The 56,224-nt window shown below is 70.6% G+C and carries 52 protein-coding genes and 1 pseudogene (1 of these 53 running past the window's edge); 11 read left to right on the top strand and 42 right to left on the bottom strand.

Translation table 11 applies throughout. From position 1 onward, the window contains the following. From dxs to AB0D34_RS25235, 17 genes are all read right to left on the bottom strand, one after another. Positions 1-1,688: the 5' portion of a 1-deoxy-D-xylulose-5-phosphate synthase gene (gene dxs / locus AB0D34_RS25315; protein ID WP_362665033.1), read on the bottom strand. Its footprint begins 226 nt before the window's first position; 1,688 of the gene's 1,914 nt are visible here — the first part of the coding sequence; the start codon lies at positions 1,686-1,688; the stop codon falls past the left edge of the window. 27 nt (positions 1,689-1,715) lie between these two features. Continuing rightward, positions 1,716-2,873 (bottom strand): flavodoxin-dependent (E)-4-hydroxy-3-methylbut-2-enyl-diphosphate synthase, encoded by a 1,158-nt coding sequence (ispG, locus tag AB0D34_RS25310; protein ID WP_362665031.1) that lies wholly within the window; start codon positions 2,871-2,873, stop codon positions 1,716-1,718. A gap of 4 nt (positions 2,874-2,877) precedes the next feature. Further along, complete coding sequence (gene hpnH, locus AB0D34_RS25305) at positions 2,878-3,900, bottom strand: adenosyl-hopene transferase HpnH (RefSeq protein WP_362665029.1); 1,023 nt, start codon at positions 3,898-3,900, stop codon at positions 2,878-2,880. A gap of 5 nt (positions 3,901-3,905) precedes the next feature. Next, positions 3,906-4,547 (bottom strand): 1-hydroxy-2-methyl-2-butenyl 4-diphosphate reductase, encoded by a 642-nt coding sequence (locus AB0D34_RS25300; RefSeq protein ID WP_362665027.1) that lies wholly within the window; start codon positions 4,545-4,547, stop codon positions 3,906-3,908. Then, positions 4,547-6,538 carry a squalene--hopene cyclase gene (gene shc, locus AB0D34_RS25295; RefSeq protein WP_362665025.1) on the bottom strand — a complete coding sequence of 664 codons (1,992 nt, stop codon included), beginning with the start codon at positions 6,536-6,538 and terminating at the stop codon, positions 4,547-4,549. The genes AB0D34_RS25300 and shc overlap by 1 nt, the downstream gene beginning before the upstream one ends. A gap of 121 nt (positions 6,539-6,659) precedes the next feature. Continuing rightward, positions 6,660-7,724 (bottom strand): polyprenyl synthetase family protein, encoded by a 1,065-nt coding sequence (locus AB0D34_RS25290; RefSeq protein ID WP_362665433.1) that lies wholly within the window; start codon positions 7,722-7,724, stop codon positions 6,660-6,662. A gap of 71 nt (positions 7,725-7,795) precedes the next feature. Beyond that, entirely contained in the window at positions 7,796-9,190 is a 1,395-nt protein-coding gene (gene hpnE / locus AB0D34_RS25285; protein WP_362665023.1) for a hydroxysqualene dehydroxylase HpnE, read from the bottom strand. Further along, positions 9,187-9,336, bottom strand: coding sequence for a DUF6380 family protein (locus tag AB0D34_RS25280; protein WP_362665021.1), 150 nt, complete (start codon positions 9,334-9,336; stop codon positions 9,187-9,189). The genes hpnE and AB0D34_RS25280 overlap by 4 nt, the downstream gene beginning before the upstream one ends. After that, on the bottom strand, positions 9,336-10,286 hold the full coding sequence (gene hpnD, locus AB0D34_RS25275; RefSeq protein ID WP_362665019.1) for a presqualene diphosphate synthase HpnD: 951 nt from the start codon (positions 10,284-10,286) through the stop codon (positions 9,336-9,338). The genes AB0D34_RS25280 and hpnD overlap by 1 nt, the downstream gene beginning before the upstream one ends. Then, complete coding sequence (gene hpnC / locus AB0D34_RS25270) at positions 10,283-11,185, bottom strand: squalene synthase HpnC (RefSeq protein WP_362665017.1); 903 nt, start codon at positions 11,183-11,185, stop codon at positions 10,283-10,285. Before hpnC ends, hpnD begins: the two co-directional genes overlap by 4 nt. Before the next feature lie 387 nt (positions 11,186-11,572). Then, complete coding sequence (locus tag AB0D34_RS25265) at positions 11,573-12,352, bottom strand: ABC transporter ATP-binding protein (RefSeq protein ID WP_362665015.1); 780 nt, start codon at positions 12,350-12,352, stop codon at positions 11,573-11,575. Continuing rightward, positions 12,345-13,274 carry an ABC transporter permease gene (locus AB0D34_RS25260; RefSeq protein ID WP_362665013.1) on the bottom strand — a complete coding sequence of 310 codons (930 nt, stop codon included), beginning with the start codon at positions 13,272-13,274 and terminating at the stop codon, positions 12,345-12,347. The genes AB0D34_RS25265 and AB0D34_RS25260 overlap by 8 nt, the downstream gene beginning before the upstream one ends. A 97-nt stretch (positions 13,275-13,371) precedes the next feature. Then, positions 13,372-14,256 carry a glycosyltransferase family 2 protein gene (locus tag AB0D34_RS25255; protein WP_362665011.1) on the bottom strand — a complete coding sequence of 295 codons (885 nt, stop codon included), beginning with the start codon at positions 14,254-14,256 and terminating at the stop codon, positions 13,372-13,374. Continuing rightward, complete coding sequence (locus AB0D34_RS25250) at positions 14,253-15,032, bottom strand: CDP-alcohol phosphatidyltransferase family protein (RefSeq protein WP_362665009.1); 780 nt, start codon at positions 15,030-15,032, stop codon at positions 14,253-14,255. The genes AB0D34_RS25255 and AB0D34_RS25250 overlap by 4 nt, the downstream gene beginning before the upstream one ends. Further along, a complete protein-coding gene (locus AB0D34_RS25245; RefSeq protein ID WP_362665007.1) occupies positions 15,010-16,071 on the bottom strand; it encodes an iron-containing alcohol dehydrogenase family protein in 1,062 nt (353 codons plus the stop codon). The genes AB0D34_RS25250 and AB0D34_RS25245 overlap by 23 nt, the downstream gene beginning before the upstream one ends. Continuing rightward, positions 16,059-16,811, bottom strand: a complete 753-nt coding sequence (locus tag AB0D34_RS25240) for a phosphocholine cytidylyltransferase family protein (protein WP_362665005.1) — start codon at positions 16,809-16,811, stop codon at positions 16,059-16,061. The genes AB0D34_RS25245 and AB0D34_RS25240 overlap by 13 nt, the downstream gene beginning before the upstream one ends. Further along, the gene (locus AB0D34_RS25235; RefSeq protein WP_362665003.1) at positions 16,808-18,595 is read right to left on the bottom strand and encodes a DUF5941 domain-containing protein; all 1,788 of its coding nucleotides are present in this window, start codon (positions 18,593-18,595) and stop codon (positions 16,808-16,810) included. Before AB0D34_RS25235 ends, AB0D34_RS25240 begins: the two co-directional genes overlap by 4 nt. Before the next feature lie 277 nt (positions 18,596-18,872). On the opposite strand from AB0D34_RS25235, the gene galE reads away from it, so the two are divergent. From galE to idi, 3 genes are all read left to right on the top strand, one after another. After that, positions 18,873-19,841 carry a UDP-glucose 4-epimerase GalE gene (gene galE, locus AB0D34_RS25230; protein ID WP_362665001.1) on the top strand — a complete coding sequence of 323 codons (969 nt, stop codon included), beginning with the start codon at positions 18,873-18,875 and terminating at the stop codon, positions 19,839-19,841. A gap of 149 nt (positions 19,842-19,990) precedes the next feature. Then, the gene (locus AB0D34_RS25225; RefSeq protein ID WP_362664999.1) at positions 19,991-20,932 is read left to right on the top strand and encodes a cation diffusion facilitator family transporter; all 942 of its coding nucleotides are present in this window, start codon (positions 19,991-19,993) and stop codon (positions 20,930-20,932) included. A gap of 205 nt (positions 20,933-21,137) precedes the next feature. Continuing rightward, positions 21,138-21,731 carry an isopentenyl-diphosphate Delta-isomerase gene (gene idi / locus AB0D34_RS25220; protein ID WP_031036715.1) on the top strand — a complete coding sequence of 198 codons (594 nt, stop codon included), beginning with the start codon at positions 21,138-21,140 and terminating at the stop codon, positions 21,729-21,731. 6 nt (positions 21,732-21,737) lie between these two features. Here the strand turns inward: idi and AB0D34_RS25215 are convergent, their stop codons facing one another. Both AB0D34_RS25215 and AB0D34_RS25210 read right to left on the bottom strand, forming a co-directional pair. Continuing rightward, positions 21,738-22,238, bottom strand: coding sequence for an ATP-binding protein (locus AB0D34_RS25215; RefSeq protein WP_362664997.1), 501 nt, complete (start codon positions 22,236-22,238; stop codon positions 21,738-21,740). A gap of 126 nt (positions 22,239-22,364) precedes the next feature. Then, a complete protein-coding gene (locus AB0D34_RS25210; RefSeq protein ID WP_362664995.1) occupies positions 22,365-22,970 on the bottom strand; it encodes a DUF308 domain-containing protein in 606 nt (201 codons plus the stop codon). A gap of 70 nt (positions 22,971-23,040) precedes the next feature. Between AB0D34_RS25210 and AB0D34_RS25205 the strand changes: the two genes are divergently transcribed. Continuing rightward, a complete protein-coding gene (locus AB0D34_RS25205; protein WP_362664993.1) occupies positions 23,041-23,799 on the top strand; it encodes an enoyl-CoA hydratase/isomerase family protein in 759 nt (252 codons plus the stop codon). On the opposite strand, the gene AB0D34_RS25200 is transcribed toward AB0D34_RS25205, so the two are convergent. Further along, positions 23,786-24,421 carry a DJ-1/PfpI family protein gene (locus tag AB0D34_RS25200; protein WP_362664991.1) on the bottom strand — a complete coding sequence of 212 codons (636 nt, stop codon included), beginning with the start codon at positions 24,419-24,421 and terminating at the stop codon, positions 23,786-23,788. The genes AB0D34_RS25205 and AB0D34_RS25200 overlap by 14 nt on opposite strands. 11 nt (positions 24,422-24,432) lie before the next feature. Continuing rightward, positions 24,433-25,392, bottom strand: coding sequence for a GlxA family transcriptional regulator (locus AB0D34_RS25195; protein WP_362664989.1), 960 nt, complete (start codon positions 25,390-25,392; stop codon positions 24,433-24,435). Positions 25,393-25,883: 491 nt separating this feature from the next. Between AB0D34_RS25195 and AB0D34_RS25190 the strand changes: the two genes are divergently transcribed. Further along, positions 25,884-26,015 (top strand): LPFR motif small protein, encoded by a 132-nt coding sequence (locus AB0D34_RS25190; RefSeq protein ID WP_252100478.1) that lies wholly within the window; start codon positions 25,884-25,886, stop codon positions 26,013-26,015. Between the two features lie 80 nt (positions 26,016-26,095). After that, positions 26,096-28,471, top strand: a complete 2,376-nt coding sequence (locus tag AB0D34_RS25185) for a Tex family protein (protein WP_362664987.1) — start codon at positions 26,096-26,098, stop codon at positions 28,469-28,471. Positions 28,472-28,550: 79 nt separating this feature from the next. Here AB0D34_RS25185 and abc-f read toward each other — a convergent pair whose 3' ends face one another. From abc-f to AB0D34_RS25155, 6 genes are all read right to left on the bottom strand, one after another. Further along, positions 28,551-30,194, bottom strand: a complete 1,644-nt coding sequence (gene abc-f, locus AB0D34_RS25180) for a ribosomal protection-like ABC-F family protein (RefSeq protein ID WP_362664985.1) — start codon at positions 30,192-30,194, stop codon at positions 28,551-28,553. Positions 30,195-30,242: 48 nt separating this feature from the next. Beyond that, positions 30,243-31,268: an oxidoreductase gene (locus AB0D34_RS25175; protein ID WP_362664983.1), complete on the bottom strand. Its 1,026-nt coding sequence runs from the start codon at positions 31,266-31,268 to the stop codon at positions 30,243-30,245. 53 nt (positions 31,269-31,321) lie between these two features. Next, positions 31,322-31,597, bottom strand: coding sequence for a hypothetical protein (locus AB0D34_RS25170; RefSeq protein WP_362664981.1), 276 nt, complete (start codon positions 31,595-31,597; stop codon positions 31,322-31,324). Between the two features lie 109 nt (positions 31,598-31,706). Next, complete coding sequence (locus AB0D34_RS25165; protein WP_362664979.1) at positions 31,707-33,407, bottom strand: BCCT family transporter; 1,701 nt, start codon at positions 33,405-33,407, stop codon at positions 31,707-31,709. An 88-nt stretch (positions 33,408-33,495) separates the two neighbouring features. Further along, complete coding sequence (locus AB0D34_RS25160; RefSeq protein ID WP_362664977.1) at positions 33,496-34,737, bottom strand: M14 family metallocarboxypeptidase; 1,242 nt, start codon at positions 34,735-34,737, stop codon at positions 33,496-33,498. Next, positions 34,734-36,707 carry a Xaa-Pro dipeptidyl-peptidase gene (locus tag AB0D34_RS25155; RefSeq protein ID WP_362664975.1) on the bottom strand — a complete coding sequence of 658 codons (1,974 nt, stop codon included), beginning with the start codon at positions 36,705-36,707 and terminating at the stop codon, positions 34,734-34,736. The genes AB0D34_RS25160 and AB0D34_RS25155 overlap by 4 nt, the downstream gene beginning before the upstream one ends. A 162-nt stretch (positions 36,708-36,869) precedes the next feature. Between AB0D34_RS25155 and AB0D34_RS25150 the strand changes: the two genes are divergently transcribed. Then, positions 36,870-38,372 (top strand): M1 family metallopeptidase, encoded by a 1,503-nt coding sequence (locus AB0D34_RS25150; RefSeq protein WP_362664973.1) that lies wholly within the window; start codon positions 36,870-36,872, stop codon positions 38,370-38,372. A 25-nt stretch (positions 38,373-38,397) separates the two neighbouring features. On the opposite strand, the pseudogene AB0D34_RS25145 reads toward AB0D34_RS25150, so the two are convergent. From AB0D34_RS25145 to AB0D34_RS25130, 4 genes and pseudogenes are all read right to left on the bottom strand, one after another. Further along, a pseudogene (locus AB0D34_RS25145) lies at positions 38,398-38,687 on the bottom strand (DUF6766 family protein); the annotation flags it as partial. Further along, positions 38,588-38,980, bottom strand: coding sequence for a DUF6766 family protein (locus tag AB0D34_RS25140; protein WP_362664971.1), 393 nt, complete (start codon positions 38,978-38,980; stop codon positions 38,588-38,590). The gene AB0D34_RS25140 and the pseudogene AB0D34_RS25145, both read right to left, overlap by 100 nt. A gap of 490 nt (positions 38,981-39,470) precedes the next feature. Next, positions 39,471-40,379, bottom strand: coding sequence for a PfkB family carbohydrate kinase (locus AB0D34_RS25135; RefSeq protein ID WP_362664969.1), 909 nt, complete (start codon positions 40,377-40,379; stop codon positions 39,471-39,473). A 1-nt stretch (position 40,380) separates the two neighbouring features. Further along, positions 40,381-40,863 carry a macro domain-containing protein gene (locus AB0D34_RS25130; protein WP_362664967.1) on the bottom strand — a complete coding sequence of 161 codons (483 nt, stop codon included), beginning with the start codon at positions 40,861-40,863 and terminating at the stop codon, positions 40,381-40,383. A gap of 171 nt (positions 40,864-41,034) precedes the next feature. On the opposite strand from AB0D34_RS25130, the gene AB0D34_RS25125 reads away from it, so the two are divergent. Further along, positions 41,035-41,754, top strand: a complete 720-nt coding sequence (locus AB0D34_RS25125) for a MerR family transcriptional regulator (RefSeq protein ID WP_362664965.1) — start codon at positions 41,035-41,037, stop codon at positions 41,752-41,754. Between the two features lie 25 nt (positions 41,755-41,779). Here the strand turns inward: AB0D34_RS25125 and AB0D34_RS25120 are convergent, their stop codons facing one another. The 6 genes from AB0D34_RS25120 to AB0D34_RS25095 form a co-directional block, all read right to left on the bottom strand. Then, positions 41,780-43,408, bottom strand: coding sequence for a thiamine pyrophosphate-binding protein (locus AB0D34_RS25120; RefSeq protein WP_362664963.1), 1,629 nt, complete (start codon positions 43,406-43,408; stop codon positions 41,780-41,782). A 282-nt stretch (positions 43,409-43,690) separates the two neighbouring features. Continuing rightward, positions 43,691-45,883: a 3-hydroxyacyl-CoA dehydrogenase NAD-binding domain-containing protein gene (locus tag AB0D34_RS25115; protein ID WP_362664961.1), complete on the bottom strand. Its 2,193-nt coding sequence runs from the start codon at positions 45,881-45,883 to the stop codon at positions 43,691-43,693. A gap of 42 nt (positions 45,884-45,925) precedes the next feature. After that, positions 45,926-47,140 carry an acetyl-CoA C-acetyltransferase gene (locus tag AB0D34_RS25110; RefSeq protein WP_362664959.1) on the bottom strand — a complete coding sequence of 405 codons (1,215 nt, stop codon included), beginning with the start codon at positions 47,138-47,140 and terminating at the stop codon, positions 45,926-45,928. Positions 47,141-47,161: 21 nt separating this feature from the next. Continuing rightward, the gene (locus AB0D34_RS25105) at positions 47,162-48,304 is read right to left on the bottom strand and encodes an acyl-CoA dehydrogenase family protein (RefSeq protein WP_362664957.1); all 1,143 of its coding nucleotides are present in this window, start codon (positions 48,302-48,304) and stop codon (positions 47,162-47,164) included. Then, positions 48,301-49,455, bottom strand: coding sequence for a CaiB/BaiF CoA-transferase family protein (locus tag AB0D34_RS25100; RefSeq protein ID WP_362664956.1), 1,155 nt, complete (start codon positions 49,453-49,455; stop codon positions 48,301-48,303). The genes AB0D34_RS25105 and AB0D34_RS25100 overlap by 4 nt, the downstream gene beginning before the upstream one ends. A 108-nt stretch (positions 49,456-49,563) precedes the next feature. Next, positions 49,564-49,944, bottom strand: a complete 381-nt coding sequence (locus AB0D34_RS25095) for an MmcQ/YjbR family DNA-binding protein (RefSeq protein ID WP_362664954.1) — start codon at positions 49,942-49,944, stop codon at positions 49,564-49,566. Between the two features lie 91 nt (positions 49,945-50,035). On the opposite strand from AB0D34_RS25095, the gene AB0D34_RS25090 reads away from it, so the two are divergent. Then, entirely contained in the window at positions 50,036-51,214 is a 1,179-nt protein-coding gene (locus AB0D34_RS25090; protein WP_362664952.1) for a saccharopine dehydrogenase NADP-binding domain-containing protein, read from the top strand. Positions 51,215-51,221: 7 nt separating this feature from the next. Here the strand turns inward: AB0D34_RS25090 and AB0D34_RS25085 are convergent, their stop codons facing one another. Both AB0D34_RS25085 and AB0D34_RS25080 read right to left on the bottom strand, forming a co-directional pair. Then, complete coding sequence (locus AB0D34_RS25085) at positions 51,222-51,380, bottom strand: hypothetical protein (protein ID WP_362664950.1); 159 nt, start codon at positions 51,378-51,380, stop codon at positions 51,222-51,224. An 83-nt stretch (positions 51,381-51,463) separates the two neighbouring features. Further along, on the bottom strand, positions 51,464-52,153 hold the full coding sequence (locus AB0D34_RS25080) for an endonuclease V (RefSeq protein ID WP_362664948.1): 690 nt from the start codon (positions 52,151-52,153) through the stop codon (positions 51,464-51,466). Positions 52,154-52,195: 42 nt separating this feature from the next. Between AB0D34_RS25080 and AB0D34_RS25075 the strand changes: the two genes are divergently transcribed. Continuing rightward, complete coding sequence (locus tag AB0D34_RS25075) at positions 52,196-52,492, top strand: YciI family protein (RefSeq protein WP_362664946.1); 297 nt, start codon at positions 52,196-52,198, stop codon at positions 52,490-52,492. A 3-nt stretch (positions 52,493-52,495) separates the two neighbouring features. Here the strand turns inward: AB0D34_RS25075 and AB0D34_RS25070 are convergent, their stop codons facing one another. Both AB0D34_RS25070 and AB0D34_RS25065 read right to left on the bottom strand, forming a co-directional pair. Continuing rightward, positions 52,496-52,825: a plasmid stabilization protein gene (locus AB0D34_RS25070; protein ID WP_362664944.1), complete on the bottom strand. Its 330-nt coding sequence runs from the start codon at positions 52,823-52,825 to the stop codon at positions 52,496-52,498. A 50-nt stretch (positions 52,826-52,875) separates the two neighbouring features. Then, complete coding sequence (locus AB0D34_RS25065; RefSeq protein WP_362664942.1) at positions 52,876-53,943, bottom strand: oxidoreductase; 1,068 nt, start codon at positions 53,941-53,943, stop codon at positions 52,876-52,878. A 323-nt stretch (positions 53,944-54,266) separates the two neighbouring features. Between AB0D34_RS25065 and AB0D34_RS25060 the strand changes: the two genes are divergently transcribed. Next, positions 54,267-54,683 (top strand): SsgA family sporulation/cell division regulator, encoded by a 417-nt coding sequence (locus AB0D34_RS25060; RefSeq protein ID WP_362664940.1) that lies wholly within the window; start codon positions 54,267-54,269, stop codon positions 54,681-54,683. Between the two features lie 734 nt (positions 54,684-55,417). On the opposite strand, the gene AB0D34_RS25055 is transcribed toward AB0D34_RS25060, so the two are convergent. Further along, positions 55,418-56,077, bottom strand: coding sequence for a GPP34 family phosphoprotein (locus AB0D34_RS25055; RefSeq protein ID WP_362664938.1), 660 nt, complete (start codon positions 56,075-56,077; stop codon positions 55,418-55,420). Between the last annotated feature and the right edge of the window lie 147 nt (positions 56,078-56,224).

Raw genomic sequence — 56,224 nt, 5'->3', positions numbered from 1 at the left:
GCCCGGCTGTTGTCCTCGACGACGGCCACCAGCCGGTGCCCGGCCGCGAGCCCGGGCAGCGCGGGATCGACTGGCTTGACCCAACGGGGGTCCACGACCGTGCAGTTGACGCCCCGGGCCGCCAGCAGCTCGGCGGCCTGGAGACAGACCGGCGCCATGACACCGACGGCGACCAGGAGGACGTCCGGCGTGCTCACGGAACGGTGCAGGACATCCAGTCCCCCCACCCGGTCGACGGCCGGCACCGACGGTCCCACCGACTCCTTCGGGAACCGCACCAGCGTCGGCGCGTCGTCCACGGCGACCGCCTCCCGCAGTTGCGCCCGGAGTTGGTCGGCGTCCCGCGGCGCGGCGATCCTCAGTCCGGGCACGACCTGGAGGATCGACATGTCCCACATGCCGTTGTGGGAGGCCCCGTCCACACCGGTGACCCCGGCCCGGTCCAGGACGAACGTCACCCCGCAGCGGTGCAGGGCCACATCCATCAGAAGCTGGTCGAAGGCGCGGTTCAGGAAGGTCGCGTAGACGGCGACGACCGGATGGAGCCCGCCCGTCGCGAGACCGGCCGCCGACACCGCCGCGTGCTGCTCGGCAATCCCGACGTCCCACACCCGGTCCGGGAACCGCGCCGCGAACTTCCCGAGCCCCACCGGATGCAGCATGGCCGCCGTGATCGCCACGACGTCCTCGCGCTCCTCCCCGATGGCGACGATCTCGTCCCCGAACACCGAGGTCCAGGACGGCCCGTTGGAGGGCGCGAGGGGCTCGCAGGTGAGGGGGTCCATCACACCGACGGTGTGGAAGTGGTCCTCCTCATGCGCGAGTGCGGGCTCATAGCCACGACCCTTCTCGGTCAGGCAGTGGATCAGCACCGGCCCGTGGAAGCGTTTCGCACGCCGCAGTGCCGACTCGACGGCCCCGATGTCGTGTCCGTCGATCGGGCCGACGTACTTCAGCCCCAGGTCCTCGAACATCCCCTGCGGCGCGAAGGCGTCCTTGAAGCCCTTCTTCGCGCCGTGCAGGGACTCGTAGACGGTGTTGCCGACCAATGGGGTCCTGAGGAGTACGTCCTTCCCCCAGGCCAGCACCTTCTCGTAGCCGTCGGTCGTACGCAGGGTGGCCAGGTGGTTGGCGAGGCCGCCGATGGTCGGCGAGTACGACCGCTCGTTGTCGTTGACGACGATGATCAGCGGCCGGTCCTTGGCGGCCGCGATGTTGTTGAGCGCCTCCCAGGCCATCCCGCCGGTGAGCGCGCCGTCACCGATGACGGCGACCACATGCCCCTTCTCGCCCTGCACCTGGCGGGCCTTGGCGAGCCCGTCGGCCCAGCCGAGCGCGGTGGAGGCGTGGCTGTTCTCGACGATGTCGTGCTCGGACTCCGCGCGCGAGGGATAGCCGGACAGGCCGCCCTTGGAGCGCAGCTTGGAGAAGTCCTGACGCCCCGTCAGGATCTTGTGCACATAGCTCTGATGACCGGTGTCCCACACGATGCGGTCGACCGGCGACTCGAAGACCCGGTGGAGCGCGATGGAGAGTTCCACCACCCCCAGGTTGGGCCCGAGGTGTCCGCCGGTCCTGGCCACCGCGTGCACCAGGAACTCCCTGATTTCTTCGGACAATTCAGCGAGATCCGACTCGGACAGCGCCTTCAGGTCGCGTGGTCCCCGGATGTTCTCCAGAATGGTCACGCTCGGGCCCCCTTCGGTCCGTGCTCTTCAACTCACGGTGACGGCCGGCTCCCCCGCCGCGACGCCGTCCTGCTCCATCTGTTCGGCGATCTTCATCGCCTCCTCGATGAGGGTCTCCACGATCTTCGACTCCGGGACGGTCTTGATGACCTCGCCCTTCACGAAGATCTGCCCCTTGCCGTTGCCGGAGGCGACACCCAGGTCCGCCTCGCGCGCCTCGCCGGGACCGTTGACCACACATCCCATCACCGCGACCCGCAGGGGCACTTCCATGCCCTCGAGACCCGCGGTGACCTCGTCGGCCAGCTTGTAGACGTCGACCTGCGCGCGCCCGCAGGACGGGCACGAGACGATCTCGAGGCGCCGCTGCCGCAGGTTCAGCGACTCCAGGATCTGGATGCCGACCTTGACCTCCTCGGCGGGCGGGGCGGACAGGGACACCCGGATGGTGTCGCCGATCCCCCTGCTGAGCAGCGCCCCGAAGGCCACCGCCGACTTGATCGTCCCCTGGAAGGCGGGACCGGCCTCGGTGACCCCCAGGTGCAGCGGGTAGTCGCACTGCTCGGCGAGCAGCGTGTAGGCACCCACCATCACCACAGGGTCGTTGTGCTTGACGGAGATCTTGATGTCCCGGAAGCCGTGCTCCTCGAAGAGCGAGGCCTCCCACAACGCGCTCTCCACCAAAGCCTCAGGAGTCGCCTTCCCGTACTTCTGGAGCAGCCGCCGGTCCAGAGACCCGGCGTTCACCCCGATCCTGATCGGCGTGCCGTGGTCCTTCGCCGCCCGCGCGATCTCCTTGACCTTGTCGTCGAACTGCTTGATGTTGCCGGGATTGACGCGTACGGCCGCACAGCCGGCCTCGATCGCCGCAAAGACGTACTTCGGCTGGAAGTGGATGTCCGCGATCACCGGGATCTGCGACTTGCGGGCGATGGTCGCCAGGGCGTCCGCGTCGTCCTGTGTGGGACAGGCGACGCGGACGATCTGGCAGCCGGACGCGGTGAGTTCGGCGATCTGCTGGAGGGTGGCGCCGATGTCGGACGTTCGGGTCGTCGTCATCGACTGCACCGACACCGGGGCCCCGCCCCCGACCGCCACCGGCCCGACCATGATCTGGCGCGACACGCGCCGTTCGGCGATCGGCCGGACCGGTACCTCGGGGACGCCCAAGGAAATGGCGGTCATGGCGCTACTCGCGGTTTCCGGAGACCGTCTCGCGCATGGCGCGCAGCGACTCCTTGAGCGAGCCCATGGTGGCGAGAACGGCTGTGGGCTCGTAGCCGCAGTGCGCCATGCAGTTGGCGCAGCGCGGGTCCTTGCCGCGGCCGTACTTGTCCCAGTCGGTCTCCTCGATGAGTTCGCGGTACGTCGGCACGTACCCGTCGCTCATCAGGTAGCAGGGGCGCTGCCAGCCGAACAGGGAGTAGTTCGGGATCGCCCAGGCCGTGCACGGGAAGTCGACCTTGCCCTCCAGGAAGTCCAGGAAGAGCGGGGAGTGGTTGAGCCGCCACTTCCTGCGGTTGCCGCCCGCGAAGGCCTTCTTGAAGAGCTCACGGGTCTGCTCCACGCCCAGGAAGTGCTCCTGGTCGGGCGCCTTCTCGTAGGCGTAGGCGGGCGAGATCATCATCTCGTCGACCTTGAGGTCGTCGTTGAGGAAGTTGAGCACCTCGATGATGGTCTGCGGGGTGTCGGTGTTGAAGAACGTCGAGTTGGTGGTGACCCGGAAGCCGCGCCGCTTGGCCTCCTTGATCGCCTCCACCGCCTCGTCGAACACGCCCTCCTTGGCAACGGACTCGTCGTGCCGCTCCCGCAGCCCGTCGATGTGCACCGCGAAGGCGAAGTAGGGCGAGGGCTTGAACTTGTCCATCTTCTTGCGCAGCAGCATGGCGTTGGTGCAGAGGAAGACGTACTTCTTCTTCCCCACCAACTGCCGCACGATCTCGTCGATCTGAGGATGCATCAGCGGCTCACCGCCGGCGATGGACACCATCGGCGCACCGGACTCAAGCACCGCCCCGACGGCCTGCGCCACCGGCATGCGCTGCTTGAGGACACCCGCCGGATGCTGGATCTTGCCGCAGCCCTCGCACTTCAGGTTGCATGCGAAGAGAGGCTCCAGCTCCACGATCAGCGGGAACTTGTCCCGCTTGCGGAGCTTCTGTTCGGCCAAGTATGTAGCGACCTTGATGGACTGACGCAGCGGCATGGCCATCTGGCTCACCTCCTGGGGAGCAGCAAGGAACGGTGCCATTCGTAGAAAGCAGGAAGGACGGAACGAAGAACGCGGAAGGCTGATATTCCACCGCGTACCGTGCCGATCCGGACGAGTTCATGTTGTGGAGCGTCCACGACCACCCGGACGGCCGCAACGGGGCGCTCGCCCGCGCGCACGGCGCTCAGAAGCGTGGCCGCGGACTCCATGTCGACCGCGATCGCGCCGGTCGCGAGCAGCTCCGACCGCTCGTGACCACGTACGACGTGATCGGAGCCGGTGAGGGGTCCGGTGTGCACGGTACGTCCCGGTACGGCCCGTACGAGCTCCTTGACGAGTAGGTCGGTCTCCACACAGGGAACGGTTCCCTCCGGATCCCGGGTCTCCTCGGCGACCACCAGATCGCCTGGATGCATCCCGGGGGCGAGCCCCGCGCAGAACCCGGTGGCCAGGACGGCGGCCCCGGCGAGGACGGGGTCGGCCAGGCGGCGGGTGACGGACCGTTCCGCCGCCTTGGGGCCCATGCCCGTCCTGAGCAGGGTGACCGGCCCGCCGGCCCCGCCGCGCTCGCCGGTGCGCAGGGCGAGGTGCTCGATGCCGAGCGCGCAGGCGATCAGCAGCGGGGCGGTGGCGGGCTGGGTGCTCATCAGAGGGCCTCGGTCCGGGAGAACGGTTCTCCATGGACGTAACGGCCCAGGGCGGTGAGCGGGAAGACCTGCCGGTAGAGGTGGTAGTTGATGGAGAAGTCCCAGGGGAAGCCGGTGCCGGTGAAGTAGGGCTCGTCCCAGGAGCCGTCCTCGCGCTGGGTGCTCGCGAGCCACTCGATGCCGCGCTCGACGGCCTTGGACTCCTTCTCCCCCGCGGCCAGCAGTGCCATCAGCGCCCAGGCCGTCTGCGAGGCGGTGGAGGCGCCGCGACCGCTCCACTCCTTGACGTACTTGTAGGAGCGCAGGTCCTCGCCCCAGCCGCCGTCGTCGTTCTGCACCTTCTCCAGCCAGGCCACGGCCCGCCGGATCGCCGGGTGCGAGGTGGGCAGTCCGGCGGCCGTCAGCGCGGGCACCACCGAGCCTGTGCCGTAGATGTAGTTGACGCCCCAGCGGCCGAACCACGAGCCGTCCGGCTCCTGTTCGGCGAGCAGCCACTCGATGCCGCGCCGGGTGCGCGGGTCGTGGGAGAGCCCTTCGATCGCGAGCATCTCCACCACGTGGGCGGTGACATCCGCGGACGGCGGATCGATGACCTCGCCGAAGTCGCAGAACGGCAGCCGGTTGGGGAACGGACTGGTGTTGTCGACGTCGAACGCGGCCCACGCCCCGTTCTTCGACTGCATCCCGAGGTTCCAGCGCACCCCCCGCCCGATGGCCTTCTCGACCCGCTCGGGGTCGTGGTGCCTGACCCGGCGCAGGGCGAGGACGACCTCGGCGGTGTCGTCGATGTCGGGGTAGTTGTCGTTGTGGAACTCGAACGCCCAGCCGCCGGGCGGGAGTTGGGGTCGCTTGACGGACCAGTCGCCGGGCCGGACGATCTCCTCGCCGAGCATCCAGTCCGCGGCCTTGACGAGCTGCGGATGATCGGCGGGCACACCCGCGTCGGCGAGCGCGATGGTCGCGAGGCAGGTGTCCCACACCGGCGACTGGCAGGCCTCGATCATCCGGGAGCCGTCCTCGCGCCAGATGGCGAAGCGGTCCAGGGACTCCAACCCGGCCCGCATGACCGGGTGTTCGAGGTCGTAGCCGAGCAGGTGCAGGGCGATCACCGAGTAGACGGCCGGCGGCTGGATGCCGCCCCAGCAGCCGTCGTTCTCCTGCCGCTCGATGATCCAGCGGGCCGCGCTGTTCATCGCTGCTCTGCGCAGTCTGCGCGGGGCGACCTTGCGCAGTTGGTGCAGCGCCTTGTCCAGGCGCTGGAAGGCGCCGTCCCAACTCGCCACCGGGGCGAGGGGCTTGGCCGGGTTCGGGTCGGCCGGGTCGGCGTGCAGTTCGTCGAGCGGGAAGGGCGCGGGCCGCACCGGACGCTTCGCGGAGACGATCGTCAGCGGGACGATGGTCTGGCGGGCCCAGCAGCCGAAGTCGTAGATGTTGAGGGGGACCCACTTGGGGAAGTAGATGAGCTCCGGCGGGAGTTCGGGCAGGTCCTCCCACTTCCACCAGCCGAACAGGGCGAGCCAGATCCGGGTGAACACCCGGGCGGCGGCGATTCCACCCTGAGCGCGGATCCACGCGGAGGCCTGCGCCATGTGCAGGGCGTCCGGCGCGTCGCCGTCCAGCCGGAGGGCGACGTACGCCTCGATGGTGGTGGAGAGCTCGCCGGGCCCGCCGTAGAAGCTGGCCCAGGTGCCGTCCTCGCGCTGCTCGCCGCGGATGAACTTCGCGGCGGCCCGGGTGGTCGACTCGTCCCGGATGCCGATGAACTGGCGGAGCAGCAGGTCCTCGGCGTCCATCGTGACGTTGGTCTCCAGGTCGCCCTTCCACCAGCCCTCGGCGTCCTGCCGGGCGAGCAGGTGTTCGGTGGCGCGCTGTACGGCACGTAGGGCGGCTTCTTGTATCCCGGCCGCCACGGGGGTGTCGAGGTGGGTTTCGCTGGCCGCGGCAGCGCGGGGCGGCAGTGCCCCGGTGCTTCCGTCGGTCGTCGCTGTCATGGCTTCCCCTTCGTGCAGTGTGCAATGTGGTGCTCTGCTGTGGGTCCGCCGTCGGCCGGTGCCTTTCCTTTCCTCGCAGCACCGGCCGGCGACTACGCGAGGGCTATTCGACCGATAGTGATCATCTCTTTCGTACGACGACGAAGTCGGCGAGCGCCGTGAACCGGTCTCGCACCGGCTCGGGCATGTCGATGGCGTCGAGCGCCTCGACGGCGATGGTGTGCTGACGGCGAGCCTCCGCGGCCGTCCACTCGCGACCGCCCGCCTCCTCGATCAGGGCGGCGCGGGACGCGAACTCCTGCTCGGAGAAGTTCTCGAAGTCGCTGGCCTTGGCGTCGGCGGCGAGGATCTCGCCGAGCCGCTCGGAGGCGGGGCCGCCCGCCGCGAGTGCGGCCACGACCGGCAGGGACTTCTTGCGCTGACGCAGATCGCTCCAGGTCTGCTTGCCGGTGGAGACCGGGTCGCCCCAGATGCCGAGGAGGTCGTCGACGGCCTGGAAGGCGAGGCCGAGGTGGTAGCCGTACTTCTCCAGGGTGTCGGCGGTGTGGTCGTCCGCGCCGCCGAGCACGGCGCCGATCGAGGAGGCGCAGGCGAGCAGGGCGCCGGTCTTGTTGCCCTCCATCTCCAGGCATTCCTCGACGCTGACGCGGTCGCGGTGCTCGTAGGAGATGTCCTGCGCCTGGCCGTCGATCAGGGCGCGGGTGGCGGTGGTCAGACGGCGGGTGGCGCGACCGGCCTCGACGGTGCCGAGTTCCAGGAGGACCTCGTTGGCCAGGGCGAACAGCGCGTCGCCGACCAGGATGGCCTGGGCGGGACCATGCACCTTCCACACGGTGTCGCGGTGGCGGCGCTGCTCGTCGCCGTCCATGAGGTCGTCGTGCAGCAGCGAGAAGTTGTGGACCAGTTCGACGGCGACCGCGCCGGGGATGCCGGTCTCGGGAGTGGCGCCGGTGACCTCGGCCGAGAGCACCGCGAGGGCGGGGCGCACGGCCTTGCCGCCGTCTCCGTCGGCGGGGTTGCCCTGGGCGTCGATCCATCCGAAGTGGTAGGCGGAAACGGTGTCCATGGGGGATGCCAGGCGGTCGACGGCCGCCTTCAGCACCGGAGTGGCCAGGGTCCGGCCGCGCTCCAGGAGCGCGGTCACGTCCACCGCGGACCTCACAGCGGCCGTCTCGGCCGGGGGCACAGTGGGCACAGTCTCTCCTCTTGTTGCGGTACCGGAGGTGCTGGGGCCTGTCGCGCCGTGCTGATCGAGCATCAAGCCGCCTCCTCGAACTCGAAGAGGTGGCTGGGGCGGGGCCGGCCCAGGGTGCTCAGCGCGGCGTCCGCCGCGCTCACACCACTGCGGACCGCACTCTCCATGGTCGCGGGCCACCCTGTGGCGGTCCACGCGCCGGCCAGGTAGAGGCCGGGGGCTTTCGTACGGGCGCCGGGCCGCAGCCGTCCGACACCGGGGGTCGGAGCGAACGTCGCCGTGCGCTCCCTGGTCACGAAGAAGTCCTTCACCTCGGCGCCGCGCGCGAGCGGCAACAGCCGCTCCAGCTCCGGCAGATAGCGCTCCCGCAGGGTGGCCACCGGCTCGTCGATCTCGTCGTGCGCGGCCGACTGGGACAGGGCGAGGTACTGACCCGTGCGCAGCCCGGAGGCGTCGGTGCGGTCGAAGACCCACTGCACCGGGGTGCCGAGGGCCGCGAAGAACGGCTTGTCGAGCACCTTGCGGTCGTAGACGACATGCACGTTGAGGATCGGCGCGGTGCCGATCTCCCGGAGATTTTCCGGGGCGTCGAGCGCACCCTCGGGCAGCAGGTCACACGCCTCGTTCTGGGCGACGGCGAGCACCACCGCGTCGGCCCGGAGCGTCTCCCCGGGAACCTGAACGCTCCAAGTGCCGTTCTCGTCAGTAGAGATGGAGGTGACGCGTGTACGGACCTCGGTACGCACGCCCGCGGAGTCGAGCGCCTTGCGGGCGAGCCGGTCGTGCAGTTCACCCAGCGGGACATGTGCCCAGCCGATGTCGGCCGCGCCCGGGTCGGACAGCAGACCGGTCTTGAACACCATCGCGGCGAGCCCCAGCGAGGCGTCGCCCGCGACCGCGTTGAGAGTGGCGACCCCGACCAGGTCCCACAGGGCCTCCACGGCACGCGCCGACTGACCGTGCGCGGTCAGCCAGCTGCCGAAGTCCTGTGCGTCCAGGCTCGGATCGGTGAGGTCGAGCCCCTTGAGCGCGAGCGCGGCACGCCCCACCCTGGCCCGCTCGGCGAGCGAGAGATGCGGGTACGTGGCGAGACTGCGCCCCAGGTGCAGGGGCACCGGCAGTGCGTCGCGCCGCAGTCTGCCGAGCCTTCGGCCCTCGGGCCGGGCCACGTCGAGTACGGGCACGTCGAGACGATCCTGCAGCGGCGCCAGCGCCGTCCCCTCGATGCGGTCGAGGAACCAGCGGTAGGCGGTGCAGCAGCGCAGGTAGACGTGCTGTCCGTTGTCGACGGTCAGTTCGCCGCGCTGGAAGGAGAAGGCGAGCCCGCCCAGGCGTGGCCTGCCTTCGAGCAGGGTGACCCGGACTCCGGCGTCGGCGAGCGCGAGCGCGGCGGTGATGCCGGCGAGCCCACCGCCGATCACGACGGCGTCCCGCCCGGACTGATGCCCGTCGGTCATCGCACACCCTCCCCTGCCCGGACGCCGTGGCGCTTGATCGGCGCACGGCCGACCGTTGCAGTCAGGGACGCCGTCCGCGAGCGGAGGGTTGCGTGCCACTCTTCTCCGATGGCATCACCTTGGACCGAATTGTCCACATCGCCCATCAGGCACGCCTCCTGAGGGTCTGCCGCGTCACATGCCGCGCGTCCAGGCCGGACAGGCCGCGGACGGCGACGTACGCCTTCTCACGTCCGGGCAGCGAGACCCGGCCGCGCAGCACCGCCTCGGGATCGCGCTCGATGCGGTCGAGCAGTCGGCGGTAGATGCCGGCCATGGCGGCGACACAGGCGCCGCTGCGCCGGTCGAGCATGGGCAGCAGCCGGTAGCCCTCGGCGAAAAGGGCGCGGGCCCGACGCACTTCGAAGTGCACGAGGCCCGCGAAATCGGCGCCCTCCGGTGGTTTCGCCCCCTTGAAGCCGGCCGAGCAGCCGAACTTCGCGAGGTCGTCGGCGGGCAGATAGACACGCCCGCCCTCGGCGTCCTCACGGACGTCCCTGAGGATGTTGGTGAGCTGGAGCGCAAGACCGAGCGTGTCGGCGTACTCCGGCGCGCGTTCGGCGGCGCGCGCCCCGGGTTCCGTACCGAACACACCGAGCGAGAGCCGCCCGATGGCGCCCGCCACACAGCGGCAGTACACCTTCAGGTCGTCCCAGGTCTCGTAGGTCTCGCCGCGTACGTCCATCAGGACGCCGTCGATCAGCTCGTCGAGGCCACCGAGCGGGATCGGGAAGGTCTCGGCGGCATGGGCGAGGGCGACGGCCACCGGATCGGTGTCGTCCTCGTCGACCGCGCCCTCCCGCACCCGGGTCAGCATCGCCCGGGTGTCCTCGAGTCTCGCGGCCTTGACGTCGTCCGCCAGCGCGCCGTCGCCGATGTCGTCGACGCGGCGCGAGAACGCGTAGAGCGCGGACATCGCGCGCCGCTTCGACGTCGGCAGCAGTCTGATGCCGTACGCGAAGTTACGGGCCTGCTGTCCGGTGACTGCCTCGCAGTAGCTGTAGGCGGCGAGTACCGGTGCGGACACGTACGGTGGTGACTCCACGGTCCGGATCACCCCTCTCCTCGCAGAGTGACGCCCACCTCGCGCAGCAGCCGGAGCTTGCCGGGCTTGGGCGGGCCGGGAAGTACGTCGTATTCGGCGGCGGCGACCGCGTGGATTGCCGCCCTTCCTCCCGCCACGAAACCTGCGAGCAGCAGCTTGAGTCTGCCGTGGACGCTACCCACCAAGGGGGCGCCTTCATTCAGGAGGTCGCGGGCGCGTTGCGCTTCGTATGCAACCAGGGCGCGCACCGATGCGCCCGCGGTTTTCGTGGCGAGATCCGCCTCCTGGACGTGAAAGCGCTTCATGTCCTCGGCGGGGAGGTAGATCCGGTCGCGGCCCAGGTCCTCGGCGACGTCCTGGAGGTGTTCGACGATCTGGAGGGCCGTGCAGATCGCGTCGGAGTGCCGGATCCGCTCGGGGGTCGAGGTGCCGGTGACGGCGAGGACGAGACGGCCTACGGGGTTCGCGGACAGCCCGCAGTAGGCGAGGAGGTCGTCGTAGGTCTCGTAGCGCGTGACGAGCTGGTCCTGGCGGTTGGCGGCGATCAGGCCGAGGAAGGGCTCGGGGGTCAGGGCGCGACGGCGGACGGTCGGCTGCAGGCGGCGCAGCAGGGGGTGGCGCGGCTCCCCGGAGAAGACCCGGTTCAGGTCGGCCTCGAAGGCGTCGAGGAGGAGCAGGCGGTCCGCGGCGTCCGAGGGCGACACGCCCAGGAGCCGGGCGTCCTCGCCGCCGGGGGCGAGATCTCCGTCGCCGATGTCGTCGACGAGGCGGGCGAAGCCGTAGACCGCCATCAGGTCGGTGCGCCAGTCCCTGGGCAGGAAGAACGGAGCCACGGGGAAGTTCTCCCCCGCGGCCTTGTCGAGCGTGCCACGCTCCGGATCACCGGTGCGCGCCGTACCGGTTCCCGTCACCGCTCACTGCCCGGCGCGGGGACGGCACGAGCCGGGTGGAGCTGGGGATCTTCGGTCGCCATTGCCGTCACATCTCCCGTTCTACACCGCAGACCCAATACAGACTATTTCGGACACGCCGCCCGGCCGTCCGCGCGGCTTCCCCGGAATCGGGTGTCGCGCATTATCGCCCTACTTGCTGCGATTCGGCACCAGTACAGCTTACGTTGTACAACGCTGCTTGGATCGTCGGGGTGTCCTGCACATCACAACAACACACCGATTGGCCCCAAGATTCCTAAGAGGGACCGAAGTTGACGTTTCCTTTGCAGACGCGGGGCCCCGCCGGAGCAGTTCCGGCGGGGCCCGGTCAAGCGGAGGGGTCCTTTTCGTCCGGACCCGCGTGGACTACTTGCCCGTGAACTTCTCGTACTCCTTGATGACCTCGTCGGTCGGGCCGTCCATGCGCAGTTCGCCGCGCTCCAGCCACAGGACGCGGTTGCAGGTGTCACGGATCGACTTGTTGTTGTGGCTGACGAGAAACACCGTGCCCGCGGTCTCGCGCAGCTCGCGGATGCGGGCCTCGGAGCGCTTCTGGAAGGAGCGGTCACCCGTGGCCAGAGCCTCGTCGATCATGAGCACGTCGTGGTCCTTGGCGGCGGCGATCGAGAAGCGGAGGCGGGCCGCCATGCCGGAGGAGTAGGTGCGCATGGGAAGGGTGATGAAGTCGCCCTTCTCGTTGATCCCGGAGAAGTCGACGATCTCCTGGTAACGCTCCCTGATCTGCTCCCGGGACATGCCCATGGCGAGCCCGCCCAATATGACGTTCCGTTCGCCCGTGAGGTCGTTCATCAGGGCCGCGTTGACGCCGAGCAGGGAGGGCTGGCCGTGGGTGTAGACCTTGCCGCTCTCCGCGGGCAGCAGGCCGGCGATGGCCCGCAGGAGGGTCGACTTGCCGGAGCCGTTGGAGCCGATCAGTCCGATCGCCTCGCCCTTGTAGGCGACGAAGGACACGCCCCGGACGGCGTGCACCTTGCGCACGCCCCGCTCCTCGCCGCGCTTGACGATGCGGCTCAGCGCGGCGGTCGCGCTGCCCTTGCCGGTCTTGGCGCCGTTGACGCGGTAGACGATGTGCAGTTGGTCCGCGATGACCGTCGGGGTCTGCTCGTCCCTGAAGTCCTCAGCCACGGCCGTACCTCTCCTCAGCCTTCCAGAAGTAGACGAAGCCGCCGATCGCGAAGAGCGCGGCCCAGCCGCCCGCGGCCGCCCAGACGTGGTCGGGCAGGTTCTCGGAGCCGTAGTCGTCGATCAGGGCGAAGCGCATCAGGTCCATGTAGAGGGCCGCCGGGTTCCACTGGAGCACGGTGGCGACCCACTGCGGCTTGTCCGCCAGCATGATCGGGATCGAGAACATCACGCCGGACGCGTACATCCAGGTGCGCATCACGAACGGCATCAGCTGGGCCAGGTCGGGGGTCTTGGCACCCGCGCGGGCCATGATCAGCGCCAGGCCCGTGTTGAAGAGGAACTGCAGGGCCAGCACCGGGACGATCAGCGCCCAGGACAGGTCCGGGTAGTGCCCGAAGCCGACCGCCACGGCGAACAGCACGATCATCGAGAACAGCAGCTGCTGGAGCTGCTGGAGCGCGAAGGAGACCGGCAGCGAGGCGCGCGGGAAGTGCAGCGCGCGGACGAGGCCGAGGTTGCCGGAGATGGCGCGCACACCCGCCATGACCGAGCTCTGCGTGAAGGTGAACACGAAGACACCCGTCACCAGGAACGGGATGTACACCTCCTTCGACATGCCCCGGCTGGCGTTCAGGATGACGCCGAAGATGAAGAAGTACACGGCGGCGTTCAGCAGCGGGGTCGCGACCTGCCACAGCTGGCCGAGTTTGGCCTGGCTGTACTGCGCGGTCAGCTTGGCCCGCGAGAACGCGATGATGAAGTGCCGCCGGTCCCAGAGCTGACGGACGTAGTCGACGAGTGAGGGCCGGGCGCCGCTCACGGACAGTCCGTACTTCGCGGCGAGCTGCGCCGCCGTGAGGCCCTCGTCGGGCGACACGGGCGCGCTGGTCGCGACCTTGCCGTCGTGCGTTGTCTCACTCAATGGTGGATAACTTTCGTCTTCGAGATGCGCGGCCTGTGCAGGCAGGGCACGAGTGTGGAGCCGCGGTGCGGCCCGGGTGCTCTCAGGGACGAGCTTGTCAGATGACAGGGGGTCGGCCCAGTCGGGTGAGCCGCCACACCGTACGCCACTTCATGGGCCGGCGCGGACCGCACGGTGTGCTCCAGCCCTCCCGGAAGCCGCCGAACCAGGCCTTCAGGGCGGGCCGGGACGGCCGGCGTACGAGCGTGAGCAGCAGCCATACGCCGAGGTAGACCGGGACCAGGGGCGCGGGCAGGTTGCGGCGGGCGAGCCACACGCGGTTGCGGGCGACCATGCGGTGGTAGACCGCGTGCCGCGAGGGCGCGGTCGTGGGGTGGTACAGCACCATGTCGGACCGGTAGTCGATCATCCAGCCCGCGTCGAGGGCCCGCCATGCCAGGTCGGTTTCCTCATGGGCGTAGAAGAACTCGTCCGGAAGGCCGCCGACTTCGGCGAAGACCTGGGTGCGTACGGCGTTGGCGCCGCCCAGGAAGGTGGTGACCCGGGAGGAGCGCATCGGGTCGGCGGCCCGCAGCCGGGGGACGTGCCGGCGCTGGGTGATGCCGGTGTCGGGGTCGGCGATGCGGAAGCTGACGATGCCGAGCGTCGGGTCCTCGGTGAACGCCGTGCGGCACAGCTCGGCGGTGTCGTGGCCGGGGAGGAGGCCGTCGTCGTCGAGGAACATCAGTATGTCGACATCTCGACCGCTGGGGCCGAAGGCCTCGATGCCGACGTTGCGGCCGCCGGGGATGCCGAGGTTCTCGGGCAGCTCGATCGTGCGGACACCGTCGGGGACGTCAGGGACGGGCGAGCCGTTGCCGACGACGACCACCTCGACCGGGTCACCGTCCTGCTTGGCGACCGAGTCGAGCAGGGCCCGCAGTTCCTCGGGGCGGTTGCCCATGGTGATGATGACCGCGCCGACCTTCATGCCGGTGCTCACTTCAGCCTGCTGGAGGCGAGGATCGACACGAGGTGCAGCAGGGTCTGGAGCAGGGCGATACCTGCCATCACCGCGACACCGAGCCGGGAGAAGAACAGGTCGTCGCGCATCTGGTCGGCGATCGCCAGGACCAGGATCAGCAGGGACGCCTCGATGCCGAGGATCAGCCGGTGGAACTTGAAGGCGGCGGCGGCCCGGCGGGCCAGCGCCATCCCGGAGGAGCGCATCTCGGCGGCGGCCTCCTGGACCGGCGGCTTTCCGGCCTGGTGACGAGCGACTCCGACGAGGTCGGTCTCGGCCTTGATCAGAATCGCGCCCAGGGCGGCCAGGGTGCCGAGGAAGGCCCACAGCCAGTCGATACGGCCGCTGCCGAACAGGTCGGCGGCGCGCAGGCCGAAGCCGACGAGCACAGCGGCGTCGGTCAGGTAGGCGCCGACCCGGTCGAGGTACACGCCGTTGAGCGAGTACTGCTTCTTCCAGCGCGCGATCTCGCCGTCGACGCAGTCCAGGAGGAGGTACATCTGGACGCACACCACGCCGAGCACGGCGCCCGGGATCCCCGGCACCAGCAGTGCCGGGGCCGCGAGGACACCGAAGACGGTCATCAGGTACGTGAGCTGGTTGGGCGTCACCCTGGTGTTCACCAGGTAGCGGTCCACCCGCAGGGACACCTCACGCATGTAGAGGCGTCCCATCCAGTGCTCACCGCTGCGCCGGTCCTTGACCCCCGCGGGGTGGACGACCGGACGGAGTTCAGCTACCGATGGCCTTGACATAGTCGGTGTAGATGTCCTTGATCTGGTCGGTCTTGAGGTCGAGGTGTTCGAGGATGGTGTAGCGGCCGGGGCGGGTCTCCGGAGCGAACTCCACGACGCGGACGAACTCCGCCGTCGTGAAGCCGATCTCCTCGGGCAGCACCGGCAGTCCGTGCCGGCGCAGTACCTCGGCCATGTACGCCGCCTCTTCGTGGGCTCCGCGCAGGTACATCGCGAAGGCCGCGCCCAGGCCGCACTGTTCGCCGTGGCTCGCGGCGCGCTTGGGGTACAGCAGGTCGAAGGCGTGGTGGATCTCGTGACAGGAGCCGGAGGCCGGGCGCGAGTCACCGGAGATCGACATCGAGATGCCGCTGAGCACCAGCGCCTCGGCGAGCACCTGGAGGAACTTGTTGTCCCCGATGCCGCCGGGGTGGCGCAGTACCGCCTCGCCCGCCTGGCGGGCCATGGCGGCGGCGAGGCCGTCGATCTTCTCACCGTTGACGCGGTTGGACAGCTCCCAGTCGGCGACGGCGTTGATGTTGGAGATCGCGTCGCCGATGCCGGCCCGGACGAAGCGGGCCGGGGCCTCCCGGATGACGTCGAGGTCGATGACCGCGGCGATCGGGTTCGGCACACCGTAGGAACCGCGCCCTGCGTCGTTGTCGAGGGTGGCGACTGGCGAGCACAGACCGTCGTGCGCGAGGTTCGTCGGTACGGCGACCAGGGGCAGGCCGACGCGTGCCGCGGCGAACTTGGCACAGTCGATGATCTTGCCGCCGCCGAGGCCCACGACCGCGTCGTAGTGGCCGGCCTTTATGTCGTTCGCCAGCCGCACGGCGTCGTCGAGGGTGCCGCCGCCGACCTCGTACCAGGTGGCACCGGGCAGCGTCGGCTCCAGGCGCTCGCGCAGTTTGACGCCCGAGCCGCCGCTGACGGCGACGGCGAGGCGGCCCGAGGTCGAGATGCGCTCGTCGGCGAGCACGCACGCCAGGTCGTCGAGGGCACCGGGGCGGATGTCGACGACGAGCGGGGAGGGGATCAGCCGGGTCAGTACTGGCATGCGATCTCCCGTCCGCGGGCGAGATCGTCGTGGTTGTCGATCTCCACCCACTTGACGTCACCGATCGGCGCGACGTCGATGCGGAAGCCTCGGTTCACGAGTTCCTGGTACCCGTGCTCGTAGAACTGCTGCGGGTCGGTCTCCCAGACCGCCTTGAGCGCGTCGGCGAGTTCGGGGGCGGCGTCGCCCTCGATGAGCGTGACGCCGATGTACTCGCCGGTCGCCTCGGCCGGGTCCATCAGCTTGGTGATCTTCGTCATGCCCTTCTCGGCGTCGACGACGACCTTCATCTCCTCGTCGGCCAGGGACTTCACGGTGTCCAGGGCGAGGATGATCCGCTTGCCCTCACCCCGTGCGGCGAGCAGCGTCTTCTCGACGGAGACCGGGTGCACGGTGTCGCCGTTGGCGAGGATCACGCCGTCCTTGAGGGCGTCCCGGCCGCACCACAGGGAGTAGGCGTTGTTCCACTCCTCGGCCTTGTCGTTGTCGATGAGGGTGAGCTTCAGGCCGTACTTGGCCTCCAGGGCCGCCTTGCGCTCGTACACGGCCTCCTTGCGGTAGCCGACGATGACCGCGACCTCGGTCAGACCGATCTCGGCGAAGTTGCCGAGGGTGAGGTCGAGAACCGTGGGTTCGCCCTCTATGCCCGCGGGGCCCACCGGCACCAGAGCCTTGGGAAGGCTGTCGGTGTAGGGGCGCAGACGGCGGCCGGCGCCGGCCGCCAGCACGAGGCCGATCATGCGGGTTCTCCTTCGTCGTGTACGGCGGGGGCCCCAGCGGACACCCAGAAGCGGATGCTCTCGACGAGCACCAGCACGGCCACGGCCACGGCCAGCGCCGTGAGCGCGACCGTGAACTGCGATGCGGTGAGCAGCGCGGCCAGGACGGTGACGAGCAGCGTCCGTCCTTCATGCCCCCCGACAGCGCGCACCAGCCAGGCCGGGGACGCTCCGGCATTGCCGCGAATGCGGTACACCGTGTCGTAGTGATGGTAGGCGACTGCCCCCACCAGCCCGAAAGCCGCAGGAAGGGCTCCGTTCACGTCCGCTTTGGCCGCCAGGACGAGAACCGTGCAGTATTCGGCGGCACGGAAGAGCGGGGGGACGAGCCAGTCGAGGGCGCCCTTGAGGGGGCGGTACAGGGCCTGACCGGCGGTGATCGTGTAGACGACCGCACCCGCGACGGGCGCCCAGGTCACTCCGGAGAAGAGGGCCACGGTCAGGACGGCGGTACCGGCCGCCGCCACCAGCAGCGGGGCCCCGAGGCGGGCGCGTGTGGCACGTGACACGAGTGAGGCGAGGGGCCCGTTGTCCGCGAGGTCCGCCAGCGCCTGCGCCGCCCGGTCCGTACGCTGCGCCTTGCGGGTCAGCGACCGCAGCACGCGGCCCGCCGTGGTGTACGTCGCCGCGAAGGCGCAGCCGACGAGAAGGGCGTAGAAGGTGATCCGGGGGGTCGTGACGGCCGTGAGCACCGCGATCATCGCCCAGCGCTCGCCGATGGGCAGGACGATCATCCGCCGCACCCACACCGTCCAGCCGACGCTGTCGAGCTTGTCCGAAAGGGCCGCCGTGGGGCTGGTGTTGGCGGTGGCGTCGTGGTTCGCCTCGTTGAAGGAGAAGTCGACGACGTGCCGGCAGGTCTGGAGGATCATCGCGCCGAGCGCCAACGCCCATACGTCGTCGCCGCCGCGGGCCGCGCCGAGCGCGAGGCCGGCGTAGTAGGCGTACTCCTTGGCGCGGTCGAAGGTGGCGTCGAGCCAGGCGCCGAGCGTGGAGTACTGGAGGGAGTAGCGGGCGATCTGGCCGTCCACGCAGTCCAGGACGAAGGACGCGATGAGCAGGACGCCGGCGGCGATGAAGCCGGCCCGGGTGCCGGTGGCCGCGCAGGTCGCCGCGATCAGCGCGGTGAGCAGGGAGGCGGTGGTGACCTGGTTCGGGGTCAGGCCGTGGCGGGCGCACCAGCGGGCGATGTAGCGGGAGTAGGGGCTGATGAAGTGGGTGGTGAAGAAGCCGTCGCGGGACTTCACGGCGGACTTCAGGCGTACGGCCTCGTCGTCGACCTCCGCGACGGCCTGCCGTGCCTCGTTGCGGGCCTGGGGGTCGGCGGGGACCGCGGCGACCAGGCTGCCGAGCTCGGGGCGGTGGACGTCGGCGCCGTCGTCGGTCAGCGCGGTGACGATGCGGTCGGGAAGGCTGTCCACGGCGACCGCCGTGCCGCCGCCCGCGGAGTTCTCGCGGGCCAGCGCCCGGGTGAGCGTCACGCGGCCGTCGGGCTGTGCGGTGACCGCGCCGGGCACGGCGGCGAGCGAGAAGCGGGGGTCGGTGAGGCCGAGGCGCAGGGCGTGCACGTGGCCGACGAAGCGGGCGTCGACGAGGGCGACCCGCTGCCCGCTGGGTGCCTCGGCGACCAGCCGCTCGGCGTCGGCGGCGTCCACGGCGACCCGCACGTCGAAGCCGAGGGACCGCAGATCACCCTCGATCGACGATCCGGGGACCGGCTGACCGGTGAGGATGGCGGTCGACAACCGAACTCACTCCCTGGGTGCCGACGCGCGGGCGCCGGTCATGTGCACGATGGGGGCGCCCCTTGGTTGCACCAGGCGGGCGGCATGTCGGCAGAGGCTATCGGATGCCAAGAAGACTGCGTTCACCGGCCGTTAACGGGCCGATCAACACCGACTCCCCCGGCCTTTGCCGCGATCATCATCGGTGATCCGGGGCCCCGCCCACAAACCGCGCTCCGCAGAGCGGACATCCGGGACATCGTGAGGGTCCGGGAGCATCGGCATAGGGTGGACGACCATGACGTGGCTGATCACCGGCGGTGCCGGGTACATAGGGGCGCATGTGGCGCGGGCCATGACGGGGGCCGGGGAACGGGTGCTCGTCCTGGACGACCTCTCGGCCGGGGTGCCCGCGCGGCTTCCCGCCGACGTGCCGCTGGTCCGCGGCTCCTCGCTGGACGGCGGCCTGCTCAAGCGGGTGCTGGCCGAGCACGCGGTGACGGGTGTGGTGCATCTCGCGGCACGCAAGCAGGTCGCCGAGTCGGTGGCGCAGCCCACCCGCTACTACCAGGAGAACGTCGGCGGCCTCGCGACCCTCCTGGAGGCGGTCGCCGAGGCCGGGATCGGACGCTTCCTCTTCTCCTCCTCGGCGGCCGTCTACGGCAACCCCGATGTGGGGCTGATCACGGAGGAGACGCCCTGCGCCCCCGTGAACCCGTACGGCGAGACCAAGCTGGCCGGGGAGTGGCTGGTGCGGGCGGCCGGACAGGCACACGGGATCTCCACCGTCTGTCTGCGCTATTTCAACGTCGCCGGGGCCGCGGCGCCTGAGCTCGCCGACACCGGCGTCTTCAACATCGTGCCCATGGTCTTCGACCGGCTCACCCGTGACGAGGCTCCGCGGATCTTCGGCGACGACTATCCGACGCCGGACGGCACCTGCGTCCGTGACTACATCCATGTGTCCGATCTGGCCGAGGCCCATCTCGCGGCGGCCCGGCGGCTGTCCGAAGGCGGGCAGAGCGGTGATCTGACGGTCAACATCGGTCGCGGCGAGGGCGTCTCCGTGCGCGAGATGGTCACGGCGATCGGTGAGGTGACCGGAGACGGACGACCGGCCGTCGTGGAGCCCAGGCGCCCTGGGGACGCCCCCGTGTCGGTGGCCTCGGCCGCCCTGGCCGCCGAGACGCTCGGCTGGAGCGCGCGGCGCGGGGTGCGCGAGATGATCGACTCCGCCTGGCGCGGCTGGCAGCTGCACCACCGCTGAGGTCGCCCTGACCTGGGGTTCGTTTCCGCAGGTCAGGGCACATGACAACGGTGTTCAGTGCCGCGTTGCCCGGTACCCCCCACCCGTAGTTCACTGATCCCGGACGGGCTGTTCGGCTGTTCCGGATCAATGCGTAGGAGGCGGCTTCCATGGGGGCAGGGCACGATCACGGGCACGCGCACTCGCATGCGCCGACCGGCGGTACGGCCACCGCGGCGTACGTCGGCAGGCTGCGCGTGGCGCTGTCGATCACGCTCACCGTCATGGTGGTCGAGATCGTCGGCGGCATCGTCGCGGACTCCCTCGCCCTGGTCGCCGACGCGGCGCACATGGCGACGGACGCGCTGGGCCTCGGCATGGCCCTTCTCGCGATCCACTTCGCGAACCGCCCGCCGACCGGCAACCGCACCTTCGGCTACGCCCGCGCCGAGATCCTCGCCGCCCTCGCGAACTGTCTGCTGCTGCTCGGCGTCGGCGGGTACGTCCTGTACGAGGCGATCCAGCGGTTCGTGACGCCCGCCGACACCGAGGGCGGGCTCACCATCGTGTTCGGCGCGATCGGTCTGGTCGCGAACATGATCTCGCTGACCCTGCTGATGCGCGGTCAGAAGGAGAGCCTGAACGTGCGCGGCGCCTTCCTGGAGGTCGCGGCGGACGCGCTGGGCTCGCTCGCGGTGCTGATCTCGGCGACGGTGATCCTGACCACGGGCTGGCAGGCCGCCGACCCGATCGCCTCGCTCGTCATCGGGTTGATGATCGTGCCGCGCACCTTCAAGCTGCTGCGCGAGACCCTCGACGTCCTGCTGGAGTCGGCGCCCAAGGACGTCGACATGGCGGACGTACGCACGCACATACTGGCTCTGGACGGCGTCGAGGACGTGCACGACCTGCACGCCTGGACGATCACCTCGGGGATGCCGGTGCTGTCCGCGCACGTGGTCGTGCGCACCGACGTCCTCAGTGCCACAGGCCACGAGAAGATGCTGCACGAACTCCAGAACTGCCTCGGCGACCACTTCGACGTGGAGCACTGCACCTTCCAGCTGGAGCCGGGCGGGCACGCGGAGCACGAGGCGCATCTGTGCCACTGATCGTTTCCGCGCCATTGACACACGTGTACGGTGCATGAAACGCCCGTTCTGACGGAATGCAGCGATCCGGCTCACCTTTGCGTCCTCCACCCCACAGCCCCGCCCCGGGCGGTTCCGGGTCCGCCGCGCCGGGCACGATCAACTGCTGGGAGTGCCCGATCAGTGCGGCACACTTGGGGCGCGAAGACCGATGTGAAGGATGGGTATGCCGACCACACCTGCCACCACGACGCACACACCGTCGAACGGCGCCGCGAACGCGATCCTGCTGGAACTGGTCGACGAGCACGGTGTGACGATCGGCACCGCGGAGAAGCTCGCCGCCCACCAGCCGCCGGGGCAGCTGCACCGCGCCTTCTCGGTGTTCCTCTTCGACGAGCGAGGTCGGCTGCTCCTCCAGCAGCGCGCGCTGGGCAAGTACCACTCCCCCGGTGTGTGGTCCAACACCTGCTGCGGCCACCCCTACCCGGGCGAGGCGCCCTTCGCGGCGGCGGCCCGGCGGACGTACGAGGAGCTGGGGGTCTCCCCGTCGCTGCTCGCCGAGGCGGGCACGGTCCGCTACAACCACCCGGACCCGGACTCGGGCCTGGTCGAACAGGAGTACAACCACCTGTTCGTCGGCATGGTGCAGTCCCCGCTCGGCCCGGACCCGGAGGAGGTCGCCACGACCGCTTTCGTGACCCCCGCCGAGTTGGCGGAGCGGCACGCGAAGGACACCTTCTCGGCCTGGTTCATGACGGTGCTGGACGCGGCCCGTCCCGCGGTCAGGGAGCTGACGGGCCCGTCCGCCGGCTGGTGAGCGCCCTCAGACCACGCGCACGGGCTTGAGCGGCAGGGCGGCCCAGATCACCTTGCCGCCGCCGGACGTGTGCTCGACGTCGCACACCCCGCCCGCCTCCCTGGTGACCTCGCGCACCAGCAGCAGCCCGCGCCCGCCGGTCTCGCTGTGGGGATGGTCCAGGGCGGTCGGACGGTAGGGGTGGTTGTCCTCGACGGACACCCGTACCCACTCCGCGCCCACGGCGACCTCCACGGCGAGCATCGGCGAGAGCAGGGCCGCGTGCCGTACGGCGTTCGTGACCAGCTCCGACACGATCAGCAGGAGGCCCTGGACGAGGTCGTCCGAGACGGGCACGCCCTGGCGGTACAGCAGGTCCCGTACGGCGTGTCGCGCCTGCGGGACGGATGCCTCGACGGCTGGGGCGGTGAACCGCCACACACCCTCGTACGGCAGCGGATCCGGTCCGGGAGGTTCCGCTCCGCCGCCCGGTGGGCGAGGGCCGTACCCGCGCCCATGGTCGTCCATTCTTCGGTCGCCACCTTTGCGCTCGATTGTCACCACACATCGAGTGTTGGCAGCGCGTCACTCCACCCCGGATACCTGAACAGAAGTCAGCGGATATCGAATGCCTCTGACTGTTTCCGTGCGGAACTACTCGGGTGGTGTCGGTTTGGCGGCGGCCTCGTGCTGCTGCGTGACCATCCCAACGATTTTGCGGCCGCCGAAGCCGGTCGCGACGAGGCCGAGGCCGTCGAAGAGCAGGCCGAGTGAGAAGAAGCAGCCGATCACGTACTTGCTGCTGCTCGGCCAGGAGGCCAGCACAAGGATGCCGAGCAGCAGACCGAAGGCGCCCTGGACGAGGGTCCAGCCGAACTGCGGTCCGCGCACCACCAGGCTGCCGACCAGCCGGAACACCCCGCCGGTCAGGAAGAGCAGCGCGGCGAACATGGTCAGGGCCGCGGCCGCTGCCTCCGGGCGCCCGATGACGACGACACCGGCCGCGATGTTCAGGGCCGCGACGACCACACCGAGCCAGAAGAAGTTGGAGTCCCGGGCCTGGATCGCGTGCAGCAGTCCGACGATGCCACCGATCAGCAGGAGCCAGCCGAACAGGAGCATCGAGGTGAGCGTGGCCACACCGGTGTAGATCAGCCCCACCAGGCCGGCGATCACCAGGATCACCCCGAGCGCGGCCAGCCAGCCGAAACTGCGGCTCAGCTTGGCGGTCTCGGGGTTCTCCGCCCTGTTCACGGTCATGGGGGGCCTCCTCGCGCTGCGGCCCCCCTTCTTGATCGTACGGTCGAGGGGTACGGCTAGCATCCGACGCATGGAGTACCCGGAGCCGCAGCTGCTGCACACCGTCACCGACTCGGTCGCTACCGTCGTAGTGCACCATCCGGCCAAGCGCAATGCCATGACGGCCGCGATGTGGCGGTCGCTGCCGCCGCTGCTGGACACGCTGGCCGCCGATCCGGACGTACGGGCTCTGGTGCTGACCGGGCACGGCGGGACCTTCTGCGCGGGCGCCGACATCTCCACGCTGCGGGGGTCGTCCGAGGAGGCACAGGGGCTCGCGGTGGACGCCGAGGAGGCCCTCGCCGCGTTTCCGAAGCCGACGCTGGCGGCGATCCGGGGGCACTGCGTGGGCGGTGGGTCGCAGCTCGCGGCGGCGTGCGATCTGCGGTTCGCCGAGGAGGGCGCGCTGTTCGGGGTGACGCCGGCGAAGCTCGGGATCGTCTATGCGGCCTCCTCCACCCGGCGGTTGGTTTCGCTGGTCGGGCCGGCCGCCGCCAAGTACCTGCTGTTCTCCGGGGAGTTGATCGACGCGGAGCGGGCACTGCGCACGGGCCTGGTCGACGAGGTACTGCCCAGGGGTGAACTCGCCAAGCGGGTCGGGGAGTTCACGCGGATCCTGGTCTCCCGTTCGCAGCTGACGCAGGCCGCGGCGAAGGAGTTCGCGGACGGGCGCACGGACCGGGACGCGTACTGGACCGGGCAGGCGCGGGGCAGCGGCGACACCGCGGAGGGGGTCGCCGCGTTCCTGGAGCGCAGGGCGCCGCGCTTCACCTGGTCTACGTCAGGATGAAGCGGCTCCCGGAGCGGAGCTTGTCGACGAGATGCGCGGGCGCCTTCTCGGGCGAGCCGGCGTCGTAGGGCGGCTGCGGGTCGTACTCGATCCCCAGCTGCAGGGCCTGGGCGTGTTCATCGCCCGCGATCCGGCCGAGCAGCGTGAGCCCCATGTCGATGCCGGCGGAGACACCCGCCCCGGTGACGTACTTCCCGTCGAACACGACCCGCTCCCCGGTGGGCTCGGCGCCGAACTGCTCCAGGAAGTCCAGGGCCAGCCAGTGGGAGGTCGCGCGGCGGCCCCGGAGCAGTCCGGCGGCCGCCAGCAGCAGGGAGCCGGTGCACACGGACGTCGTCCAGGTGCTGGTGACGTCGGCGGCGCGCAGCCAGTCGAGCAGCGCCGTGTTCTCCATCTGCGGGGTCTGCCCGGGCCCGCCGGGCACGATCACGATGTCCGGGTTCGGCACCTCCGCGAGCGTCCTGTCGGCGGTGAGGGCGAGGTTGCCGGTGTCGGTACGCACCGGGCCGGTCTGCTCGGCGACGAAGACGGTCTCCGCGTCGGGGAGGCGGCCGAGGGTCTCGTACGGTCCTACGGCGTCCAGGGCAGTGAAGCGGTCGTAGAGGACGATGGCGATCTGCACGGGGAGTCCCTTCAGTGGGCCGGGGTCGGGTGGAAGCGGCGGCGGTACTCGGACGGGGCCGTGCCGAGGGCTTTGACGAAGGCGCGGCGCATCCCCTCGGGGGTGCCGTAACCGCTGGCGCGGGAGACCTCCTCGATGCCGTCGGAGGTGTCCTCCAGGAGCCGGCGGGCGTGTTCGAGCCGGACCCGGTCGACGTAGCGGCCCGGCGTCGTGCCGGTCTCGGTCTGGAAGGCGCGGGCGAAGTGGCGGGGCGAGAGCCGGGCTCGGGCGGCGAGGGCCTCGACGCTCAGGTCGTCGGCGGGGTGCTCGGTGATCCACTGCTGGACCTCACGCAGCGGCTCGCGCTGTGCGGTCTGGGCGGCGAGCTGGGCGCTGAACTGGGCCTGGTTGCCCGGTCTGCGCAGGAAGACGACGAGATGGCGGGCGATGGCGAGGGCCGCCTCCCGGCCCAGGTCCTCCTCGACCAGGGCGAGCGCGAGGTCGATGCCCGAGGTGACGCCGGCGGACGTCGACACCTGCCCGTCGCGGACGAAGATCGGGTCGGGGTCCACCTCGACGGCCGGGTGGTCGCGGGCCAGCTTGTCGCAGTACGCCCAGTGGGTGGTCACGCGGCGGCCGTCCAGCAGGCCCGCCTCGGCGAGCCGGATGGCGCCGGTGCACACCGAGACCAGGCGCTCGGCCCGCGGCCCGTGCTCGCGCAGCCAGTCGGTGAGACGGGCATCGCGGCGCCGGGTGCCCTGACCGCCGGGGACGAGGAGGGTGTGCGGGGCAGCGGCCTGCGCGAGGGCTTCGTCCGGTACGACGGTCAGACCGCTGGAGGTGCGTACGGCAGCTCCGTCCAGCGAGGCCGTACGGATGCGGTAGGTGCCCGGTGTGTGCTGCTCGGCCCCGGCGAAGACCTCCAGCGGGCCGGTCACGTCGAGGCTCTGCACACCGTCGAAGAGGAGGAAGAGAACGGTTCGCTGCGCCATGTCATCGATTCTTGGGCCGGGGTGCGATGGCCGCAATGACGAGTTCCCCACCTTTTCTGCCATGCGGGTCAGGGCCGCAGCGGAGCTGGCGGCGATCGGCGTCACCCGTCCGAGGACCGGCAACCGCAGCGTTCTACAACTACAAACACGAACTGGTGGCCGAGCACGTGCCCGGCGGCACGCACGCGTGCCGCCGACTCGGCACTGCGCCGCCTGCTGGGAGACGAGGCGGTGGCCTCCGACGGTATGGCCGAGGCCGCACGCCGCCCGCCCGCTGTACGGACTGGAGGCCCTGGTGACGCGCACCGCGAGGAACCGGCAGGACTGGGACTCGCGGTGGGTTTCGCGCGGGCCGCGGCGGCCGCGGGGGCCCCATCCGGCCGATCTGATCGGCAAGCGCTGAACTTCCGGGCGCCGAAGATTGCCGGGCCGTCACAGAGGTACCCGTTCGTCTCCCGGTCGTCGTGGCCGGGAGAGGAAAGGGGATGCACATGTTCCGTGCGATCGCAGACGTACTGCGCCAGATAGGTGGCGCCATCGCCACCGTCGTGACCCTGCCCTTCCGGGCACTGGCCCGGCTCTTCGGCGGTGCGTCCAGCTCGACGAGGAGCCGCAGGGCCTGATGACCGCGCCCTGATCCCCGACTGTCGGTGCCGCCTGCCACAATTGCCGCGCAACCTCAGTGAGAAGGCGGTACGGGATCGTGACGACACCCGGGTCCAGCGGGTCCACCAGCGTAGGGTCCATCGAAGGCAGGATCGCCGAGGAACTCGGCGTACGGGAGCGGCAGGTCAAGGCTGCCGTGGAACTGCTCGACGGCGGTTCCACGGTTCCCTTCATCGCCCGCTACCGCAAGGAAGCGACCGAGATGCTCGACGACGCGCAGCTGCGCACGCTCGAGGAGCGGCTTCGCTATCTGCGGGAGCTGGAGGAGCGCCGGACGGCCATCCTCGACTCGGTGCGCGAGCAGGGCAAGCTCACCGAGGAGCTGGAAGCGCAGATCCGGGGCGCGGAGACCAAGGCGCGCCTGGAGGACATCTATCTGCCGTTCAAGCCCAAGCGGCGCACCAAGGCGCAGATCGCCCGCGAAGCCGGTCTGGAGCCGCTCGCCGAGGGGCTGCTCGGGGACCCGGGTGTCGCGCCGCTCGCCGCGGCCGCCGCGTTCGTCGACGCCGACAAGGGCGTGCCCGACGCACAGGCCGCGCTCGACGGCGCCAGGGCGATCCTCACCGAGCGGTTCTCCGAGGACGCCGACCTGATCGGCGAGCTGCGCGAGCGCATGTGGGTGCGTGGCCGTCTGGCCGCCAAGGTGCGGGACGGCAAGGAGGAGGCGGGCGCCAAGTTCGCCGACTACTTCGACTTCGCTGAGCCCTTCACCGACCTGCCCTCGCACCGGATCCTGGCGATGCTGCGCGGCGAGAAGGAGGAGGTCCTCGACCTCGTCCTGGAGCCCGAGGAGCCCTCCGAGCAGCCCGGGCCTTCCTCGTACGAGGGGATCGTGGCCGGGAAGTTCGGGATCGCCGACCGCGGGCGTCCCGGCGACAAGTGGCTGACGGACACCGTCCGTTGGGCCTGGCGGACCCGGATCCTCGTCCACCTCGGCATCGACCTCAGGCTGCGGCTGCGGACGGCCGCCGAGGACGAGGCGGTCAACGTGTTCGCGGCCAACCTCCGCGACCTGCTGCTCGCGGCCCCGGCCGGCACGCGCGCGACGCTGGGCCTGGACCCCGGTTTCCGTACGGGTGTGAAGGTCGCCGTGGTCGACGCGACCGGCAAGGTGGTCGCCACCGACGTCATCTACCCGCACGTCCCGGCCAACAAGTGGGACGAGGCGCTCGCCAAGCTGGCCCGGCTCGCCAAGCAGCACGCGGTCGAGCTGATCGCGATCGGCAACGGCACGGCGTCCCGTGAGACCGACAAGCTCGCCGGTGAACTCATCACCAAGCACCCGGAGCTGAAGCTCACCAAGGTGATGGTGTCCGAGGCGGGCGCGTCCGTGTACTCGGCCTCCGCCTTCGCCTCGCAGGAGCTGCCCGACATGGACGTGTCGCTGCGCGGCGCGGTCTCCATCGCGCGTCGCCTCCAGGACCCCCTGGCCGAGCTGGTGAAGATCGACCCGAAGTCGATCGGTGTCGGCCAGTACCAGCACGACCTGTCCGAGGTGAAGCTGTCGCGTTCGCTGGACGCGGTCGTGGAGGACTGTGTGAACGGCGTGGGGGTCGACGTCAACACGGCGTCCGCTCCCCTGCTCTCCCGGGTCTCCGGGATCACCTCGGGACTCGCCGAGAACATCGTGTCGCACCGCGATGCCAACGGTCCCTTCACGTCGCGCACCGAGCTGAAGAAGGTGGCCCGGCTGGGGCCCAAGGCGTACGAGCAGTGCGCGGGGTTCCTTCGGATCCGGGACGGTGTCGACCCGCTGGACTCGTCGAGCGTGCACCCCGAGGCGTACCCGGTGGTGCGGCGCATGGTGAAGACGGCGGGCCAGGAGGTCGCCTCACTGATCGGCAACACCGGTGTGCTGCGCTCGCTTCGGCCGCAGGACTTCGTGGACGAGACGTTCGGTCTGCCCACCGTGACCGACATCCTCAAGGAGTTGGAGAAGCCGGGGCGTGACCCTCGGCCGGCGTTCAAGACGGCGACCTTCAAGGAGGGCGTCGAGAAGATCTCCGATCTGGTGGCCGGGATGGTCCTGGAGGGGGTCGTGACGAACGTGGCGGCCTTCGGGGCGTTCATCGACGTGGGTGTCCACCAGGACGGTCTGGCGCATGTTTCCGCGCTGTCGAAGACGTTCGTGAAGGATCCCCGGGATGTGGTCAAGCCCGGTGACATCGTCAAGGTGAAGGTGCTGGAGGTCGACATTCCGCGGAAGCGGATCTCGTTGACGCTGCGGCTCGATGACGAAGCCGAGGCCTCCGGCGGGGAGCGGCGACAGCAGCGGGGTGGGCGGGCGCCTCAGCAGCGGCAGCGGCAGCGGCAGCAACCTCGTCAGCAGCAGGCGCCTGCTCCGGGCAACAGTGCGATGGCTGATGCTCTGCGTAAGGCCGGGCTGCTCGATTCCAAGAAGAAGGGGCGCTAGCGGTTGTGGGGAACTGCGGGGCTGTTGTGGCTGGTCGCGCCCACGCGGCGGAGCCGCAAATCGAAACAGCCCCGCGCCCCTAGGGGGTTTCCGTCACCTTGCCCGATGAGACCTCCAGTCTTCTGGTCACCCGCACCGCGTCCAGCATTCTGCGGTCGTGGGTGACCAGGAGCAGGGTGCCCTCGTAGGCGTCCAGAGCCGATTCCAGCTGTTCGATCGCCGGGAGGTCGAGGTGGTTGGTGGGCTCGTCCAGGACCAGGAGGTTCACTCCTCGGCCCTGCAACATTGCGAGCGCGGACCTCGTCCGCTCCCCCGGGGACAGCGTCGCCGCCGAGCGCAGGACATGGTCCGACTTCAGGCCGAACTTGGCCAGGAGGGTGCGGACCTCCGCCGGTTCCGTGTCGGGGACCGCGGCGCAGAAGGCGTCCAGCAGGGACTCCTCGCCATGGAAGAGCTTGCGGGCCTGGTCGACCTCGCCGATGAGGACGCCTGAGCCGAGGGAGGACTGGCCGGCGGTCAGGGGGACGCGGCCCAGCAGGGCGCCGAGCAGGGTCGACTTGCCGGCGCCGTTCGCGCCCGTGACCGCCACCCGGTCCGCCCAGTCGATCTGGAGGGACACCGGGCCGAGGACGAAGTCGCCCTGGCGGACCTCGGCGTCCCTCAGAGTCGCGACGACCGCACCCGAGCGGGGGGCGGACGCGATCTCCATCCGCAGCTCCCACTCCTTGCGCGGCTCCTCGACCACGTCCAGGCGCTCGATCATGCGCTGGGTCTGGCGGGCCTTCGCGGCCTGCTTCTCACTGGCCTCGCTGCGGAACTTGCGGCCGATCTTGTCGTTGTCGTTGTTCGCCTTGCGGCGGGCGTTCTTCACGCCCTTGTCCATCCAGGAGCGCTGCATCTGGGCCCGGTCCTGAAGGGCGGACCGCTTGTCGGCGTACTCCTCGTAGTCGTCCCGGGCGTGCCGGCGGGCCACCTCCCGCTCCTCCAGGTAGGCCTCGTAGCCGCCGCCGTAGAGGGTGATCTGCTGCTGGGCGAGGTCGAGTTCGAGGACCTTGGTGACGGTGCGGGTGAGGAACTCGCGGTCGTGGCTGACCACCACCGTGCCGGCGCGCAGGCCCTTCACGAAGCGTTCCAGGCGTTCCAGGCCGTCCAGGTCGAGGTCGTTGGTCGGCTCGTCGAGGAGGAAGACGTCGTAGCGGGAGAGGAGGAGGGAGGCGAGGCCGGCGCGCGCCGCCTGGCCGCCCGAGAGGGAGGTCATCGGCTGGTCCAGGTCGATCGCCAGACCGAGGGAGTCGGCGACCTCCTCGGCCCGTTCGTCCAGGTCGGCTCCGCCGAGGTCGAGCCAGCGCTCCAGACTGGTGGCGTACGCGTCGTCCGCGCCCGGTGCCCCGTCGACCAGGGCCTGGGTCGCCTCGTCCATCACCCGCTGGGCCTCGGCGACCCCGGTGCGGCGGGCGAGGAACTCCCGCACGGTCTCGCCGGGGCGCCGCTCCGGCTCCTGCGGGAGGTGGCCGACGGTGGCGGTCGGCGGCGAGAGCCTGAGCTCTCCCTCCTCCGGCGCGACCAGGCCCGCGAGCATCCTGAGCAGCGTGGACTTGCCCGCGCCGTTGGCCCCGACCAGGCCGATCACATCTCCGGGCGCGACGACGAGGTCGAGCCCGCTGAACAGGGAACGGTCGCCGTGGCCGGCGGCGAGGTTCTTGGCGACGAGGGTGGCAGTCATCAGACTGCCGATCCTAGTGGCCGCCGCCGGTGCACAGCGCTTCGGTTCTCACCGGGCCATCGCCTCCACCAGGACACTTCCGGAGGTCCGGGCCACGACGAACGCCTCTCCCTTCACCGCCCTGGCGTCCAGGGCGATGCGGTGCCTGCCCGCTTCCAGGACGCCGTCGAAGACCTCCTGGGCGTGGGTGCGGTACAGGCGGTCGAGGCGGTACGCCGTCAGGCGCACCCGGCACGGTGAGGTGACCTCGACGCCCGCCTCGCCGTCGGCGGCGACCAGGCGGGTCAGACGGCGCTGTTCGACCGGGCTGCGGTCCAGGGCGTGCTCTATCTGGGCCACCAGCAGCGGGATGATCGGGGCGAGGCCGTCGACGTAGGCCACGTCGACGCCCGCACGTTCGAAGGAGCGGCGTACGGCGGCACGTTCCTCCTCGGTGACCGCGCGGCCGAAGGCGACGGCGCCGTAGCCGCGCAGTTCGTCGGCGTGGATGTCGCCGACCTCGCGGGTGATGTCGGCGCCGATGCCGATGATGCGCAGGGCTGCGGCGAGTTTGGCGAGGACGGCGACGCGGGCGCCGATGAGCAGGACGCGGCGGCGGGCGTTCTCCGCGTCGCCGCCTCGGAGCAGGGAGTCGAGCGCCGCCCGGTACTCGGTGCCCTCGAAGCGGAAGGGCCCTATGCCGTGGTAGCCGTTGAGTTCGAGGTCCACGGCTTCCTCGGTCTGCCAGGCGAAGTCCCGCCAGATGAAGTCGTCGCCGTCCCGCTCGATGACGGCGGTGACGGCTCCGCAGGCGAGGTCCTCGCACTCCGGGCAGCCGTAGATGACGTAACGGCCGCCCGGAAGCGGGGCGTCCGTCTCGCCCAGGAGGCTGCGGACCTGGGCGGTGAAGATCGCGGGTGGGACGTCGGAGGCCAGTGGGGAGACGGCGTCGAGGTCGGAGAGCTGGAAGAGGAGCGGGCGGCTGTCGACGATGAAGTCCACGAAGTCCCGGTGTATCTGGAAGTCACCGTTGGCGAGAACTCCACCGGCACGCATCGCCGGTGCCAGGCCGAAGGTCGCGTATGCGGCAGACATGGTGTGAGTATTCCCGCCTTTGGGGCGGTCTGAGCACGGCATGGGGCATTCCGCTAGCGGCGGGTGCCGGGGCGCTCCGCGCGGACGAGGGGACGGGCGTGCGGGCCGATGTCGGCGGCGTACGCGTAGTCGAAGGAGGAGCGGGCGAGGCGGGCCTGGACGAGCGAAGCGGGGCGCGACGGTGGCCGGGGGTACGGGGAGGAGGTCGGCGGCGCGGAGGCGGCGGGCTCCTCGGAGACGGCAGACGGCGCTGAGAAGCCGGGCGGGCCGGAGGAAGCCGGCGGCGCGAAGGAAGCCGGCAGGCCGGAGGAGGCGCCCGCCTCGGACACGGCAGACAGCCCTGAGAAGGCGGGCGGGGCAGAGGAGGTCGGCGCCTCGGAGAAGGCAGGCGGCTCGGAGGAGGCGGTCAGGCTCGCCTCCTCCGGACGTGTGCCGTCCTCAGGCGTGGTCGTGGCCCAGTGGGTCGCCCTCCGTCTCGGTGCCGGGGCCCGGGCCGATCTGGATCCCGAAGTCGCCGTCGTACTTGCGGTGGCCCTCGATCACGGCGAGTTCGACGGCCTCGGAGCCCATCTCGCCACGCACGATGACCGGATCGCGGCGCAGGTCGCGCATGAGGGCGACGCACATGCCGATCATCACGAGGACGAAGGGCGCGGCCGCCAGGATCGTGAGGTTCTGCAGGCCGGTGAGCGCGTCTCCCTGCCCGCTGCCGACGAGCAGCATGATGGCGGCGACCGCTCCGGTGACCACACCCCAGAACACGACGACGAAACGGCCGGGTTCCAGGGCGCCCTTCTGGGAGAGCGTGCCCATCACGATCGACGCGGCGTCGGCGCCCGAGACGAAGAAGATGCCGACCAGGATCATCACGAGCAGGCTGGTGACGGTGGCGATGGGGAACTCCTGGAGCACGCCGAAGAGTTGGCCCTCCGGGGTGTCCGCGCCGCCGAGCGCGCCGCCCTCCTTCAGCTTCATGGCCGTACCGCCGAAGAGCGCGAACCAGACCAGGCTGACCGTGCTGGGCACGAGGATGACCCCGCCCACGAACTGCCGGACGGTGCGGCCGCGGCTGATGCGGGCGATGAACATGCCGACGAAGGGCGTCCAGGAGATCCACCAGGCCCAGTAGAAGACGGTCCAGCTGCTGAGCCACTCCGCGACGCCCTTGCCACCGCTGGCCTCGGTGCGGCCCGCAAGTTGGGGCAGGTCGCCGAGGTAGGAGAAGACCGAGGTGGGCAGCAGGTCGAGCACGATGATCGTGGGGCCCGCGACGAACACGAACGCCGCGAGGATCAGGGCGAGCACCATGTTGGTGTTGGACAGCCACTGGATGCCCCGCTCGATGCCGGAGACGGCGGAGAGTACGAAGGCCAGGGTCAGCACGGCGATGATCGCGACGAGCAGGCCGGTGCTGACGTGGTCCATCCAGTCCAGTTCCTGGAAGCCGGAGCCTATCTGGAGGGCGCCGAGGCCGAGGGAGGCGGCGGAGCCGAAGACGGTGGCGATGATCGCGAGGATGTCGATCACCCGGCCCGCGGTGCCGTTCGCGTGCTTCTCCCCGATGAGCGGGGTGAAGACGGCGCTGATGGTCTGGCGCCGGCGCTTTCGGAAGGTGCTGTAGGCGATGCCGAGGCCGACCACCGCGTAGATCGCCCACGGGTGCAGGGTCCAGTGGAAGAGGGTGGTGGCCATCGCCGTCTCCATGCGGTCACCGGAGCCCGCGGGATTCGTGCCCGGCGGCGGGGTCGTGTAGTGCGAGAGCGGCTCGCTGACGCCGTAGAACATCAGACCGATGCCCATGCCGGCGCTGAACATCATCGCGACCCAGGACACCGTCTTGAACTCGGGTTCCTCACCCTCGACGCCCAGGTGGATGCGGCCGTAGCGGCTCATGGCCAGCCACAGGGCGAACACCACGAAACACGAGGCGGCCAGCATGAAGGCCCAGCCGCCGTTGTGGATCAACCCGTTGAGCATCGTGGTGGAGACGTCCTCCAGGGAGTCCGTCGCCGCCCAGCCCCAGATCACGAAGGCCAGGGTGATGACGGCGGTGACGCCGAACACCACCCGGTCGGTCTCGTGGCGGAGAACGCCCGCGGGACCTTCCCGGCCACCTCTCTTCTTCAGGTCTTCAGTCATCTGCGGCGCCTTCCCCCGGGGCGGTGGATATACCGGTTTTCACGCAGTTCCCCAGGACCTGCCACAGGTGCCGCAGATCTCGACCGATTCAGCAGCCGGTGTCGGGCTCCCCGGCCGTCAGGTGGTACGGCGCGCGTTCGTCGAGGAGCAGCGGGACGAGGGCGCGCAGGGGCTGGCCGAGCGGGACGTAGGTGCCCTTCGTCCGCACTCCGTGCAGGGCGAGTTCGTCCTTCACCTCCGTGTACTGGGCATCGGTGAGCCGGTAGCCGCAGGGCGGGTCCTGGATCACCTCGGCCGGTTCGGGCGGGTCGTTGTCGGCGCCGCCGAGGTGGACCGGGCCCGCGGTGGGTCTGTGGCGGGCCTCGGTGGTGGCCTTCCCGATGTGTCGGCGCCGGTCGTCGGCGAACCCGAACAGGCCCTTCAGAGCGGCCAGTTGGGAGTTCACCCGGCGCCGGTTGTTGCCCGCCTCGTCCGTGTCCGTCAGCGGTTCGACCCGGCTCTCGATCAGCAGGCCGATCGAGTGCTTGATCCCGGACATGTTGCGCAGGATACGTTCCTGACCGTCACCGGCGACCTGCTTGATCGGGGCGCCGGTGACCGGGTCGGTCCAGATGCCGTACGTACCGGTCGAGTAGCCCGCTTTCTGCGCGGCCGGTCGTACATACGCCCGGGACAGGGTCTCGGCCTCGTCGTGGACGGCCTCGTCGGTGTTGAGGTTGCGGGGCCAGAGGTCGAAGAGGTCCTTGTCGTAGTACCGCGGTGTGGCCGAGTACTCGTGCAGGTCGTAGATGATGTCCGGTTGCCGGTCGCGGATCACCCTGGCCATGGCGCGGGCCTCCGCGGTGGCCAGGGCCAGGTGGTCGCGGTTGATGTCGACGCCGTCGCTGTTGCCGCGGGTGTCGGCGGCGCGGCCGTCCGGGTTGGCGGTGGGCACGACCAGCACGGAGGTGCGGTCGAGGAAGCGCCGGGTGCGGGAGTCCTTCGCGTACGCCAGGTCGCGGACCTTGCTGAGGCAGGCCTCGCGGCCGGACGGTTCGTCGCCGTGCTGGCTGCAGACGAGGAGGACTTTGTCGGCGGCGTGGCGGGCGCCCACCTGGACGAGGTGGAGGGGGCGGCCCTGTTTCGTCGTACCGATGCGGCTGAGGGAGACCCTGTCGCTCCGGTCGACCTGTGTGAGGAAGTCCTGCTCCTCGGACTCGGACGTCCAGCGGGCGCCCTCGGTTCTTTCGAAACCGGTGCGGGGCGGGGCCTCGGACGCGTGGGCCGGCGCGGCGACCAGGGATGCGACCAGGGCCGCCGCGCCTACGGTGGTGACGGCTCGGATCCTCATCCGCCCTCCGGAACCCGGTGGACGGTGCGCGGAGCGCGGACCCCGTCGAGGGCCCCGGCCTTGTCCGGTACGACCGTCTTGGCGCCCTTCGTCGCGTACGCGAAGGCCGGCGCGCCTCCGACCAGCGGGACGCGGGCCGACGTACGGGACAGATCGATCGTCAGCGTCGGCTTGGTGGACGGCGGGTCGATGAGGTCCTTGTCGGTGCCCGCGACGATCAGGGCGAGGCGGTGGCCCGCCGGGACGACGTGGTCGGTGGCGCCCAGGTCGAGGGTGATCGTGTAGGCCTTGCCCGGGGTGAGGGGGACGCCCTTGCCGGGGTCGGCGTAGTTGCCGAGGTCGGCCCAGCCGCGGCTGACGACCGTGTAGTCGACGGCGGTGGTCTTCGCCCGGGTCTGCTTGAAGCAGGCGCTGTCGCCGGTGGTGCTCAGGCCCCAGCAGGTGCGGTCGGCCAGGGTGCTGATGCCTTCCCCGCTCGCCGCGTAGTCGCGGATGGTGTCGGGGCCGAGGTCCACGAGGACGGCGGAGAGGTGGGCCGTGGCGGTGGTCGGCGTCGCGGTCACGGTGACCTTGGAGGAGCCGGACAGGCGGAGGTCCCCGGTGAGGGTGCCGGTGGTGAAGCCCGCCTTGTCGGGGGTCGAGGTGTCGATCCGGGCGGCCCAGTCGGTCTCGCTGAGCGCGGGGTCGTCGGTGAAGGTCTCGGTGCCCTTGGCCTTGGGGAGGCCGAGGGTGCCGACGCCCGGCTGGGTGCCCTGGGCGGGTCGCAGGGTGGCCGCCGAAGTGCCGCGCGGGGGCCAGGACTTCGAGGTGACCCACTGGTCGGGGTGGCGCTCGATGTCGGCCATGGGTTCGCGGTCGATGCCGTTGTCGTAGCCGAGGAGTTCGTGGTCGAACCAGCGGTGCAGGGTGTCGACCCAGGCCGCCCGCCGGAAGTCGAAGGGGTCGACGTGGCCGGTCTGGGAGAGCCAGATCTTGCGCTCGACGCCGTGCTTCGCGAGCGCGTCCCACCACGGACCGACGTGCTGGAGACGGACGTTGAGGTCCTGCATGCCGTGCACGAGGAAGACGCTGGCCTTGACCTTCTTCGCGTCCTTCACGTAGTCGCGCTCGGTCCACAGGGGGGTCCGGTCGCCGGTGCGGGGTGCCTGGTCGACGAGCTTCTGCTGGACGGCGGCGCACTTGGTGCGGGCGTCGGGGCTGTCGACGTAGTTCGAGAGCCAGTCGGGGCCGGAGTCGTAGAGCGGGGCGCCCTCGGAGAAGTAGTAGTCGTACCAGGTGGAGATGGCGCTGATCGGGACGATGGTCCTCAGTCCCTCGACCCCGGTGGCGGCGACGCCGTTGGCGATGGTGCCGTCCCAGCTCTTGCCGATCATGCCGGTCCTGCCGTTGGTCCAGGTGGCCTTGGCCTTCGCGGTGCCGGTGCGGCTCGTGTAGGCGGTGGCTCGGCCGTTCAGCCAGTCGACCACCGCTTTCGCGGACTGGATGTCGGAGCGGCCGCCCACGTCCACACAACCGTCGGCGCGGTTGGTGCCGGCGAGGTCGACGCCCACGAAGGCGTAGCCGCGGGGCACGAAGTAGTTGTCGTAGAACAGCGGCATCTGGACGACGTTGCCGTTGGCGTCGTACGTCTTCAGCTGGCTCTCGTTGCCGCGTCCGCAGCAGGAGTAGTACGGGCTGGCGTCCATGATGACCGGGACCTTGCGGCCCTTCTGGGCGGCTTCGCGGGGCCGGACGATGTCGACGGCGACGCGGTCGGTCCTTCCGTCACCGTCGCCGTCGAGCCGGGTGTCCACCCAGACGGCCTCGCGGACGGCGTTCTCGTACGAGTAGACCGGTTGGCTCTCTCGCGGGGCCGTGTAGGCCTGTGCCTGTGCGGTCACGGGCGCGAGGAAGGTGGCCAGCAGGGCGGCGGTGGCCGCGGCGGCCGTCGCGAGCGGTCTCCAGATCGTGAAGCGCGTGCGTATCGACATGCCGCGGACGGTACTGCGGTCAACTCCCGTACAAAAGAGGGCCTCTTGGGGTCATGACGGCCGAATGGCGATCGTGTGACACGGGTGGCCGTGGACACATCCAGCTCACAGGTGGTGAATAGGCTGCGAACAGACCTCGTCCCCCCACGACTTGGAGTTCCCGTGCACCGCAGACTCATCGCACCGGGCGCGCTCGCAGCGGCCTCACTGATGCTGGCGATCCCGGCGTCGGCGGCGGACTTCTCCCCCGGCGCCCCGGGTATCGGCGACCCCTACTACCCGGCCTACGGCAACGGCGGCTACGACGTCTCCCACTACGACCTGCGGCTCAAGTACCAGCCGGCCACGGACGAACTGGAGGGCACGGCCACCCTCCTGGCGCGCACCACACAGGATCTGTCCCGCTTCGATCTGGACTTCCTCCTCGACGTGAGCGAGGTGCGGGTCAACGGCGCCAAGGCGTCGTTCTCCACGTCGGGCGAGCACGAGCTGGAGATCACGCCGAAGTCGCCGATGCCCAAGGGCACTTCCGTCACTGTGGTGGTCCGCTACAGCGGGGTGCCGTCGTCGAAGCAGGCGTACGGCTTCACCAGCTGGCACCGCACTCCCGACGGCGGGGTCGGGGCGAACGAGCCCGAGGCGGCCTGGTGGTGGTTCCCGAGCAACGACCACCCGCTCGACAAGGCGACCTATGACGTGTCGGTCCTGGTGCCGGACGGCAGCCAGGCCATCTCCAACGGCACGCTCCAGTCCACGAGTTCACGCCTCGGCTGGACCCGCTGGAACTGGCGCTCCGACAAACCACAGGCCACGTATCTCGCGACGCTCGCCGTCGGTCGGTTCGACATCACGACCGGGCTGACCGACGGCGGCATTCCGGTCGTCAACGCCTACAGCAAGGACCTCGGTGCCAACGCCGGTGCCGCGCGGGCCAGCGTGGAGCGGACCGGAGAGATCGCCGACTGGCTGAGCTCGTACTTCGGGCCGTATCCCTTCAACGCGCTCGGCGGCTATGTGCCGAACACCGACACCGGGTACGCGCTGGAGACCCAAACCCGGCCGTTCTACAGCCCTCGTCAGTTCGCGAACGGGTCCAACACCTCCGTGGTCGTGCACGAGTTGGCCCACCAGTGGTACGGCGACCTCGTGTCCGTGCACGGCTGGAAGGACATCTGGATCAACGAGGGGTTCGCTCGGTACGCGCAGTGGCTGTGGTCCGAGCACGAGGGCGAGGGGACGGCGCAGGAACTCGCCGACTACGTGTACGACTCGCACCCTGCCGACGACCCGTTCTGGACCGTGAAGCCGGGTGACCCCGGGCCGGAGAACCAGTTCGACATCGCCGTCTACGACCGGGGCGCACTGGCCCTCCAGGCGCTGCGGAACGAGATCGGGGACGAGGCGTTCTTCGCGGTGCTGAAGGGCTGGCCGCAGAAGTACGCGTACGGCAACGCGTCGGTCGCCGACTTCCAGAAGTACGCCGAGGAGGTGTCGGGGCAGCCGTTGGCCGCTCTGTTCGACACATGGCTGTTCCAGCCGTCGAAGCCGGGGGCGCCGGCGGCTCGGGGGGCGTCGATCGCTGCGGAGACCACGGAGGCTGGGGGTGTCGTACAGCCGAGGTCGTGGAAGAAGATCGCGGCGACGAACGACGTGCACGCCGACTAGGACGGCCTGGGGCCGGAGGGCGGTCCTATCCCTCGACACCCGTCGAGGTGTGGGCCGCCCCCACCGGCTTGGATTCCGGGGAGCCGCGCTGTCTGAGGTAGACGGAGAGGATGGCCAGAAGTCCGCGGAGCCGATGTAGCTGCCCCAGCTCATGGGCGGCTCGAGCCCTCGGAGTTGCTCCTCGTTGTACGCGGCGACGCCGCTGATCGACTGCGTCAGCCAGGAGAGGACGAAGACGGTGCCCATGACCAGGCCGAGGGAGTGGGAGTAGAGCCCCTGGCGCAGTCCCCCGGCGCCGGCCCATCGCGGGGAGTCCCGGTGGGTGTACCGCCCGACCTGTTGGTCCCGGTCGGATTCCGTGCCGGCCTTGTGCATCTCCGGAAGAACTGGAGGTACTCCGACTGCCAGTTCTCTGACACGTCCACGGCGAAGTCGGACGACATCAGGTATTCGCCGAATCCGACCTGGGTGAGTCCCTCGGCGGCGAGCTGGTTGTTGAAGTCCGCCTGGCCCGCGATCGCGTGGCCGACGAGGGACAGCAGGAATCCGATGCCGAAGGCCAGGCCGAGGCCGTTGTCGCGCAGGAAGCCGCGGGTGCGTGTGGTCATCGGTGCATCAGCCCCAGGACGGTGAAGTAGACGAGGCCGCTGAGGACGACGACCAGACAGAGCGTGAACATGGTCCGCATACGCCGTCAGCGCGAGGGGTGCAACCTGCGGCCACGACCTTCCAGCCGTCGTGGAACAGGGAGAGGAAGAGGGTGTCGGAGTCCAGGACGACGCGGGCCTGTCTGCCGTAGACGTCCACGCGGTGGGTGCTGCCTCCGAGGGGGATCTCCTGGGCGGCGATCGCCTTCGCGCAGCTCGCCTTCTCGTTCTCCTCCAGTTCGCTGCGGGTTTCCGGGGCGAGTGCCGCGCAGAGGCCGCTCGGATCGTCCGCGCGGAGAAGTCGTTCGAATCCGGCCGCGGTGGATTCGACGTCCGAGCGGCGCTCTCCGGCACTGCCGCAGCCCGCGAGGGCCAGTCCGACCAGGGCAGGAGAATCAGCGTGCCGATCCGGAGCGCCTTTCTCACCCCGCCCGACCCGAATGCTCCCGAATCAGGAAACGGTCGCTCGGGCCAGGAGTATGTCCCTGGTGATCGCGTCCGTCTCCGTGGACGGGACGGTGCAGGCGTGGGCGCCGGCCACCGCGCCGTAGCGGGCGCAGCGGCTCGGGGGCTCGCCGGTCAGACGGCCGAAGAGGAACGCGGCCGCGAAGGCGTCGCCCGCGCCGTTGGAGTCGATCACGGGGGCGGGTGGGGTGACCGGTGGGACGTGGGTCAGCTTGCCGTCGGTGAGGACGTGGGCACCCTCGGCACCGGCGGTGGCGACGACCGCCTCGGCGCGGCCGCGCGCGGCGATGTCGCGCATGGTGCGCTCGGGGTCGGTGAGGGCGGCCGCGGACAGGAAGACCACGTCGCCGGCGAGGGCGAACGGCTCGTGGTACGGGTTCTCGCCATCCCAGTCGTGGAGGTCGGTGGAGAGGGTGGCGCCGGTCTCGCGGAGGAGGGGCAGGGCGTGGGCGCAGGGGTGGGTGATCGAGACGTGGACGTGCCGGGCGGCTTCGGCGAGGGGGATCAGGGTGTCCGCCGGGAATCGGTCGTCGGGGTGCGCCCGGCTGGTGTCGTACAGGGACAGGCGTCTGCCGTCGGGGCCGACGAGATTGACCGCGCGCTTGGTGCCGACGGGCTGGGGTACGGCGGTGAGCGCGATGCCGCGGTCGTGGTGCAGGGCGCGGACGAGGTCGCCCTCGGGGTCGTCGCCGAGGAAGTCGAGGTGGTGGGTGCGCAGGCCAAGGGCGGCGAGGCCCACGGCGACGAAGTCTCCGGTCTGTCCGGCGCGGGTGCGGATACCGGAGTCGATCATGTAGCTGTCGGCGTGGGGCAGGGGCAGGGGCAGGTCGGGGACGTACACGATGGTGTCCACCCCGGCTCCGCCCAGCACGAGCACGTCGATGTCGCGGCTCATGTCAGTCCTCGCCGTGGTCGTGGACGGTGACGGCGAGGCCCCGATTCACCAGTCGCTCCATGATCAGCGGCTCCACCTTGGACCACTTCCCGCCGGCCAGTCCGCACCCGATCCGTGGCATGTGCACGGACGCGCCGAGCTCCACCGCCTTGTCGGCCAGCCGATCCAGCGCCTCGTCGATCGCCTCATAGCGGACCGGGACGCCCTTGCTGCCCCTCCGGATGCCCCGCTGCCCGATCATGTTGGCCACCCACACATATGGCTCGACCTGCACGAACTGCGCGGCGCCCAGACCGAAGTCGTTCGACGCGCGCTCCCGGTGCCAGGCGCGGTAGGCGGCTTCCGGCTCCGGCCAGCGGCGCGACACCGCCACGACAAAGCCCTTTCCCCAGCCCCCGATGTCGTTGCAGACATGCGCGATCAGTTTGACGCCCTTCACCGACGGGGTGGTGGCGTCGCCTCGGATGTAGTTGATCTCCCCCATGACGCCACCGTAGAGCGTGCCACTGACAACGGCTCCCCGTCAGTTGGAGGGGCGGGTGAGCAGGATGCCGCCGTAGGGGACCTGGCTGCGGTTCATGCGGGCCGTGAACTTCGGGGCCGAGGGCACACGAAGAGGTTTCACACCATTGGTGAGACAGCGATACTGCTCCACATGACGACCGACGCCCCCACCGACGCCGAGGAGCCGACCCTCACGATCGACGAGCTGGCCGCGCGGGCCGGGATCACGGTCCGCACGGTCCGTTTCTACGGCACCCGAGGGCTGCTCCCGCCGCCGGTGATCGGTCCGCGCCGGGTCGGTCACTACGGCCCCGAGCATCTCGCACGCCTCGCGCTGATCGAGGAGCTCCAGCACCAGGGCATGACGCTGGCGGCGATCGAGCGGTACATGGAGCAGCTGCCCGCCGATCTCAGCGCCCACGACCTCGCGATCCACCGGGCCGTGGTGGCCTCCTGGGCCCCGGACGCCGTGGCACGGGTGACGCGCGAGGAGCTCCAGCGGCGAGCGGGGCGGGCGCTGATCGACGACGATCTGGAGCGACTCGCCGCGATGGACGTCGTACGGCGGGACGGTGACGGCTACCGGGTCGACCTCGGCCTGCTCCGGCTCGGTGTCGGGCTGCTCGACGTCCCGCTGTCCCAGGAGGCGATCCTGGCCTCGCGGAAGGTGCTGATCGAGCACTCCCGGGCCGCCGCGCACGAGCTGTCCCAGCTGTTCCGGGGCGAGGTGTCCCAACGCGACGCGCAGGACGTGAAATCACTGTCCGCGCACATGGAACCCCTGGTCGTCCAGGCCTTGTTGACGACGTTTCAGCGGTCCCTGAAGGAGGAGCTGCGAGGATGGACGGCAGAGATGGACGGAGCGTCCTGACACGAGACGCGTCCTGGTGACTCCGCTATGACCGGAGCGGTACGTCGACGAGCAGCGGGCCGGTGAGTCCGCTCGCGCCGGACACCAGCTCCTTCAAGTGGTCGGCGCTGTCGGCCCGGACGGCGTCGACGCCGAAGAAGCGGGCCGCCTGGGTGAAGTCGAGGGGGCCCAGTTCGGTGCCGGGGCAGGTGCCTTCGCCGCCCATCGCCGTGTAGGTGTCCTGGACGGTGCGGTAGACGCCGTTGTTCATGACGACGAAGAGCACGGGGGCCTTCTGGCGGGCCGCGCTCCACAGGCCCTGGAGGCCGAAGAGGGTGCAGCCGTCGCCCAGGACAGCGACGACAGGACGGCCGGGTTGGGCGAGGGATCGGCCCACGGCGGCGCCGATGCCCCAGCCGAGGCCGCCGCCGACGGTGTGGGTGTAGCTGCCGGGGCTCTCCAGTCGTACGTGCCGGCGGAGCAGGAGACCCACCGTGATGGCCTCCTCCACGACCACCGCGTCCGGCGGAAGGCCGCTCGCCACGGCGTGCGCGGCGGCCCAGGGGGCGAGGGGGGCCGGGGAGTAGGCGGCCCGGGCCGCGGCCTCGGCGCGGTCGCGGTCGGCGGTGTGCTGTTCACCGGCGCGCAGGACGCGGGCCTTCGCGGTGTGTTCGGGTACGCGCTCGCGGAGCAGGTCCGCCAGGCGGTGCAGGGAGGGGGCGAGGGCGCCGACCAGGCCTGTGTCGGCGGGGAAGTTGCGGCCGATCTCGTCCTGGTCGGAGTCGAGTTGGAGGACGGTGAGACCGGCGGGCAGGGCGGGGCCCGGGGTGTAGTGGTGGGGGGTGAAGGCGTGGGCGCCGGCGATCAGGAGGGTGTCGTAGGGAGCGAGTGCCTCTCGGATCGCGTCGTGGCGGGGTGGGAGCATGCCCGCGTACAAGGGGTGCGTGGTCGGGAAGTTGAGGGCGTCCGCCATCGGCTGGTGGTGGACCACCGCTCCGCAGGTCTCGGCTGTGCGGACGAGTGCGCCGAGGGCGTCCTCGCGGGCCACGCCGTCGCCGGCGACGATCGCGGGGCGGGCGGCCGCTCCCAGGAGTACGGCGGCCCGTTCGATGCCGGGGGCCGGGCCCTGCGGGGGTGCGGGGGTGCGGGGTGGGATCTCCAGTTCCGTGTCCTCCTGGAGGAGGTCCGTGGGGATGGAGAGGAACACCGGTCCTGCGGGCGGGCGTTGAGCCAGGGCGAAGGCTCGGCGAAGCGCCAGGGGGAGGTCGCGGGCGTGCTGGAGGTCGTACGTCGCCTTCACCGCGGGAGTCGCGAGGCCGATCACGTCGCCGGAGAGCATCGGGTCCTGCTGGAGGTGGCGGCGGTCCTGTTGGCCTGCCGTGACGACCAACGGGGTGCGGGAGCGGCGGGCGTTGAGGAGGCCTATGAGGCCGTTGGCGAGGCCCGCGGCGATGTGGAGGCTGACGAAGGCGGGGCGGTGCGTGGCTCTGGCATAGCCGTCGGCCATGGCCACCACGGAGCCCTCGTGGACGCCCAGGACGTACTCGGGGGCGTCCTTCGTCTGTGACAGGGCTGCGAGGAAGGGCAGTTCGGTGGTGCCCGGGTTGCCGAAGACGCGGTCCACGCCCTCGTCTCGGAGGATTTTTAGGACGGCGAGGGCGGGGCGGTGACCCATGGTGGCTCCTCGTGGGGGGAGGGGGCAGCGGTGGGGCCTGGTGACCGGCTTGTGGGTCAGCGTCGGGGAGGTGGGGGGTGTGGGGCAAGGGGGCGTGTCGCTCAGCGGTGCGGGGCGGCGGGGAGGTTTTCGCCCCGCCGCCCCTACCTGTCCCATCACCAGGGGCGCTGCCCCTTCGACCCCGTTCCTGGGGGCTGCGCCCCAGACCCCATCGGCCCGAAGGGCCTCGTCCTCAAACGCCGGACGGGCTGAGATGCCCGGACCGGCGTACAAAAGCCCCGGTCACTCGTCCCCGAACCGCTCCCCCTTCTCCGCCTTCTCCACCAGCAGCGCCGGCGGCGTGAACCGCTCCCCGTACCGGTCCGCCAGCTCCCGCGCGCGAGTCACGAAACCTTGCAGACCGCCCTCGTAGCCGTTGATGTACTGCAGGACGCCGCCCGTCCAGCCCGGGAATCCGATGCCGAAGATCGAGCCGATGTTGGCGTCGGCCACCGAGGTCAGGACTCCCTCCTCCAGGAGCTTGACCGTGTCCAGGGCCTCGGAGAAGAGCATGCGTTCCTGCATGTCTTTGAAAGGCACCGTCTCGAAGGTGATCTCCGAGCCCTGGCGGGTGAAGTGTTCGCGCAGGCCCGGCCAGAGGGCGACCCGCTTGCCGTCGTCGCCGTAGTCGTAGAAACCGCCGCCTCCGCTGCGGCCGGTGCGGCCGAACTCGTCGACCATGCGGTCGATGACCGCCTCCGCGGGGTGGGGCGTCCAGGTGCCGCCCGACTCCTCCACCGCCTGCCTGGTCTCCTTGCGGATCTTGCGCGGGAGCGTCAGCGTCAACTCGTCCATCAGGGACAGGACCTTGGCCGGGTAGCCCGCCTGGGCCGCCGCCTGTTCGATCGACGCGGGCTCGATGCCCTCGCCGACCATCGCGACGCCCTCGTTGAGGAAGTGGCCGATCACGCGGGAGGTGAAGAACCCGCGGGAGTCGTTGACGACGATCGGGGTCTTCTTGATCTGGCGGACCAGGTCGAAGGCCCGGGCCAGCGCCTCCTCGCCCGTGCGCTCGCCCTTGATGATCTCGACCAGCGGCATCTTGTCGACCGGTGAGAAGAAGTGCAGGCCGATGAAGTCGTTCTGGCGCTCCACGCCTTCGGCCAGCGCGGTGATCGGCAGGGTCGAGGTGTTGGAGCACAGCAGCGCGTCCGGCTCGACGATGTGCTGGATCTCCTGGAAGACCTTGTGCTTGAGCGCCGTGTCCTCGAAGACCGCCTCGATGACGGCGTCGCAGCCGGCCAGGTCCTGGGGGTCGGCGGTCGGGGTGATGCGGGCCAGGAGCGCCTCCGCCTTCTCCTGGGTCGTACGGCCCCGGGAGACCGCCTTCGCGCAGAGCTTCTCCGAGTAGGCCTTGCCCTTGGCGGCCGCCTGCGCGGACACGTCCTTGAGGACCACGTCGATGCCCGCGCGGGCACACGAGTACGCGATGCCCGCGCCCATCATCCCGGCGCCGAGCACGGCCACCTTGCGGACCTGGCGAGGCTGCACGCCCTTGGGGCGGTTCGCGCCGGAGTTCACCGCCTGGAGGTCGAAGAAGAACGCCTGGATCATGTTCTTCGAGGTCTGGCCGGCGGCGAGTTCGACGAAGTAGCGCGCCTCGATGACCTGCGCGGTCTCGAAGTCGACCTGGGCGCCTTCCACCGCGGCCGCGAGGATGTTGCGCGGGGCCGGGTAGGGCGCTCCGTTGGTCTGCTTGCGCAGGCTCGCCGGGAAGGCGGGCAGGTTGGCCGCGAACTTCGGGTTGGCGGGCGTGCCGCCGGGGATGCGGTAGCCCGGCTTGTCCCAGGGCTGCTGGGACTCGGGGTTGGCCTCGATGAACGCGCGGGCCTTGGCGAGCAGTTCATCCTGTGTGGTGGCCACGTCGTCGACCAGGCCGTTCTGGAGGGCGCGCTGCGGGGCGTACTGCGTGCCCTGGAGCAGGACCTTCAGGAGGGCGTCGGCGATGCCCAGGAGGCGGACCGTGCGGACCACGCCGCCGCCCCCCGGGAGCAGGCCGAGCGTGACCTCGGGGCAGCCGATCTTGGAGCCGGGCGCGTCGAGGGCGATGCGGTGGTGGCAGGCCAGGGCGATCTCGTAACCGCCGCCCAGGGCAGCGCCGTTGATCGCGGCGACGACCGGCTTGCCCAGGGTCTCGATGCGGCGCAGGTTGCGCTTGATGGCGAGGCCGCCGTCGAAGAGGTCCTGCGCGGTCTCGGGGGTGACCCGGATGAGGTCGCGCAGGTCGCCGCCGGCGAAGAAGGTCTTCTTGGCGGAGGTGATGATGACACCGCGGATGGTGTCCTTCTCGGCCTCCAGGCGGTCGGTGATCACCGCGAGGGAGTCGCGGAACGCCTGGTTCATGGTGTTGGCGGACTGGTTCGGGTCGTCGATGACGAGGGTGACGACGCCGGTACGGTCCTGTTCCCAGCGGATGGTCGTGGACTGAGTGCTCATGTGGAAGTGCTCCGTGTGATCCGTCGTATCCGTGGGAGGGGGTCAGATGCGCTCGACGATGGTGGCGATGCCCATGCCGCCGCCCACACAGAGCGTCGCGAGGCCGTACCGCTTGTCCTGGCGCTCCAGTTCGTCGATCAGGCTGCCCAGGATCATGGCGCCGGTCGCGCCGAGCGGGTGGCCCAGCGCGATCGCGCCGCCGTTGACGTTGACCTTGTCCAGGGACAGGCCCATGTCCCTGACGAAGCGCAGGACGACGGCCGCGAAGGCCTCGTTGATCTCGACGAGGTCGATGTCGTCGATGGTCAGCCCGGCTTTGGCGAGGGCCTTGCGGGTGGCGGGCGCGGGTCCGGTGAGCATGATGGTGGGCTCGGAGCCGGAGACGGCCGCGGAGACGATCCGCGCGCGGGGGGTGAGGCCGTAGCGCTCGCCGACCTCCTTGGAGCCGATCGCGACGAGCGAGGCGCCGTCCACGATGCCGGAGGAGTTGCCCGCGTGGTGGACGTGGTCGATCTTCTCGACCCAGTGGTACTTCTGGAGGGCCACCGCGTCGAAGCCGCCCAGGTCGCCGATGTCCGCGAACGACGGCTTGAGCTTCGCGAGGGAGTCGGCGGTGGTGCCGGGCCGCAGGTGCTCGTCGTGGTCGAGGACGGTCAGGCCGGCGCGGTCCTTCACGGGGACGACCGAGCGGTCGAAGCGGCCCTCCTTCCAGGCCGTCGCCGCGCGCTCCTGGGAGAGGGCCGCGTACTCGTCGACGTCGCGCCGCGAGAAGCCCTCGATCGTGGCGATCAGGTCGGCGCCGATGCCCTGCGGCACGAAGTTGACGGCGAGGTTGGTCATCGGGTCGTTGAACCAGGCGCCGCCGTCGGAGGCCATCGGCACCCGGGACATGGACTCGACGCCGCCCGCGAGGACCAGGTCCTCCCAGCCCGAACGCACCTTGGCGGCGGCCATGTTGACGGCCTCCAGGCCCGAGGCACAGAAGCGGTTCTCCTGTACACCGGCCACCGTGTCCGGCAGTCCGGCGGCCACGGCGGCGATGCGGGCGATGTCGGAGCCCTGGTCGCCGACCGGGCCGACGACGCCGAGCACGATGTCGTCGACCGCCGCCGGGTCCAGATCCGGGAAGCGGGCGCGGATCTCGTGGATGAGTCCCACGACCAGGTCGATGGGCTTGGTGCCGTGCAGGGCGCCGTTCGCCTTGCCGCGGCCGCGCGGGGTGCGGATCGCGTCGTACACGTACGCTTCGGTGCTCACGAGGAAGCCTTTCAATGAGGGTCAGCTCAGCAAAGAACGGCCGATGATCTCTTTCATGATCTCGGTCGTGCCGCCGTAGATGGTCTGGATCCGGCCGTCGGTGAAGGCCCGCGCGACCGGATATTCGCTCATGTAGCCGTAGCCGCCGTGCAGTTGCAGGCAGCGGTCCGCGACCCGCTTCTGGAGTTCGGTCGCCCACCACTTGGCCATGGAGGCGTGGACGGCGTCCAGTCCTCCGTCCGAGTGGTCCTCGACGCAGCGGTCGACGAACGTCCGCGTGACGGCGCACTCGGTGGCCATCTCGGCTATCTCGAACCGGATGTGCTGCTTGGTGGCGAGCGGCCGTCCGAAGGCCTCGCGCTCCTTGACGTACTCGGTGGTGATCTCCAGGAGGTGCTCGGCGGCGGCGATCGCGGAGACGGCGATGCTCAGGCGCTCCTGGGCGAGGTTGGTCATCAGGTGCCCGAAGGCGCCGTCGCGCGCGCCCAGGAGGTTCTCCTTGGGCACGCGTACGTCGTGGAAGAACAGTTCGGCCGTGTCCTGGGCCTTCTGGCCGATCTTGTCGAGGTTGCGGCCGCGCTCGAAGCCCGCCATGCCGCGCTCGACAACCAGGAGCGAGAGTCCGCGGGCCCCGCCCTCGGGCGTGGTCTTCGCGACGACGATCACCAGGTCGGCGATGATCCCGTTGGAGATGAAGGTCTTGGAGCCGTTCAGCAGCCAGTGGTCGCCACGGTCCTCCGCGTGGGTCCGGATGCCCTGGAGGTCGGAGCCCGCCCCGGGTTCGGTCATGGCGATGGCGGTGACGAGCGAGCCGTCGCAGAAGCCGGGCAGCCAGCGGCGCTTCTGCTCCTCGGTGGCGAGGCCGGTGAGATACGGGCCGATGACGTCGTTGTGCAGCCCCAGCGCGAGTCCGGGAGCGCCCGCGCGCGTGAACTCCTCGGCGAGGACGGTGGCGTAGCGGAAGTCGGTCGTGCCGCCGCCCCCGAACTCCTCGGGCACGGCGAGCCCGAGCAGGCCCTGCTTTCCGGCCGCCCGCCATGCCTCGCGGGAGACGATGCCGTCCTTCTCCCACTGCTCGTAGTGCGGCAGGACCTCCCTGGCCAGGAAGGCGCGCACGGTCGCACGGAACGCGTCGTGCTCGGGGGCGAAGATCTGCCGCTTCATTCGGGGCCCTTCCGGAGTTCCTGGTCTTTCACGAGGTCCGGTACGTCCCAGTCTCGTGCCACCTCGGCGGTGTCGGCGCCGGCCCGGGCGGGCCCGGTGCGGACGGCCGTGGGGGTCGCGGAGAAGCGGGGCGCGGGCGCGGGCTGGGTGATGCCGCCGTGGTCGGTGAAGGTGCCGCGGGCGGCGAGGTGCGGGTGGTGCGGGGCCTCGCGCAGCGACAGGACGGGCGCCACGCACGCGTCGGTGCCCTCGAAGACGGCCGCCCACTCGTCACGGGTACGGCTGCGGAAGCGGGCCGCGACCGCCTCGCGCAGGTCGCCCCAGCGGGTCCAGTCCTTGCGGGCGTCGGAGAAGTGGGTGAGGCCGAGGAGGTCGAGGAACCGGTCGTAGAACTGCGGCTCCAGAGCGCCCACCGCCATGTACTTGCCGTCGGCGGTCTCGTAGGTGCCGTAGTACGGGCAGCCGCCGTCGAGGAGGTTGGCGCCGCGCCGGTCCTGCCAGCCGCCGGCCGCGGTCATGGCGTGGATCATCGCGGCGAGGTGGGAGGTGCCGTCGACGATCGCGGCGTCGACGACCTGGCCGGTGCCGGTCGCGCGCGCGTGGTGCAGGGCGGCGAGGACGCCGACGACGAGGTAGAGGGAGCCGCCCGCGTAGTCGCCGAGGAGGTTTGCGGGGACGGCCGGGGGACGGCCCGGTTCGCCGATCATGCCGAGGGTGCCGGTGAGGGCGATGTAGGCGATGTCGTGCCCGGCGCGCTGGGCCAGCGGTCCCTCCTGGCCCCAGCCGGTCATCCGGCCGTAGACGAGGGCGGGGTTGCGGGCGTGGCAGTCCTCGGGGCCGACACCGAGACGTTCGGCGACGCCGGGGCGGTTGCCCTCGATCAGGATGTCGGCGCGGGCCGCGAGGTCGAGCACGCGCACGGGGCCGTCGGGGGCCTTGAGGTCGACGACCACCGAGCGCTTGTTGCGGTTGGTGATGTCGTGGTCGGGGTTGATCGCGAGTGCGGCACCGCCGGGGCGGGACACCTGGACGACGTCGGCCCCGAGGTCGGCGAGGAGCATGGCGGCGAACGGGCCGGGCCCGATACCGGCCAGCTCGACCACGCGCACGCCGGTGAGCGGGCCGTGCCCGGGCGTCGTTGCCGTTGTCATCCAGCCCCCATTGGCGTGACACAACCGATGTAACACCAGTGATGCTAAGAACGTGTTCCAGTGGACACAAGACCGAACGAGCAAGCGCTTAGCCAATTATCGGCCCGGTCACCGCTCCTCGAGCTCCGCTATCAGCCGTTTCGGCGCGATCGCGCGGTAGCTCTCCTCGACCCAGTCGCACAGCAGGTCCGCCGCCGGTGCACCCTTCTCCGCGAGCGGGACCCGGACCCAGCCGGCCTTGCCGAGGCCGTAACCGGCGGGCTCGGCGCCCGGGAAGGTCAGCGCGTGGGCGTGGGCCTCGGCGCCCTTGAGCTTCACGGTGACGCCCATCGGGTAGCTGCCGTCGCTCATGCCCAGGAAGACGAACACCTTCTTGTTGACCTTGGCGACGGTCTCGCCCCACGGGAACTCTTCGGTGGCACCCGGCAGCGCGAGGGCGAACTCGCGCGCTTTCTCCCACTTCGTCAGGGCATTCCTGGGCACGGCCACCGTCCCACCTCCGGGCTCGTCGTCGGGCTCCGCACTCCTCACGCTAGCCTCGGCCACCGACAACGGCGCGTGCGACGGGATCTGGAGTGTCATGAGCAGGCTGAAGAGGTCGGAGCGTCCCTACGACATCGTGCTGTTCGGAGCGACCAGTTTCGCGGGAGCGCTCACGGCGGAGTATCTCGCCGCACACGGCCCGGAGGATCTGCGCTGGGCGATCGCCGGCCGCAACGAGGACAAGCTCCGGGCGCTGCGCGAGCGACTGCCCGAGGGCACGGACGTCGGGGTGCTCACAGCGGACGTGTCGGACCCTCAGTCGCTGCGCGCCCTCGCCGGGCACGCGCGTGTGCTCGCCACCACGGTCGGGCCCTACCTGACGTATGGCGAGGAGGTCGTCGCCGCCTGCGCGGAGGCGGGGACGGACTATCTCGACCTCTCCGGCGAGCCGGAGTTCGTGGACCTGATGTACGTCCGGCACGACGCACGCGCGCGTGAGACGGGCGCACGGCTGGTGCACGCGTGCGGGTTCGACTCGATCCCGCACGACCTGGGGGCGTACTTCACGGTCCGGCAGCTGCCTGAGGGCGTGCCGCTCACCGTCGACGGGTTCGTGACCGCGGACGGCATGGTCTCCGGCGGGACGTTCGCCTCGGCGCTCAACCAGTTCGCCCGGGGCCGGCAGATGATCGCCGCCGCACGGGACCGGGGACGGCACGAGCCCCGCCTGGTGGGTCGGCGGGCCGCCGCGCCCGCCGGCACCCCGCGGTACGCGCAGGAGGTGGGCGCCTGGGCCCTGCCGCTGCCGACCATCGACGCGCAGATAGTCCGGCGCTCCGCGAAGGCCCTGGAGCGTTACGGTCCCGACTTCCGCTACCGCCACTACGCGGCCGTACGGCATCTGCCCATGGCGGTGGGCGGGGTCGCGGCCGTGGGCGCGCTGTTCGCGGCGGCCCAGCTGCCGCCCGCCCGGCGCTGGCTGTCCGGCCGGGTCAGGCCGGGTGACGGGCCGAGTGCCGAGAAGCGGGCGAAGAGCTGGTTCTCCGTGCGTTTCGTCGGCGAGGGCGGCGGTCGTCGGGTGTTCACCGAGGTCGCGGGCGGCGACCCCGGATACGACGAGACGGCGAAGATGTTCGCAGAGTCGGCGCTGTCCCTGGCCTTCGACGACCTCCCTGAGACGTCCGGTCAGGTCACGACGGCGGTGGCGATGGGGGACGCGCTGATCGACCGGCTGCGGCGGGCCGGGATCACCTTCCGTGTGGCATCGGCTCGATGAGCCCGCGTCAGAAGGACCAGCCGGCCACCGTGTAGATCATCCCCACGATCCAGCCGAGCCCCGCGAGCACGCCGAGGACGAGTGCGGCGGTCACGGCGCGCTCGACGGGCCGGTTCGGGTCGGCGAGGGGCTTGGGGGAACTGTGGGTCATGCGGTGCGTCGTCATGCGGGACAGCCTGCCGATCGCACCGGGGCACGCACATCCGTACAGATACTCAGACGACGTACTCAGTACGCCGCCGGGCACGGTCAGGAGGTCGCCTCCCGCAGCGCCCGTCGGCACAGCGCGTCCGCCCTGCGCGTCGTCTCCGGCAGGCGGTAGGCCGGCGTGAGTGCGATGGCGTGGGCGCAGGCGTTGTCGAGGCTCACGCGGTGCCCGACCGAGACGAAGACCGGTTTGACCGCCTCGCGCGTGCGCAGGGCCCGGCCGACCTCCTCCGCGCCCGCCAGCAGCGGCGTCCACGCGCCGCGCCGGGCGCCGGGATCGTCGTAGGTGAAGGTGAACGGGTTCTTGGCGATCCCGATCGCCGGCAGGCCGGTGAGGACGCCGAGGTGGCTCGCGAGGCCGAAGCGGCGGGGGTGGGCGAGGCCGTAGCCGTCGCAGACGACCAGGCCGGGCGGGCACGGAAGGGTGTCGAGGGCCGCCAGGACGGTGGGGAGCTCGCGGAAGGCGAGCAGGCCGGGGACGTACGGGAAGGAGACCTTCCCCACCGCAGTCGCCTCGGCCACGACCCGCAGAGTCGCCGCGTCCAGCACCACGGCCGCCGCCGCGACGACGTCCCGTTCGTCGTCGTAGGCCACGTCGACCCCGGTGACATGGCCGCTGCCGGGCAGCGGGCCGGGATCGTCGAGGACCACCCGAGTCCTCAACTCGTCCTGGACGGCGCGTGCTTGTTCCTCGTTCGCGGGCCAGCCCGCGGGAATGTCTACGGTCGTCATGGTGGGAACGAGGGTACGGCGGAGCGGCGTAGGCTCGCGATCATGTTCATACTGGAGCTGACCTACACCGCCCCTCTCGATGCCGTGGACGCCGTGCTGCCGGCGCATGTCGCCTGGCTGGACGAGCAGTACGGCAAGGGAGTCTTCCTGGCGTCCGGGCGCAAGGAACCCCGCGACGGCGGCGTGATCATCGCCGTCGCGGAGAACCGCGCGCGGATCGAGGAGATCGCAGAGGGCGACCCGTTCGTCACGGCCGGGGTGTGTGCGTACCGCATCACCGAGTTCGCCGCGACGAAGACCGTCCCCGCGCTGGAGGAGTACCGGGAGACCGTCGGCTGAGTGTCAGCTCTTGCCGCCGAGGGCGCGCTGGAGCTGGCTCTTGTTCATGTCCGAACGGCCCTTGACGCCCTTGCGCTTGGCCTCCTCGTAGAGCTGGTCGTAGGTCGGGCCCTGGGAGCCCTTGCCGGAGCGCTGACCGCCCCGCTTGCCGGACGACATGTCCTGGGTGGAGGTGCGGCTGGCGCTCTTGGACTCGCCGGAGCGGGCGCGTTCCTTGTTGACGGTCCGCGCCGCGATCTCCTTGGCGCGTCCGGTGCTCTCGCCCCGGTCCTCCGCGCTCTTCTTGATGTGCTCGTACTGGCGTTCGCGCTTCGGGTTCGAACCGGCTGGCATAGGGGATCACTCCTTTCGCCGTCGGCGACCGGGTACCCACATTTCGCCACTCAGTTCTCCAGCCGGGCCACCCGCCCCTTCTCCCCGGCGGCCCAGCAGCCGCCGTCGACCGTGCAGTCCACGGTGTCGTACGAGCCGCTGTCCACGGTCCGCCAGGTCCGGCCGCCGTCCGTGGTGAGGTCGGTGCCGGTGGGGCCGACCGCGAGGGCGGCGGAGCGGCTGTGGGGAAGCCACGCCACGCCGGAGCGGTAGGCGTTCACCGGGACCGCGGCGGGCCGCCAGGAGGCACCTCCGTCGCCGGTGCGGGCGGCGGCCTGAGGGGAGCTCTGGTCGGGGCGGTAGTCGCCGCCGACGGCGAGTCCGTGCGCACGGTCGCGGAAGGCGAGCGCGAAGACGCCCTTGGCCGGGTCGCCCGCCGGGATCGGTGTGTCGGAGGCCGTCCAGGTCAGGCCACGGTCTGCGGAGTGCAGTACGCGCGCGCGTGCGGCGCCGCCGGTGGCCAGCCAGACATCGCGCGGGCCCGAGCTGACCAGGCACTGGCCGCTCGCCGCGAACCCCGCCTCGCCGTCGAGCGCGGCGGGCATCCCGGTGTTCGGCAGCACCTTCCAGGAGCGGCCGCCGTCGGCGGTCGACAGGATGCGGAACTTCCCGTCGACCGGGTCGCTCATGGCGAGGCCGTGACGGCGGTCGAAGAAGGTGAGGCAGTCGTAGAACGCCTTGGCGTCGGTGTTGCGGAAGGACTCGGTCCAGGTCGCGCCGCCGTCCTCGGTGCGGTACACGCGGGACGCCTCGCCCTCCCCGATGGCCAGCACCACCGCCCGGCGGGCGTCGAACGCCTCGATGTCCCGGAACTGGAGCTCGGCGGCGCCGGGCGGCGAGACGTTTCGCCAGCTCGCTCCGCCGTCCGTGGTGCGCAGCACGGTGCCCTGGGTACCGGCCAGCCAGGCGGTGTCCCGGCTGACGGCCGAAAGCCCCCGGAACCGCACCTCGGGGGTGCCGCTGTCCTTGAGCTCCCAGTGCGGCGTACGGCCGTCCGGGCCGTACGCCTCGGCCGGTACGGCGGTCAGGGCGGCCAGCGCCGCCGCACAGGCCGCTCCCGCGGCGAGGGTCCGGCTCATCAGGCCCACCCGTCTCCAGAATCGCGTGTTCCCCGTGTTCCCCGTGTTCCCCGTGTCCCGCATGTTCCCCAAGCGCCTCATGGCGGGCGAAGCTAGTGCACGCCCTCGGCGTCGTCCAGATGCCCTCGGCAGTCAGCCGGGTGGTGCGCAGGTCGCCACAAGTGCCTCTCGGGGCACGGGAGGAGGGCTGGATCACACCCGTGCATGAAGACGGTGACAGAGGTCACTCGACTTTCGTGTACACGGACTGGCCCATTCCGACGTCTCTTCCAGTGCCCGTCCCGTCCCGGAAGTCCAACCAGCCGTCACAAGGGAGCAAGGCGTTGTCCACCGTCATCGAGCAGCCCGTCGAGGCCCGTCTCGTCGCCGCGGCACCGCGGATGCCGAGCATTCCCGCCACACTGCACTACGACCGCTGCGATCCGTTCGCCGTCCGCATGACCTTCCCCGCCCCGGCCACCCTGGAGGGCGTCGAGGTCTGCTGGACCTTCAGCCGCGAACTGCTCACCACCGGCCTGCACGAGCCCGACGGCCATGGCGACGTCCGGGTGCGGCCGTACGGCTACGACCGCACGGTTCTCGAGTTCCACGCCCCCGAGGGCACCGCCGTCGTGCATGTGCGCACGGGCGAGCTGCGCCGCTTCCTGGAGGCCACGAACGACCTCGTGCCGACCGGTCTGGAGCACCTCCAGCTCGACCTCGACCACGACCTGGCGGAGCTGATGCGCGACGCCCTCTGAGGCGTCCCGTCGGCCATGGGCCCCCAACAGGGTGTCGGGCCGGCGCAGCCAGGCGTGCGCGTCGAACGTCCCCGCGTCCAGCAGCTCCCGCGCGACGCGGCGGACCAGGGCGTGCGCGGCCTGGGCCAGGCCCGGAGCGGAGGCGGGCAGCGTCGGGTGCGGCTTGTTCCGGGACGGCCGGTTCGAGGACGGCCGGGTACGGACCGCGTCGGTACGGCTGGCCGAATACGGAGTGCGTCGGTACGGCTGGCCGGTTCCGGGACGGCCAGGCACGGGCCGCGTCGGGTAGGGCCGCGTCGGGTAGGGCCGGGCACCAGGACAGCCGGACACCAGGAACGGCCGGACACGGACCGCCTCGCGTACAGCCGGTACCAGGACAGCCGGACACCAGGGACGCCCGGACACGGACCGCCTCGCGTACAGCCGGTACCAGGACAGCCGGACACCAGGACAGCCGGGCACCAGGGACGCCCGGAAACGGACCGCCTCGGGTAAGCACCGCGTCGGGCAAGGCCGGTACCAGGGCAGCCGGACACCAGGGACGCCCGGACACGGACCGCCTCGGGTACAGCCGGTTCCAGGACAGCCCGATACCAGGACGGCCCGGTACCAGGACGCCCGGTACCAGGACGGCCCGGCGCCGGGCCCGGTCATCACGATGGTCAGTGGTTTGTCGACGTCCTAGGCCAATCCGTCCGTCCGCCAGTCCTCCGCCGCCGGGAACCGGAGACCGCTCAGGCCCCCGCCGCGACCGAGGTCGCCGCCACCGCCGCGCGGACCCCGTCGACGACCTTCCGCAGCGCCGGAGCGGCCGTGTCACCGCGCTCGACCAACTCTTCGACACGCTTCTCGTACCGGGCGGCCTCCTCGCGGGTCCACAGCGTGCGCAGCCCGGCCGCGGCCGCGAGCGCGATCAGGGCCGCGTCCCGCTCGGACAGCTCCACGACCGGCATGGGCCCCCGAAGGACCTGCCGAGCCTCCTCCTGCAACGCCTCGACCGCTGCCGGGCGCTCCAGGTCGTAGTCCACCGTGGGAAAGAGCCCGAGGGCCCGCTTCTTCCTGGGCCGCAGATATCCGCCCGCGGCGAGTTGTTCCCGTACGGCGTCCAGGGTGAACCGGTTCCGGAGCGTCACCCAGGCGCGCCACCGGTGCGGCCGGGACTCGTGGACCAGTTCGAGCAGCCCGTCCAGGACGGGGTCCCCCGGGTACGCGTCCAGGTCGGCGGGCGTGGCGATGCCGTCCTCGTCGACGAGCAGACCGAGCCGGGCCAGTTCGACGAGGGCGCCGGCCCTGACCAGGCGGGGCACCTCGTCGGCTCCCACGACCTCGGCCTTCGAGATGTCCCAGGCCAGCAGGTAGAGATGGGCCGGCAGGGAGAGCGGGCCGTCGGGCACGGGGCCTCCTCGTGAGCGTTAATCCGTTGACAGCTCTTCGGCCGCCTCGTACGTTGTAGAACGGTTCTGTTGTCGTCGATCGGAGAAGGACGTTGCTCGTCTGAGGTCCTGAGACACCGTGTCACACACGTGAGGTGTGTGCACCGC

This window comes from Streptomyces sp. NPDC048420 (assembly GCF_040651535.1).
GTDB lineage: Bacteria > Actinomycetota > Actinomycetes > Streptomycetales > Streptomycetaceae > Streptomyces.
The sequence above is the reverse complement of the archived record's forward strand: the minus strand, read 5'-3'. Positions and strand labels throughout refer to the sequence as shown.

Bases quoted from the DNA above. Each gene is read 5' to 3' on its own strand.
- hpnH (WP_362665029.1), bottom strand. From the start codon at position 3,900: ATGGCCATGCCGCTGCGTCAGTCCATCAAGGTCGCTACATACTTGGCC.
- AB0D34_RS25195 (WP_362664989.1), bottom strand. From the start codon at position 25,392: ATGGCGCAGCGAACCGTTCTCTTCCTCCTCTTCGACGGTGTGCAGAGC.
- AB0D34_RS25090 (WP_362664952.1), top strand. From the start codon at position 50,036: ATGAGCAGGCTGAAGAGGTCGGAGCGTCCCTACGACATCGTGCTGTTC.
- AB0D34_RS25065 (WP_362664942.1), bottom strand. From the start codon at position 53,943: ATGAGCCGGACCCTCGCCGCGGGAGCGGCCTGTGCGGCGGCGCTGGCC.
- AB0D34_RS25100 (WP_362664956.1), bottom strand. From the start codon at position 49,455: ATGACAACGGCAACGACGCCCGGGCACGGCCCGCTCACCGGCGTGCGC.
- AB0D34_RS25205 (WP_362664993.1), top strand. From the start codon at position 23,041: ATGGAGTACCCGGAGCCGCAGCTGCTGCACACCGTCACCGACTCGGTC.
- AB0D34_RS25085 (WP_362664950.1), bottom strand. From the start codon at position 51,380: ATGACGACGCACCGCATGACCCACAGTTCCCCCAAGCCCCTCGCCGAC.
- ispG (WP_362665031.1), bottom strand. From the start codon at position 2,873: ATGACCGCCATTTCCTTGGGCGTCCCCGAGGTACCGGTCCGGCCGATC.
- AB0D34_RS25075 (WP_362664946.1), top strand. From the start codon at position 52,196: ATGTTCATACTGGAGCTGACCTACACCGCCCCTCTCGATGCCGTGGAC.
- AB0D34_RS25140 (WP_362664971.1), bottom strand. From the start codon at position 38,980: ATGACCACACGCACCCGCGGCTTCCTGCGCGACAACGGCCTCGGCCTG.
- AB0D34_RS25080 (WP_362664948.1), bottom strand. From the start codon at position 52,153: ATGACGACCGTAGACATTCCCGCGGGCTGGCCCGCGAACGAGGAACAA.
- idi (WP_031036715.1), top strand. From the start codon at position 21,138: ATGCCGACCACACCTGCCACCACGACGCACACACCGTCGAACGGCGCC.
- AB0D34_RS25250 (WP_362665009.1), bottom strand. From the start codon at position 15,032: ATGTCAAGGCCATCGGTAGCTGAACTCCGTCCGGTCGTCCACCCCGCG.
- AB0D34_RS25115 (WP_362664961.1), bottom strand. From the start codon at position 45,883: ATGAGCACTCAGTCCACGACCATCCGCTGGGAACAGGACCGTACCGGC.
- AB0D34_RS25175 (WP_362664983.1), bottom strand. From the start codon at position 31,268: ATGTCTGCCGCATACGCGACCTTCGGCCTGGCACCGGCGATGCGTGCC.
- AB0D34_RS25125 (WP_362664965.1), top strand. From the start codon at position 41,035: ATGACGACCGACGCCCCCACCGACGCCGAGGAGCCGACCCTCACGATC.
- AB0D34_RS25070 (WP_362664944.1), bottom strand. From the start codon at position 52,825: ATGCCAGCCGGTTCGAACCCGAAGCGCGAACGCCAGTACGAGCACATC.
- AB0D34_RS25165 (WP_362664979.1), bottom strand. From the start codon at position 33,407: ATGACTGAAGACCTGAAGAAGAGAGGTGGCCGGGAAGGTCCCGCGGGC.
- AB0D34_RS25280 (WP_362665021.1), bottom strand. From the start codon at position 9,336: ATGGGCGATGTGGACAATTCGGTCCAAGGTGATGCCATCGGAGAAGAG.
- AB0D34_RS25120 (WP_362664963.1), bottom strand. From the start codon at position 43,408: ATGGGTCACCGCCCCGCCCTCGCCGTCCTAAAAATCCTCCGAGACGAG.
- AB0D34_RS25215 (WP_362664997.1), bottom strand. From the start codon at position 22,238: ATGGACGACCATGGGCGCGGGTACGGCCCTCGCCCACCGGGCGGCGGA.
- AB0D34_RS25240 (WP_362665005.1), bottom strand. From the start codon at position 16,811: ATGATCGGCCTCGTGCTGGCGGCCGGCGCCGGCCGCCGTCTGCGCCCC.
- galE (WP_362665001.1), top strand. From the start codon at position 18,873: ATGACGTGGCTGATCACCGGCGGTGCCGGGTACATAGGGGCGCATGTG.
- AB0D34_RS25245 (WP_362665007.1), bottom strand. From the start codon at position 16,071: ATGCCAGTACTGACCCGGCTGATCCCCTCCCCGCTCGTCGTCGACATC.
- AB0D34_RS25210 (WP_362664995.1), bottom strand. From the start codon at position 22,970: ATGACCGTGAACAGGGCGGAGAACCCCGAGACCGCCAAGCTGAGCCGC.
- AB0D34_RS25300 (WP_362665027.1), bottom strand. From the start codon at position 4,547: ATGAGCACCCAGCCCGCCACCGCCCCGCTGCTGATCGCCTGCGCGCTC.
- shc (WP_362665025.1), bottom strand. From the start codon at position 6,538: ATGACAGCGACGACCGACGGAAGCACCGGGGCACTGCCGCCCCGCGCT.
- hpnE (WP_362665023.1), bottom strand. From the start codon at position 9,190: ATGACCGACGGGCATCAGTCCGGGCGGGACGCCGTCGTGATCGGCGGT.
- AB0D34_RS25190 (WP_252100478.1), top strand. From the start codon at position 25,884: ATGTTCCGTGCGATCGCAGACGTACTGCGCCAGATAGGTGGCGCCATC.
- AB0D34_RS25135 (WP_362664969.1), bottom strand. From the start codon at position 40,379: ATGAGCCGCGACATCGACGTGCTCGTGCTGGGCGGAGCCGGGGTGGAC.
- AB0D34_RS25130 (WP_362664967.1), bottom strand. From the start codon at position 40,863: ATGGGGGAGATCAACTACATCCGAGGCGACGCCACCACCCCGTCGGTG.
- AB0D34_RS25225 (WP_362664999.1), top strand. From the start codon at position 19,991: ATGGGGGCAGGGCACGATCACGGGCACGCGCACTCGCATGCGCCGACC.
- AB0D34_RS25160 (WP_362664977.1), bottom strand. From the start codon at position 34,737: ATGAGGATCCGAGCCGTCACCACCGTAGGCGCGGCGGCCCTGGTCGCA.
- AB0D34_RS25155 (WP_362664975.1), bottom strand. From the start codon at position 36,707: ATGTCGATACGCACGCGCTTCACGATCTGGAGACCGCTCGCGACGGCC.
- abc-f (WP_362664985.1), bottom strand. From the start codon at position 30,194: ATGACTGCCACCCTCGTCGCCAAGAACCTCGCCGCCGGCCACGGCGAC.
- AB0D34_RS25105 (WP_362664957.1), bottom strand. From the start codon at position 48,304: ATGAAGCGGCAGATCTTCGCCCCCGAGCACGACGCGTTCCGTGCGACC.